Raw genomic sequence first — 57,120 nt, 5'->3', positions numbered from 1 at the left:
CCCGCCCCTGGAACCCCTGGCCCAGCCGCCAGCCCCACGCCGCCCGGCTCCACACCCACAGACTCCGGCCCGGACTCCCCGTCCCAGAGCGCCACCTCCACGGCCCCCGTGCCCATAGACCCGGCTGGCCCCGCTGCCACGCCCTCAGCTTCCGTGGGTCCCCCTTCCACGGGTGGCTCTGGGGGGCGTGAGACCGGGTCTGGGTGGGCTGGGTTGTTGCTGGAGGCGGTGGAGGGGCATCGGCGGCCCCGCCCGCCGTACCAGAGCGGGCCTGAGGCGGCGCGGCTCGGGGCGAGCGCGATGATGGACGTCAGCGACGGACTCCTCCAGGACCTCGGGCACATCGCGAAGGCGAGCGGGGTGCGGATCGTGCTGGATCCGGCGGCGTTCGCGGTGGACGAGCCGGTGCTTGCCGCCGCCAAGGAGCTCGGGGCCGACCCGCTCGACTGGGTGCTGGCGGGGGGTGAGGACCACGCGCTGGTGGCCGTGTTCCCCCCAGAGGTACGGCTGCCGCCCGACTGGCGGATCGTGGGCCGGATCGAGACGGGCGAGGGCGTCACGGTTACAGGGCGTGACGATGGACCACGGGGTTGGGACCACTTCAAGGGATGACTTGTCCCGATTTACGTAAAATTTTCAGGGGATGAGTGGTGACTCCCGTGAAAGCTGTGACAAAGGCGTAGTAAAGGTGTTATGAAGATTGGCGGCCACTGTAACCGGCAGAAAGGGCAGCCATGGGCCGCCACGGCACAGGTGGATCCGATGACGGCAGTGATTGGGGGATGAGCAGGCCGGACGACTCACAGGAGGAGGACTTCAGGTCCACCACCGATCCAGCCGCCGCCTGGTCAGCAGCCCCGGATCCTTCGGCCACCAGTTCCTTCTTCGCCGTCGACGACCAGGAGCCGGGCTGGCCCGCGCCTCCGGACCAGCTCGAGGTGACCGGCCAATGGTCCCCCCACCCCACCCCCGGCACCCCACCACCCCACCCCGGCCACCCCACCCAGGGCCACCCTGGACCGGCCGACAGCCCCCCTAACACGGGCCCCATCACGGGACACCCGGGCACAGGCCCCGCCGCTGGACACGCGGGCGCTGGGCCCATGGCAGGGCACGCGAGCATGGGCGACCCCAGGCAGGGGCACCCTCGGCCGGTTGACGGACCCCCTCACGCGGGCCCCATGACGGGACACCCGGGCACAGGCCCCATCCCGGGCCACGTGGGCATGGGCGACCCCAGGCAGGGGCGCCCCGGATCGGTCGACGGGCCTCCTCACACGGGCCCCACGGCTGGGCCGGTGATTGGGGCGTCTGGGGCGGATCCGTTCGAGACGACCGGGGCCTTCACTCGTCCCGACACCTTCGACGGCTTCAAGGGCGCGGCGCCCGGCCCGGCGGGGCGTACCCCCGAGCCGTTCGAGACCACCGGGGCCTTCGCGCCGCCACCCCAGCCGTCCAACCCCGGCCCAGGGAACAGCGGACCTTTCGATCGGTCGGTAGGTGGGGCCTTTGAGCGGCCCAACGACGAGACCCAGCGTTTCGGGGCCGACGGCGCGACGGCCGCCTTCCCAGCCGACCCGTTCGCGGACCACGGAGGCCGAGCGCCCTCCGACCCGTTCGCGGCCCAGGGGCCTGGCGCGGGGTCCGATCCGTTCGCGGCTCAAGGGCCTGGCACGGGGTCGGATCCGTTCGCGGCACAAGGACGCGGAGCGCCCTCCGATCCGTTCGCGGCTCAAGGGCCGAGTGCGGGGTCGGATCAGTTTGGGGCCCAAGGGCGGGGGGCGGCTTCGGATCCGTTCGCGGCCCAAGGGCAGGATGGTGAGGCGACCGCTCAGCACACCGCCGCCCACCCCTGGGACGCGGGCCTGCCGCCCGAACCCGGTGATATCAAGGTGGCCGGTTCGCCCACCGTCGTCTCCCCGATGCCCGCCTGGGCCGAGAGCAACGACGGCTTCCTGGCCTCCGGCTGGTCGGCGGAAGGCGCGGACGAACCCCAGGGCAAGAGCAAGCGCGGCCGCCGAAAATCCGCGCCCCGAGGCGACGAACTGGCCGGCGCGCAGACCGGTGGCAGGGCCCGGGTGGCGTTGTTGTCGGTGGCGGCCGTGGCCGTGGTTCTCGGCGGTACGGTGGCCGGCGTCAAGATGATGGGCGCCTCCGCCGAGTGCAAGCAGGGCAGTTGTGCGGCCGTCCAGCAGTCGGGGAACAACGGCCAGCCCGCTCCGTCCGTCAGCGATCCGGGTCCCGGCGAGGGGGAACCGGACGAGGAGGCGGTGGAGGAAGAGCCGGAGGAGGCGACGCCTTCGGAGTCGAAGCGGCCGACGCCGACCTACAGCGCGCGGGCGCCCCGCCGTACGCCGACTCCCAAGCCCAGCCCGACCAGGACCAAGCAGCGGCCGACCACGCAGCCCACCGAGGAAGAGGAGCCCACGCCCCAGTCCACGGTGACCGAGGAGCCGACGGAGGAGCCGACCAGTACGGCGGAGCCGAGCTCCGGCACCTTCCCGACCGACGCCGGGGTGCCGAACCCGCAGAACACCCAGTCCTCCGGTGTACGGCAGGCCCCGGGCGCCGGCGGTTCGGTGAACGTGAAGTTCGACGTCACGAAACAGGGCTTCACCGGCTACAAGGCGAACGTCGAGGTGGTCAACTCCTCTCCCGAGACCATGGGCAGCCTCACGCTGTCGTTGCCGGTCTCCGGCCGGGTCACGGACGTGGACGGCGCCGGCTGGACCCAGGACGGCCAGTTGCTGATCATCGACGTCTCCCAGTCGCTGGCGACCGGGGCGACGGTGAGCGTGACGTTCACCGCGACCGGCAAGGGGCAGGCGCCGGAGAGCTGCGGGCTGGTCGGCGGTGAGTGCTCGCTCAGCTGAATGATTTGATGGGGGACATGACGGTTGTGACCCCTCCACGCGTCCTGACCGTCGCCGGATCCGACTCCGGCGGCGGTGCGGGCATCCAGGCCGATCTGAAGACCATGCTCGCCCAGGGCGTGCACGGCATGAGCGTCATCGCCGCGGTCACCGCGCAGAACTCCCTGGGCGTCCAGGGCTACTGGGAACTGCCGCCGGAGGCCGTGCGGGCGCAGCTCGACTCCGTGCTGGGCGACATCGGGGCACAGGCCGTCAAGACCGGCATGCTGGCCTCACCGGCGCTGGTCGAGATCGTCGCCGAGGTGCTCGGCGCCTACGACGCGCCCGTGGTGGTGGATCCGGTCGGCGTCTCCAAGCACGGCGACACCCTGCTCGTGCCCGAGGCCGTGGAGTCGCTCAGGTCGCGGCTGCTGCCGGTGGCCACCGTCGTCACGCCCAACCTCTGGGAGGTCGAGCAGCTCACGTCGGTGAAGGTCGAGGACGAGAACGGGCTGCGCCGCGCGGCCGACGCCGTACTCGAGCTGGGGCCCGCCTGGGCGCTCATCAAGGGCGGCCACCTGCCGGGCGAGCCGGTCGACCTGCTGACCGACGGCACCGCGGAGTACCGCTTCCGCGCCCAGCGCCACGACAACCGCCACACCCACGGCACCGGCTGCACGCTGGCCTCCGCCATCGCCTCCCACCTGGCCAGGGGCGCGGAGGTGCCGGACGCGGTGGCCAAGGCGAAGGAGTACGTCACCGGCGCGATCGCGCGCGGCTTCCCGCTCGGCGACGGCATCGGCCCGGTCGACCACGCGTGGGAGTGGCGCGCACGCTAGAACACCACAGAGCCCGGCGCTCTCGAGGTGCGCCGGGCTCTGGGGAAAGTCGCTTTTAGCGGGTGACCTTGCCCGCCTTGATGCACGAGGTGCACACGTTCAGCTTCTTCGGCGTGCCGCCGATGACCGCGCGAACCGTCTGGATGTTGGGGTTCCAACGACGACGGGTACGGCGGTGCGAGTGGGACACGTTGTTGCCGAAGGTCGGCCCCTTGCGGCAGACATCGCAGACGGAAGCCACGGTATCGCTCCTTAAAACAGTCGATGTAGCCCTGTCCGCTGATGCATTCCGGGCGGAGGGCATGCCGGGACAACCGGCTAGCCAGACGAGAATATCTGATCCGCACCAGTGGGCGCGAACTCAGCACTGGACGCCCCGGCGAACGGGGATATTCTCCTCCATTAACGGTAGCGCATTCAGGGAGGTCGGATCGCCCACATGCAGGTCTTGGAGCCACCCGCGGTGCGGCGGTGGTCACGGCTGGCGGCGGACTCGCTGGGCCGGGCCAGAGCGGACATCGACGCGCTCAACGTCTTCCCCGTCGCGGACGGCGACACGGGCACCAACCTGTACCTGACCATGCTGTCGGCGGCCGAGGCGGTCGAGTCGCTGCCCGACGACGTGGACGCGGCCGTGGTCTGGCAGACCCTCTCCTACGGCGCGCTGGTCGGCGCCCGCGGCAACTCCGGCGTCATCGTCAGCCAGGCGCTGCGCGGGCTGGCCGAGGTGCTGAAGGGCGGCTCCGACCTGCGGGCGGCGCTGGTCAGGGCGGCCGAGCTGGCCAGGCAGGCCGTGGCCAGGCCCGTCGAGGGGACCGTGCTCAGCGTGCTCACGGCGGTGGCGGCAGCCGTACACGATCTGGACGGGGACCTCGAAGAGGTCGCCAGGCGGGCGGCGGGGCAGGCGCGGGCGGCGCTCAGGCGCACCCCGGAGCAGCTCGACGTGCTGGCGCGCAGCGGCGTCGTGGACGCGGGCGGGGCCGGGCTGGCGATCATCCTGGAGTCGCTGGAGGCGGTGGTCACCGGCTCCTCCACGTGGCGTTTCGAGGTGCCCGCGCCGACCGGGCGCGTGACGCCGATGGCCGAGGTGGGGGCGGGCTACGAGGTGATGTACCTGCTGGACGCCGAGGACGCGGCGGTGGCGGGGCTGCGCGCCGAGCTCGACGCGATGGGCGACTCGCTGGTCGTGGTCGGCGGCGACGGGCTGTGGAACGTCCACGTGCACGTCGAGGAGGCCGGCCCGGCGATCGAGGCGGCGCTGAAGGCGGGGCGGCCGCACCGGATCAGGGTGACGTACCTGGCCGAGCGCACACACCGGGGCGGCACCGGCAGGGGCGTGGTCGCGGTCGCGGCGGGCGAAGGGATCGCGGCGCTGTTCGAGGAGTGCGGCGCCGTCGTGGTACGCCGCGAGCCCGGCACCAGCCCCGCCCTCCCCGAGATGCTGGCCGCGATCCGCGAGGCGGGCGGCGAGGTCACGGTGCTGCCCAACGACGGCGGCGTGGGCGACGTGGCCGCCGCCGCGGCGGAGATCGCCCGCGAGGACGGCGTCACGGTCAGCGTGCTGCCCACCAAGGCGACCGTGCAGGGGCTGGCGGCGCTGGCCGTCCACGACCCGCTGCGCCGTTTCGACGACGACGTGGTCGCGATGACCGACGCCGCCGGCCACACCCGCCACGGCCACATCACCGTCGCCGACCGCGAGGCCGTGACCAGCGCGGGCCTGTGCCGTCCCGGCGACGTGCTCGGCCTGATCGACGGCGACGTCGTGCACATCGGCGCCACGCTCGACGAGGTCGCCACGCTCGTCGTGGACCGGATGCTGGCGGGCGGCGGCGAGCTCGTCACCCTCGTCACGGGCAAGGACGCTCCGGTACGGCTCGCGCCGCACGTGGAGCACCACCTGTCCAGAACCCGCCCGGACGCCGACCTGGTCGTCTACGAGGGCGGCCAGGGCGGCTACCCGCTGCTCATCGGCGTGGAATGATTCCTGTCGGTCACAAGCGGTAGAACATAGGACCGTGAGTCGATTCGACGAGCCGCTATCGAAGGCGCTCGACCCGAAGACCGCCAAGCTCCTGCACAGCGTGCTCGGCCTGGAGACGGTCGGCGACCTGCTGCGCCACTACCCGCGCCGCTACGCCGAGCGCGGCGAGCTGACCTCGCTCGACATGCTGGAGGTCGACGAGCACGTCACCGTGGTCGGCGAGGTCACCCGCGCCATGCGCAAACCCATGCGCAACCGCGGCGGCACCTGGCTGGAGGTCGAGGTCGTCGACGGCACCGGCAAGAAGATCTACCTGTCGTTCTTCGGCAAGGGCTCCCACGTGGCCGAGTCCCGCCTGAAACCGGGCAGGCGCGGCATGTTCGCCGGGAAGGTCGGGGCGTTCGGCTCCCGCGCCACCCCGCGCTGGCAACTGACCCACCCCGAGTTCGAGCTGTTCGACGAGAGCGAGACCAGCGCCGAGGAGTTCTCGACCGCGCCGGTGCCGATCTACCCGGCGGGCAAGGACCTCACCCCGTGGGCGATCAGGCGCGCGATCGGCATGGTCCTCGACACGCTCGGCCCGCTCGACGACCCGCTGCCCGCAGACCTGCGCGCCCGCCACCGCCTGGCCGACCTCGGCGAGGCGCTGGTCGCCATCCACCGTCCCAAGGACTTCGGCGAGATACACAGGGCGCGCGAGCGGCTCAAGTTCGACGAGGCGTTCGTGCTCCAGGCCGTGCTGCTGCAGCGCAGGCAGGCCGCGACCGCGTGGCCGGCCAAGCCGCGTCCGCGCAGCTCGGGCGGCATGCTCGACGACTTCGACGGCCGCCTGCCGTTCGCGCTGACCGAAGGACAGGCCGCCGTGGGCGAGGAGATCGCCGCCGACCTCGCCCTGCCCCACCCGATGCACCGCCTGCTCCAGGGTGAGGTCGGCGCGGGCAAGACGGTGGTGGCCCTGCGCGCGATGCTGCAGGTGGTCGACGCGGGCGGGCAGGCCGTACTGCTGGCGCCCACCGAGGTCCTGGCCCAGCAGCACCACCGCTCGATCACCGCGATGCTCGGCGACCTCGCCGCGGGCGGCATGTTCGGCGGCACCGCGGTGAGCCTGCTCACCGGCTCGATGGGCGCCGCCGCCCGCCGCGCGGCCCTGCTCGACGCGGCCTCCGGTACGGCCGGCATCGTCGTCGGCACGCACGCCCTGCTCCAGGAGCACGTGCAGTTCGCCGACCTGGGCCTGGTCGTCGTCGACGAGCAGCACCGCTTCGGCGTGGAGCAGCGCGACGCCCTGCGCGAGAAGGCGGGAGGCGGCCGCCCCCACGTCCTCGTGATGACCGCCACCCCGATCCCGCGCACGGTCGCCATGACCGTCTTCGGCGACCTGGAGGTCTCGACGCTCTCGCAGCTCCCCTCGGGCCGCGCCCCGATCACCACCCACGTGGTTCCGGCGGCCGAGAAGCCCCACTTCCTGGAACGCACGTGGGAACGCGTGCGGGAGGAGGTCGGCCTGGGCCGCCAGGCGTACATCGTGTGCCCGCGCATCGGCGACCTGGAAGGCGACGAGGGCGACCTGGACGCGGTCACCTCGGACGACGAGCGCCGCCCGCCGCTGGCGGTCCTGGAGGTGGCCGAGATGCTGTCCGAGGGGCCGCTGCACGGCCTGCGCCTGGAGGTGCTGCACGGCAAGCTGCCGCCGGAGGAGAAGGACGCGGTGATGCGCGCCTTCACCCGGGGCGAGGTGGACGTCCTGGTGGCCACCACGGTCATCGAGGTCGGCGTGGACGTGCCCAACTCCTCCGTCATGATCATCATGGACGCCGACCGCTTCGGCGTCTCCCAGCTCCACCAGCTACGCGGCCGGGTGGGCAGAGGTGGCCTCCCTGGCCTGTGCCTCTTGATCTCGGAATTCCCCGAGGGCACCCCGGCCAGGGCCCGCCTGGACGCGGTCGCCTCCACCCTGGACGGCTTCGAACTGTCGAGGGTGGACCTGGAACAACGCCGAGAGGGCGACGTGCTGGGCGCCGCCCAGTCCGGCAAACGCTCGTCGCTGAAGATGCTCCAGTTGCTCAGGGACGAGGACGTCATAGAAACCGCCAGAGCAGAGGCAGCCGCCTTCCTGGAAAAGGACCCGACCCTGACCACCCACGACGGCCTACGCGCCGAGATAGCCCGCCTCCTGGCCGACGAAAAAGCCACCTACCTGGAAAAGACCTAACACCCACACCCCCGGCCAGAACCACCCAACACGTAGGAGACCGCGCGGAGCCCGCCTGAGGCCGCGTGCCTGGTCCGGGCCAAGACCGAGGCGGCGGAGCCCGACGTGAGGGGTGAGCGTCGTATGGCGGTGCCCCAGGGGTTGGCATGGCGCCTCGGCGCCCTCAGGGGTGGTGGTAGCGGTTGGCGGGCCGCCCCCGAGGGTTGTGGGGGCGCCGCGCGGTGGGGTGGTGTGCGGCGGGGCTCGGCGCCTTGGCAGGTGGCCAGGGTGGGGCACGGTGGCTGGTCAAGGTGGGCCGTTGCGGCGAGTGCCACGTCCGACGTGAGAAGCGATCCCCACGATCGGCGGAAACCCGCGACGGCGGGTGGTGGGGGCTTGGCTTGCCGTAACGGAAAGGGATCCGCACGGAGAGAGGACGCACACAAGGTGGGCGCATGAAAAGAGGCCGCACGTCGGCGGCCTGAAAGAAGAGATCCTGACAGAAGAAACGATCAGGCCCAGCGGCGGGGACGGCCTCCCCCCGAATGCCGTCCCCGGCTGGGCCCACCCTCGGGTCAGGTGCCGAGGGATCCGGCGTGCGGAAGGGCTCACGATCACGCCGGTCGGCCTCCATTTGGGTCACCTCGAAGGCCGCAGTCATCATCATGCGGGCCCGCCCGCCCCAAGGGAACGACCCTTGCGCAGACGAGGCCGACACTTGTCCACTCTTGACCTGCGATGACATGGGGAACAATGGCCCTCATGACTCGGATCATCGCGGGGAGCGCGGGTGGGCGGCGGCTGGCGGTTCCGCCGGGGCGCGGGACGCGACCTACCAGCGACAGGGCAAGGGAAGGGATCTTCTCTACCCTCGGTTCACTTCACGAGCTGGACGGGGCGCGGGCGATGGATCTGTTCGCGGGTTCGGGGGCGGTCGGGCTGGAGGCGCTGTCGCGCGGCGCGGCCCACGCGCTGCTGGTGGAGGCGGACGCCAGGGCGGTCAGGACGATCAGGGCGAACGTCCAGGCGCTCGGCCTGGACGGCGCCCGGGTGGTGCAGGACCGGGTGGAGCGGGTGCTGGCCAAACCGGCGGAGGAGCCGTACGACGTGGTGTTCGCCGACCCGCCCTACGCGGTCGGCGACGACGAGGTCCAGGACGTGCTGGCCCGGCTGAGGGACAACGGCTGGCTGGCGGAGGACGCCCTGATCGCGGTTGAACGCGAGAGCAGGGGAAATGCCCTGGTATGGCCGGAAGGCTACGTTGAGGAGAGGGTCCGTCGATATGGCGAAGCGTCCGTTTGGTACGGTCGCGCCTCCAGGGACCCGTAAGCCTGGGAGGGCATCTTGCGGCGCGTTGTCTGCCCGGGGTCGTTCGACCCCATCACCAACGGTCATCTCGACATCATCGGCCGGTCCGCCCGGCTCTACGACGAGGTGACCGTCGCGGTGCTCATCAACATCGAGAAGAGCAGCCTGTTCACGGTCGACGAGCGGATCGACGTTCTGCAGACCGTGACCAAGGAGTATCCCAACGTCAAGGTGCGGAAGTTCCACGGCCTGCTGGTCGACTTCTGCAAGGAGAACGACATCCCGGCCATCGTCAAGGGCATCCGGGTGGTCAGCGACTTCGACTACGAACTGCAGATGGCGCAGCTCAACTACCGCCTGTCCGGGGTGGAGACGCTGTTCATGCCGACCAACCCCGAGTACTCTTTCCTCTCGTCCAGCCGGGTCAAGGAGATCGCCCGCTACGGCGGCGATGTGTCCGGCCTGGTCCCCGATCTGGTGCACAAGCTGCTCATCGAGCGGCTCAGGGGCTGACCGGGGCCTGGTATTCTTTCTATTCGGCCTTGTACGACGGCGATCGTTTCGCCATGCCTAGCGAGAGCAAGGATGACTCAGCACCTCGACCCCCGCTCCCCATGGGTGATCTCCACCCACGACCTGGGCAAGCGGCCGGGCACGATGCTGGAGCGCCGACTTTCGCTTCCGGCACCGGCGGATCTCGGCGTCGACATGATCGGTGTCCCCAAGGACGCCGAAGTCGAGCTGGATCTCCGGTTCGAAGCAGTGATGGAAGGCGTGCTCGTCAGCGGCACGGCGCGGGCCCCGCTGGCCGGGGAGTGCGCCCGCTGTCTCGACCCGATCTCCTCCGAGATCGAGGTCGGTCTGCAGGAGCTGTTCTTCTACTCCGACGAGGACGCCTCGGAGGAGGACTCGCTGCTCGACGGCGAGCTGCTCGACCTCGAGCCGACGTTCCGCGACGCGGCGGTGCTCGCACTGCCGTTGAGCCCCGTGTGCGGTGACGACTGCCAGGGGCTCTGCGTGGAGTGCGGGATCAGGCTGGCCGACGCCGGCCCTGACCACCGGCACGAGAAGATCGACGCCCGCTGGGCGTCGTTGCAAGGTCTGGTTACCGAGAACGATAACGATCAGGAGAAGTGACGTGGCCGTCCCGAAGCGAAAGATGTCGCGGAGCAACACCCGCGCCCGTCGCTCCCAGTGGAAGACGACTGCTGTCGCGCTGGTGAGCTGCCCGCAGTGCCGTTCGCCGAAGCAGCCGCACATCGCCTGCCCGAGCTGCGGCACGTACAACCGCCGTCAGGTCGTCGAGCCGTCTGCCTGATTCGCAGAGTTGACGTGATGCCGACCGGGTGCAATTGTGCCCCGGTCGGCGTTAACGTCTGAGATGCGTGCGGTGGCGGTTCGCCCGCGGCCGTGGTGGACGCCGGGACACACTCCCCGACGCCCACCACGTTTTCGGGCATCTTCCACAGCCATCGCGCCATGTGAAGGTGTCCGAGGAGGAACACGTGGGCGCAGGTCCTAAGCCGGTGGCCGTGGAGGTCGCCAGAGAAGAGCTGGAACGAGTCCTTTCCGCGCGACTCGCTTCCGACATCCTTGAGCGGGCGCTGACGCACCGCTCCTACGCGTACGAGAACGGCGGCCTGCCCACCAACGAGCGCCTGGAGTTCCTGGGCGACTCGGTGCTGGGCCTGGTCGTCACCGACACGCTCTACCGCAACCACCCCGATCTGCCCGAGGGCCAGTTGGCCAAGCTGCGGGCCGCGGTGGTCAACATGCGCGCGCTGGCCGACGTGGCCAGGTCGCTGGGCCTGGGCCGCTTCCTGCGCCTCGGAAGGGGCGAGGAGGGCACCGGCGGGCGCGACAAGTCGTCCATCCTGGCCGACACGCTGGAGGCGCTGATCGGCGCGATCTACGTGGACAAGGGCCTGGAAGAGGCGTTCCGCGTCGTGCACCTGCTGTTCGACCCGCTGATCGTCCGCTCCGCCTCGCTGGGCGCGGGCCTCGACTGGAAGACCTCGCTGCAGGAGCTGACCGCCTCCGAGGCGCTCGGCGTGCCCGAGTACCACGTCGAGGAGAGCGGCCCCGACCACGCCAAGTCGTTCACCGCGGTGGTGCGCGTGGGCGGCGAGTCCTACGGCTCCGGCACCGGCCGCAGCAAGAAGGAAGCCGAGCAGCAGGCGGCGGAGGCGGCCTGGACCAGGATCAGGGCGCGGCGCGAGCAGCGCGAGAGCCAGCCGGCCGGTTAGATGCCCGAACTGCCCGAGGTCGAGGTCGTCCGCCGCGGTCTCGCGGAGTGGGTCACCGGGCGCGAGATCGCCGAGGCCGAGGTGTTCCACCCGCGCGCCGTGCGGCGGCACCTGCCCGGGGCCGACGAGTTCGCCTCGCGGCTGAAGGGCCGCACGTTCGTCTCGGCCGAGCGCCGCGGCAAGTACCTGTGGCTGCCGCTCGGCCCTGGCGACGCGCTCATGGCCCATCTGGGGATGAGCGGCCAGCTCCTCGTGACGCGGCCGGAGTCGCCGCTGGAGAAGCATCTGCGCGTACGGCTGCGCTTCACCGACGGCGGCCCCGACCTGCGATTCGTCGACCAGCGCACGTTCGGCCACGTCATGGTCACGCCGATGGTAGGCGGCGTCCCCGAGCCGATCGCGCACATCGCGCCCGACCCGTTCGAGGACGCCTTCTCCGACGAGGTCTTCGCCCGCAGGCTGCGGGCGAGGAACACCGAGATCAAGCGGGCGCTGCTCGACCAGTCGCTGATCAGCGGCGTCGGCAACATCTACGCCGACGAGGCGCTGTGGCTGGCCAGGCTCCACTGGGCCCGCTCGACCAGGACCCTCACCAGGCCCAAGATCGCCGAGCTGCTGGCCGCGGTGCGCGCGGTCATGAGCTCGGCCCTCGCGCAGGGCGGCACGTCCTTCGACAGCCTCTACGTCAACGTCAACGGCGAGAGCGGCTACTTCGAGCGGTCCCTGGAGGCCTACGGCCGGCGCGACCTGCCGTGCTCGCGGTGCGGCACCCCGATCAGGCGCGACCCGTTCATGAACCGCTCGTCCTACTCCTGCCCGACGTGCCAGCGAAAGCCGCGCTGAGCAGGGCCATCACCGCCGCGAACCACAGCACGGCCGGCAGCGAGACGCCGTCCACGATCCGGCCGCCGACCAGGGCGCCCGCCGCGATGGTGGCGTTGAACACCGACGAGACCCACGCCATACCGGACTCGCCGCCGCCCGCCTTGATCATCCAGAGCTGGCTGGTGACGGAGACGCCGCCGTAGGCCACGCCCCACAGCACGACCAGGGGCAGCGGCTGGCTCATCAGCGGCAGTACGGCGGTGGCCACGGCGATGAGCACGGCCAGCGTGATGATCACCTGCTTGGGTCGCGTGGCGGCGAGGGAGCCGGCCACGAAGTTGCCCACGACGCCGGCCACGCCGTAGGCGAGCAGGGTGAGGCTGATGTCGGCGCCGCTCAGCTCCAGGAAGGGCCGCACATAGGTGTACGCGCCGAAGTGGCCGATCACGACCACCCCGATCACGATCAGCACGGCCCGCATGCCGGGGTCGCGCCAGACGCCGCCCAGGCTCACGGTGCCCTGGGCGGGCAGCGACGGCAGCAGGGCCAGGAGCGCGGCGGTGACGACCAGGGCGAGCAGGGCCATGGCCGCGAACGCCCAGCGCCAGTCGGCCATGGAGGCGATCAGCGTGCCCGTGGGGACGCCGAGCACGGAGGCCACGGAGACACCTCCGGCGATCATGGCGGTGGCCCGGCCCACGGAGCCCGGCGGCACGAGCCGTACGGCGATGCTCGCGGCGAAGGCCCAGTACCCGCCGATGCTCACGCCGGTCACCACCCTGGCCGCCATCAAGACCGTGAAGTCGGGTGCCAGGGCGGCCACCAGGTTGGACACCACCAGCAGCCCCATCAGCCCGGCCAGCAGGAGGCGCCGGTCGAGCCTGCGCACGGTCATGGCCAGCACGGGCGCGGCCGCCGCGGCGACCAGACCGGGCGCCGACATGGTGAGCCCGGCCACGCCGTCGGAGACTCCCATCTCGCCGCTGATCGGCGTCAGCAGCCCGATGGGCATCATCTCGCTGGTCACAACGGTGAAGATGCCGACCGCGGTGGCGGTGATGGCGGGCCAGTAGGCCCGGGTTGGGGCAATCGTCGTCATGGTCCAAGCCTGTGAACGAGCGCGGCCGGGAACAATGCCGAAGATCGAATCCTTGGTTTAGCTGAGCTAAGGAGTGCGATGGAGTTCAGGCAGGTGGAGACGTTCGTCGTCGTGAGCGAGGAGCTCCACTTCGCGCGGGCCGCCGAGCGGCTGTACCTGTCGCCGGGCCGGGTCAGCCAGATCATCCGCTCGCTGGAGGACTCGATCGGGGCCCGGCTGTTCGAGCGGACCAGCCGCAGCGTCCGGCTGACCCCGCTGGGCGAGCGCTTCCTCGCCGACCTGCGCCCGGCCTACGAGGGCCTGCGGGGCGCGGTGAACCGCGCCAGATCGTCCGTCAGGAGCGTGTACGGCGTGCTCCGCGTCGGATTCCTCAGCACGCCCGGCGAGGTCGTCACGAGGGCCGTGCGCGCCTTCGAGGAGCGTTATCCGGAGTGCGCGGTCGAGCTGGTGGAGGTCCCGCTGGCCAACCCGTTCGGCAAGGTGCGCGAGGGTGTGGTGGATCTCACGTTCACCCTGCTCCCGGTCGCCGAGCACGATCTGGAGACGAGCGTGGGCCTGAACCGGGTGCCTTTGAAGCTGGCCCTGGCGCCGACGCATCCGCTGGCCGGGCGCGTGTCGATCGACGCCGAGGAACTGGCCGGCGTGCCGCTGGTCGGCGTCGAGGGCCCGGCGCCGCGCTACTGGAGGGAGCTGACGGCTCCGGTGCGCACGCCCGGCGGCCTGCCCATCCCGGCGGCCGGCGCCGTCTCCACGAGCCAGGAGGGCCTGACCGAGGTCGCGCTGAACCGGGGGAGCATGCTGTTCTGCACCCCGACGGCGGCGTACCTGGGGCGCGACGACGTGCGGTTCGTCCCGATGACGGGTATGCCGGACTCGGTGCTCGGCCTGGTGTGGCCGAGGGCGCGGCGGACGGCGGCGGTGACCGCCTTCGCCGAGGTGGCGGCCGACCGAAATGCCGGTGACGTGGCAGTAAACCTACAGAGAGTGACCGGATGAATGGGTGATGACACCCGCCTGACGGCCTGGGTAAGGGGTCGTGTCCAGGGCGTGGGCTTCCGCTGGTGGACCCGCGCGCGGGCGCTGGAGCTGGGCCTGGCGGGCTGGGCGCGCAACATGGACGACGGCCGCGTGGAGGTCGTGGCGGAGGGGTCCCGAGAGGCCTGCGTCAAGCTGCTTGAGCTGCTACGAGGTTGCGACACGCCGGGCAAGGTGACGGGAGTAGTGGAACGGTGGAGCGAACCCCGAGGTAGTTTGGTCGGGTTTATAGAGAGGTAGACCCTTTCGTTAAACCCCCCAAATAGGGTATATTTGTATGTCGGGAGTGCCCATCGGTGCGTCTCTGCGGTGCGTTCGACTTGACCGCCCACACTGCCGGTGCGACTCTTGTTAGGTACCACGCGCACCCCTCCCGCGGAATAGAAGTGCGCGAACCAGTCTGGTCACTCAGCGTGGAGGACCCTTAACCATGGCGAAGGCTCTACTCGGCCACGTCGGCGGTCCTGACCCTCGGATGGTCTCGGAGATGCGCCGTCTGCAGCAGCGTATTCGGGATCTGGAGGCAGAACTCATCCGGCTCCAGGCCCAGAATGACGCTCTTGCGGCGCAGACCCGTGACGAGGCTCGGGGCCGTTTGCAGGAGCGCGAGCCGGCACTCACCTGAGTGATCGGAGCGCTACATCTAGGGACGTCTCGGAGAGGCGTCCCTTGCTATTTGTCCACATTTCTCATCTAGTTCACGTTGGCGATCCGCGGGTGTCGTGACACGCGCGGATAACCGCCCTCACCCGTCTTGCCGTATCGCAGACTGGTTCTTAGCACGAGCCCAAGGGCAGAGACCAGTAGGCTTTCCGGAACGCAGTCCACGGGAGGGGGGTCATCGGGGTGTACCTGAAGGCCCTCACCCTGCGTGGATTCAAGTCGTTCGCCTCGGCCACCGCGCTGCGCCTCGAACCGGGCATCACCTGCGTCGTCGGCCCCAACGGGTCCGGCAAGTCCAACGTCGTCGACGCCCTGGCCTGGGTCATGGGCGAGCACAGCGCCAAGTCGCTGCGCGGCGGCAAGATGGAGGACGTGATCTTCGCCGGCACCTCCAGCCGGCCGCCGCTCGGCCGCGCCGAGGTCACGCTGACGATCGACAACTCCGACGGAGCGCTGCCGATCGACTACACCGAGGTGACGATCAGCCGCCTGATGTTCAGGAGCGGCCAGTCCGAGTACGCGATCAACGGCGACACGTGCCGCCTGCTCGACATCCAGGAGCTGCTGTCCGACTCGGGCATCGGCAGGGAGATGCACGTCATCGTCGGCCAGGGCCAGCTCGACGCCGTGCTCCACGCCGGTCCCGAGGACCGCCGGGCGTTCATCGAAGAGGCCGCGGGCGTGCTCAAGCACCGCAAGCGCAAGGAAAAGGCGCTGCGCAAGCTCGACGCGATGCAGGCCAACCTCACCCGGGTCCAGGATCTCGCCACCGAGCTGCGCCGCCAGCTCAAGCCGCTGGGCCGCCAGGCGGAGATCGCCCGCAAGGCCGCCGTCATCCAGGCCGACCTGCGCGACGCCAGGCTGCGGCTGCTGGCCGACGACGTCGGCATCCTGCGCGACACGCTGCGCAGGGAGGCGGCCGACGAGGCGGCGATCCAGGCCCGCCGTACCCAGGTCGAGACCGAGCTGGCGCAGGGCCAGGAGCGCGAGGCCGCGCTGGAGGAGGCCGAGGCGCAGGCCCAGCCGCGGCTGTCGGCCGCGCAGGAGACCTTCTTCCGGCTCTCGTCCCTGCGCGAGCGCATCAGCGGGCTGGAGCAGCTCGCCGCCGAACGCCACCGCCACGCCGTGGACGCCGCGGCCATCGAACGGCGCGGCCGCGACCCCGAGGAACTGGAACGCGAGGCCGCGTCGGCCCGCGAGCAGGAGCTCATCCTCAACGCCGAGCTGGAGCAAGCCCAGGAGCTGCTGGAGGAGTCCGTCCAGCGCAGGGCCGAGGCCGAGGCCGCGCTGAGCGGCGAGGAGCAGCGCCTGGCCATGGCCGCGCGCGCCCAGGCCGACCGCCGCGAGGGCCTGGCCAGGCTGCGCGGCAAGGTCGACTCCGCGCGCAGCCGGGCCCGTGCCGCCGACGAGGAGATCGGCCGCCTGGCGCAGGCCGTCTTCGACGCCGCCGAGCGCGAGCGGGCGGGACGGCTGGAGCTGGAGGAGCGGCAGCGCGCCGAGCCCGCCGCCGACCCCGCTCTGGCCGAGGAGCTGGCCACCGCGCAGGCTCTGGTCGAGGAGGCCAAGGCGGTCGCCGACGAGGCCCGCGCCGCCGTGGAGGAGTCCAGGTCGGGGCTCGAGGTCCCGCGCGCCGCGCTCAAGGCCGCCACCTCGGCGGTGGGTACGGCCCGCGCCGCCGACCAGCAGGCCCAGCGCGCCGTCGCGAGCCTCCAGGCCAGGCGCGAGGCGCTCGAACTCGGCCTGAGCAAAGGCGCCGACGGCGGCGCCACGCTGCTGGAGGCCGGACTGGCAGGCATCCTCGGGCCGCTGGCCGCCGACCTGACCGTGGCGCCGGGCGCGGAGCTGGCCGTGGCCGCCGTCCTGGGCCCGGTGGCCGAGGCGATCGCGGTGAAGTCGCTCGACACCGCGGTGGAGTCCTTCGAGCTCCTGCGCGCGGGGGAGGGCGGCCACGCGACCATCCTGATCGCGGGCGAGGGCCGCGCCGCATCCCGGCCCGCACTCGAAGGGCCCGGCGTGTGGGCGGCCGAGCTGGTGACCGTGCCCGACCATCTCAGGGCGGCCGTCGACCACGTGCTGGCCGGTGTCGTGGTGACCGACGACCTGGCCGCGGCCAAGGCGCTGGTCGAGCGCCGGCCCGAGCTGAGGGCCGTGACCAGGCAGGGCGACCTGGTGGGCGTCCACCTGGCCGACGGCGGCGCGGTGGGCGGCTCGTCGGTCCTGCAGATGCGCGCTGCCCTCGACCAGGCCGCCGCCGACCTGGAGGCGGCCCAGGTCACCGCGGAGCAGAGCGCCGCCGGCTTCGAGGCGGCCGTGGAGGCCGAGCACGAGGCTCAGGCCCGGCTCGAAGCCGCCCAGGCGCGCGTCACCGAGGCCCAGACCGCCGTCACCACCGCGCAGTCCGGCCTCAGCGCCGCCCAGGGCACGCTCGACCAGGTCAGGGGCAGGCAGCGGGAGGCCGACCAGCGCAACGCCGCCGCCGCCAAGCGCCTGGCCCAGCTCGAGGCCGCCGCCCAGGCCGCCGCCGACGAGGCCGCCCGCCTGGCCAAGAGCGTGGCCACCGCCGAGGAGGCGCGGGCCGAGGCGCTCGAAGAGGTGGCCGAGCTGGAGATCCGGCTGGCCGAGGCCGAGTACGCGGGCGAGCTGGAGTCCGAGCCCACCACCGACACCCGTGACGAGCTGGCCGAGGCCACCAACCTCGCCAGGCAGCGTGAGATGGAGACCCGCCTGCAGGTCCGCACCGCTGAGGAGCGGGTCAAGGGCATCGAGGGCAGGGCCGACGGCCTGCTGCGCGCCGCTGAGCGCGAGCGCCAGGAGCGCGCCCAGGCCGCCGCCCAGCGGGCCAGGCGCCGCAGGCAGGCCGTCGTGGCCGAGGCCGTGGCCAAGGGCGCCAAGCGGGTGCTGGCGACTCTGGCCGGCTCGATCGAGCTGGCCTCGCGCGAGCGCGACGCGGCCGACCTGGCCAGGGTCGCGATCGACGCCGAACTCAAGCAGGTACGCCTGCGCGTGCGCGAGCTGTCGCAGGAGCTCGACAAGCTGGTCAACCGGGTCCACGGCAGCGAGGTGGCCAGGACCGAGCAGCGGCTCCGGTTGGAGCAGATGGAGCAGCGGGCGCTCGACGAGTTCGGCGTGGAAGCAGAGGCGCTGATCTCCGAGTACGGCCCGCAGGCTCCGGTCCCAGGGGATCCGCCGACGCCGTACGTCCGGGAGGAGCAGGAGAAGCGCGCCAGGATCGCCGAGAAGCAGATGCACCAGCTCGGCAAGGTCAACCCGCTGGCGCTGGAGGAGTTCGCGGCGCTGGAGGAGCGCCACGCCTTCCTCAACAGCCAGCTCGAAGACCTCAAGAAGACCAGGCGCGAGCTGATGACCGTCGTCCAGGAGGTCGACAACCGGGTCGAGGCGATGTTCGCCTCCGCCTACGAGGACGTGGCCCGCGAGTTCGAGCAGATCTTCACCCGCGTCTTCCCCGGCGGCGACGGGCGGCTGGTGCTCACCGACCCCTCCGACATGCTGACGACCGGCATCGAGGTCGAGGCCAGGCCGCCGGGCAAGAAGGTCAAGCGGCTGTCGCTGCTGTCGGGCGGCGAGCGGTCGCTGACGGCGGTGGCGTTCCTGATCTCCATCTTCAAGGCGCGGCCGTCGCCGTTCTATGTGATGGACGAGGTCGAGGCGGCGCTCGACGACACCAACACGCAGCGGCTGCTGACGCTTTTCGAGGAGTTGCGGCAGAGTTCGCAGCTCATCGTGATCACGCACAACAAGCGCACGATGGAGATCGCCGACGCTCTCTACGGCGTCTCCATGCGGGGTGACGGCGTCACCCAGGTCGTCAGTCAGCGGCTGCGGGAGCGCGAGAGCGCCTGACGCGCCCGTGCCGAGGGCGCGAGCATGCGGGCCGATCTGGAAAACTGACTTGTTGTGGATGGTTACCTGGGCATCATCGTGATCGTGGTCGTCGTCGCCCTGCTGGCGGCAGGCGGCCTTTTCCTGCTGTTCAGGCCGGGTGGCAAGGGTGCGCCGCCGGTCGAGCCGCCGGAGACGATCCCGCTTCCCGAGGAGAAGGAGAAGCGGCCCGCCGGAGGTGGTGAGGAGCCCGATGGCGCCACCACCACCCTGCCGCCTCCTGCCGAGGTCAAGCCCGAGCCCAAGCCAGAGGTCAAGCCCGAGGTCGAGGTGCCGCCGCCGTCGGCGGGCCGGATGGTGCGGCTGCGCTCGCGGCTGGCCCGCTCGCAGAGCGCGCTCGGCCGCGGCCTGCTGGAGCTGCTCTCGCGCGACCGCCTCGACGACGAGGTGTGGGACGAGATCGAGGAGAGCCTGATCACCGCCGACGTCGGCGTCGCGCCGACCCAGGTGATGGTCGAGGAGCTGAAGACCAAGGTCAAGGTGCTGGGCAGCCGTACGCCGCAGGAGGTGCGCGGGCTGCTGCGCGAGCAGTTGCTGACGCAGGTCAACCCCGACCTCGACCGGACGCTGCACATCGCCAAGCACGGCGAACGGCCCGCGGTCGTGCTCGTCGTCGGCGTCAACGGCACCGGCAAGACCACCACGACCGGCAAGCTGGCCCGCTCGCTCGTGGGCGACGGCAAGAAGGTCGTGCTCGGCGCCGCCGACACCTTCCGCGCCGCCGCGGCCGAGCAGTTGCAGACCTGGGGCGACCGGGTGGGCGCCGAGGTCGTGCGCGGGCCCGAGGGCGGCGATCCCGCGTCGGTGGCCTTCGACGCGACGGCCAAGGGCACCGCGGACAAGGCGGACGTCGTGATCGTCGACACCGCGGGCCGCCTGCACACCAAGACCGGGCTCATGGACGAGCTGGGCAAGGTCAAGCGCGTCATCGAGAAGAAGGCCACGGTCGACGAGGTCCTGCTCGTGCTCGACGCCACGACCGGCCAGAACGGCATGCGGCAGGCCCAGGTGTTCGCCGAGGTGGTCAACATCACGGGCATCGCGCTGACCAAGCTCGACGGCACGGCCAAGGGCGGCATCGTGATCTCGGTGCAGCGCGAGCTGGGGGTGCCGGTCAAGCTGGTGGGGCTGGGCGAGGGTCCCGACGACCTGGCGCCGTTCGATCCGGAGGTCTTCGTCGACGCGATCTTGGGTGACGACTGAGGCTTTTGGTGGGTTTTCGGACGCTCCATGGGGTTCCGTGGAGCGTCTCCTTATTTGGTGGGTAATGACCCTTACCCCGCAGGTCTTGATCTCCGACTTGGCCGTGTGTTCACATGAGTCGGTCACCCAGAGATCGCGGACGCATTCGGAACGTCCGCGTCATGAGGTGTGTGCGGAGTGGAAGGGCAAGAATGAAAAAGGTCGTCGTTCACAAGCCGGGAACAGTAAAGCCTGCAGGCGTCGACGCGCCGCGGCACAAGAACTGATCTCAAAGGGCGGTCGCGTCTCCCGCAGCGGGGGGACGCGGGCCGCCCTTCGGCTTGGAGACGGACCTGGTGAACCTTCCGACCATCGACGCCGACCGGCGCCCGCGCGGTCCCTACACGTTCGGAGCCGCGCTCCTCGACGCGCTCGTGCCGGTGGCGCGGCCCGAGCTGGTGGCCGCCCACGACATCGAGATCAGGGCCGCCGCGCCGCACCTCGCGTCCCTGGTGCCGCGCCGCCGGGGCTCCCTGGCCGACGACCTGCCGCGCGAGCAGCGCATCCTGATCCCCGGCGCGGGGCGTACGCTGCGGCTGGCCAACGGGCTGGCCGAGTTCGTCCGCGACTGTCTGGCCGGGACCGGGCCGCTGGCCGTCACGGTGGCGAACCTGGCCGAGGCCGACCCGACCGACGCCCAACTGGTCGAGGTGCTGCGGCGGCGCGTACCCGAGCTGGAGATCACCGAGGTGGCCGGGCGGCCGGTTGAGGGGCCGTTCGCCGCCGACTACGACCGCTTCCGCGACGAGGGCTTCCACCACGCCATGGCCGAGGCCGGGCTGGACGAGCTGGCCCGGCTCGGACACGACGACGACCCCGAGCGCTGGTGGACGCTGCTGCACCGCACCACCGCCGCGCTGGAGGCGATCGGCCGCGAGGGCGAGGCCAGGCGGCTGTACGAGACGGCCAGGCGGGTGAGCACCGAGCCCCGCCACCGGGCCACCGTGGCCTGCTCGATCGCGATGCTGTACGTCCGCCACCACGACCCCGGCCTGCGCGACCCCGAGGAGGCGCTGGCCTGGATCAACGAGGCGATCACCATCACCTCGCTGCTGCCCGACCGCCGCGAGCGCGCCTTCCACCTCGGCTTCGACCTCAACGGCAAGGCCCTCATCGAGGTACGGCGGGGCCGCCCGGCCGCCGCCCTGACCCTGGTCGAGCGGGCCGTCGAGCTGGCCGAGCGCGACCTGCCGCCGGACCTGCACCCGATCCACCGGCTGGTGCTGCGCGCCAACCGCGGCCAGCTCCTCGGCGCCCTGGGCCGCACGGACGAGGCGCTGGCCGACTACGCCGCCGCGATCGCCGCCGACCCCGGCTACCCCGACTACTACCTCGACCGCGGCACGCTCCTGCACAGGCTCGGGCGGCTCGACGAGGCGGTCGCCGACTACGAGAGCGCGATGCGGGTCAGCCCGCCCTTCCCCGAGCCGTACTACAACCGGGCCGAGGTCCGCTACGCGCGCGGCGACCTGGCCGGCGCGCTGGCCGACCTGGACTACGCGCTGGAGCTGGATCCGGGGTTCGCGCCCGCGTACGTCAACCGGGCCGGGCTGCGGATCGCCCTCGGGGACCAGGCCGGGGCGCGGGAGGACGTGGTGGCGGGGCTGGGGCTGACGCCGCGGGAGCCGTACCTGCTGTGTGTGCTGGGGCAGGTCGAGCAGGCGGCGGGGCGGCGGGCGGCGGCCAGGGCGGCCTTCGACGGCGCGCTGGAGCTGGACGGCGGACTGGCGGCGGCGTGGGCGGGGCGCGGCGGGCTGTCGTTCGAGGAGGGCGCGCACGAGGCGGCGGTCGCGGACCTGACGCGCGCTCTGGAGCTGGGGGAGAAGATGGAGTTGCTGTTCAACCGGGCGCTGGCGCTGCGCGCGGCGGGACGTGAGCGGGAGGCGCGGGCGGACCTGGCCAGGGCGGCGCTGCTGGACCCGGACGACCCGGACGTCCAGCGCGAGCTCGGCCGGTAGCTAGCGGTGCGAGCCGATCGGGACGACCAGCGGGGTGCCGGCCACGGGGTCGGTGATGACCTTGGAGTCGAGGTCGAAGACCTCCCTGATCAGCTCCTCGGTCAGCACCTCGTGCGGGGTGCCCGCCGCGACCACGCTGCCGTCGCGCATCGCCACCAGCCGGTCGGCGTAGCGCGCGGCCAGGTTGAGGTCGTGCAGGACCATCACGATGGTACGGCCGGCCTGCGCGTGCAGATGCCGCACCAGCTCCAGCACCTCCACCTGGTGGGCCAGGTCGAGGAAGGTCGTCGGCTCGTCCAGCAGCAGCAGGTCGGTGCCCTGGGCCAGCGCCATGGAGATCCACGCCCGCTGCCGCTGCCCGCCGGACAGCTCGTCCAGGGGCCGCTCGGCGAGGTCGGACAGGCCGGTCATGTGCAGCGCGACGCCCACGGCCTTCTCGTCGTCGGAGGACCACTGGCGGTACCAGGTCTGGTGTGGGTGCCGGCCCCTGGCCACGAGGTCGGCGACGGTGAGGCCCTCGGGGGCCGAGGGCGACTGGGGCAGCACGGTGAGGATCCGCGCCACTTCCTTGGTAGCGATCGTGGAGATCTTCTTGCCGTCCAGCAGCACCTCGCCGCCGGCCGGCTTGAGCAGCCGGCCGAGGGCGCGCAGCAGCGTGGACTTGCCGCAACCGTTGGGACCGATGATCGTGGTCACGGTTCCCGCCTCGACTCCGAGGTCGAGCCCGTCCACGATGACGCGGTCGCCGTACCCGAGTTTGACGTCAACGGCCTGCAGTCTCATGTGCGCCCCTTACGGATGCGGATCAGAAGGTAGATCAGATACGGTGCCCCGAGCACGGCCGTGACCACCCCGACCGGCAGTTCGATGGGGGAGAAGGCGGTGCGGGCGAGCAGGTCGGCGCCGGCGGTGAGCACGGCGCCGACGATCGCCGACGACAGCAGCGGCGGCTGGGCCGAGCGGATCAGCCGCAGCGCGATCTGGGGAGAGGCCAGCGCGACGAAGGCCACCGGTCCCGCCGAGGCGGTGGCCACGGCCGCCAGCAGCACCGCGGCCAGGATCATCAGGGCCCTGGACAGGTTCATGCGCACGCCGAGCGCGGTGACGGTGTCGTCGGAGAAGCGCAGGGCGTTGAGCGAGCGGGTGCCGAGCAGGGTCAGCGGAATCAGCACGGCCAGCGCCAGCGCGACCGGGATCACGTGCTCCCAGCCCCGCCCGTTGAGCGAGCCGCTGATCCAGACCATGGCCTGGGCGGTGTCGTTGACGTCGCCGATGGTCATCAGCCAGTACTTGACGTTGGTGAAGACGGCGGCCACGCCGATGCCGACCAGGACGAGGCGGTAGCCGTCGAGGCCGCGGCGCCAGGCCAGGCCGTAGACGATCACGGCGCCGAGCAGGCCGCCCAGCAGGGCCAGCACCGGCATGCCCACGGTGGACAGCAGCCCGCTGACGCCGCCGTGGACGCTGCCGCTGACCACCACGCCGGCCACCACGGTGACCGAGGCGCCGGTGGTGACGCCGAGGATCTCCGGGCTGGCCAGCGGGTTGCGGGCGATCGACTGGATGATCGCGCCGGACAGCGCCAGCGCCGCGCCGACCAGCGCGCCGGTCAGCGCCCTGGGCAGGCGCAGCTCCATGATGACGAAGTGGGCGGGGCTGGCGGCGTCGAAGGTGGCGCCGAAGACCTCCTGGAGCGACATGGGCAGGTCGCCGATGCGCATGTTCAGCGCCATGAGCAGCACCAGCAGGACCATGCCGCCGAACGTGACGGCGACGCCGCGCAGCCGTACCTGCCAGGACAGGCCGGCGAGTCTGAGCGCGTGGGAGGTCACAGCCGCACCGGCTTCCTGCGGCGGACCAGCGCCACGAAGAAGGGCGCGCCGAGCAGCGCGAGCACCACGCCGACCTCCAGCTCGCCGGGCGGGGCCACGACGCGGCCGATCACGTCGCCGAGCAGCAGGAGCGAGGCGCCGATCAGCCCCGAGTACGGCAGCAGCCACCGATGGTCGGTCCCCGACACGCGGCGGGCCAGGTGCGGCACGATCAGGCCGATGAACGACAGCGAGCCGCACGCGGCGACGGCGGCGCCGGTCAGCAGTGTCACGGCGGCGACGCCGACCGCCCTGGTGAGGGCGATGTTCTGGCCGAGGCTGCGGGCCACGTCCTCGCCCAGGGACAGGGCATTGAGCCCGGAGGCGTTCATCAGGGCCAGGATCAGGCCGGCCGCCACGAACGGCAGCACCTGCCAGACCACCTCGGAGCCGCGAGCGGCGATGGAGCCGGACTGCCAGAAGCGGAAGACGTCCATGGCCTGCTCGTCGAGCAGCACCATCGCCGAGGTGAGGGCGTAGAGGAAGGCGCTGACGGCGGTGCCGGCCAGGGCGAGCGTGACCGGGGTGGGCCCGCCGCGCCCGCCGACCATGCCGAGGGCGAAGACGCCGACGCTGGCGACGAGCGCGCCGGCCAGGCCGAACCAGATGTAGCCGAGCAGGCTGGAGGCGCCGAGGAAGATGATCGAGGCGACCATGGCGAAGGCGGCGCCCTGGGTGACGCCGAGCAGGCCGGGGTCGGCGAGCGGGTTGCGGGTGTGGCCCTGCATGAGCGCGCCGGCGACGCCGAGGGCGATCCCGGCCAGGATGCCGAGCGCGGTGCGTGGCACCCGCAGCGAGCGGATGATGATGTCGCTCTCGGTGCCGGTCGGCGAGGTCAGGGCGTGCCAGGCGCCGGTGATCGGCACCGCCTTGGCGCCGATGGTAATGCTCAGCACGATCGCGAGCACGAGTACCCCCGTCAGCCCGATCAGCCAGGTCAGGCGGCGTTGACGGATCCGAGGAAGCTTCACGGCGGTGGTCGCCACCATGCCTTCCTCCTACTCATTTGCCCGATCCTGGTGAAGTATGCCAGCTTAGGCAGGGCTAACCTAATTTAGGGTTACCTTAATCGGAGAGGGACATCATGAAAGCGTTCCGTGCGGTCGCGGTAGCCGTACTGGCGATGGGGCTCGCCGCCTGCGGCGGGCAGGCCGAGGCTCCCAAGGCCGCTGAGAGCGCGCAGGCGCCGTTCCGCGTCATCAAGCACGCGATGGGCGAGACGAAGATCCCGACGCAGCCCAAGCGCGTCGTCGCGCTCGACCAGAGCTTCGTCGACGCGGTCCTGACGTTGCAGACGCCGGTCGTCGGCTACACGACTTATCGGGCGATCGACGACAAGCTGCCCGCCTACCTGGGCGCCGTGGCCGCCGAGTACGGCAAGGAGGCCACCCCGGTCGGCACGCTGGAGCAGCCCAGCCTTGAGAAGATCATGGCGCTCAAGCCTGATTTGATCGTCTCGGCGAAGGTCCGGCACAAGGACCTCTACGACAAGCTCGCCAAGATCGCCCCGACCGTCTTCAGCGAGACCACCGGCGCCATCTGGAAGCAGAACCTCGTCCTCATGGGCCAGGCGCTGGGCAAGGAGTCGCTGGCCGAGGAGACGCTCAAGAAGTTCGAGGAGCGCGCGGGCAAGATCGGGGCGGCGATCAAGGAGAAGGACGGCAAGCTGCCCACCGTCTCCGTGGTCCGCTTCGCCGGCGAGCCCGAGGTCCGGCTCTACGTCGAGAACTCCTACTCCGGCGTCGTGCTGAAGGACGTGGGCTTCCCGCGTCCGGCCGGTCAGCCGAAGGACCCGAACCAGATCATGGTCCCGATCAGCCAGGAGCGCATCGCCGAGCTGGACGCCGACCACATCTTCGTCTCCACCTACGCCGACCCGACGGCGGAGGCGCCCAAGCAGAAGTTCGTCACCAACCCGCTGTGGAACAAGCTCAAGGGCGCCAAGCACGACGTCGCCGACCTCACCTGGATGAGCGCGGTCGGCATCCAGGGCGCGCACGGCATCCTGGACGACCTGGCGAAGTTCTTCGCCGTGGACCCGGCCAGGGACGCCTAACCGCCCAGGAAGGCGCGCAGCTCGGCCAGATGCGGCTGGACGTCCAGGCCCTGGGCCTCCAGCCACGCGTCGTCGCAGTAGGTGCCGGCGTAGCGCTCGGCGCCGTCGCAGATCAGCGTGACCACGCTGCCCTGGTCGCCCTCGGCCCGCATCTCCTTGATGAGGTCGACGCAGGCGGCGATGTTGGTCCCGGTGGAGGCGCCGACCGGGCGGCCGGTGACCTCGTGGACCCAGCGCATCCCGGCGGCCGAGCGGGCGTCGGGCACCTGGATCATGCGGTCGATCACGTCCGGCTGGAAGGACGGCTCCACCCTGGGGCGGCCGATGCCCTCGATGCGCGAGCCGGTCGCGGTCCTCGTCCAGTCGCGCTCGGCCCAGGCCGGGTAGAAGGCCGAGCCCTCCGGGTCGGCGACGGCCAGGCGCGTGTGGTGGCGGCGGTAGCGGATGTAGCGGCCGATCGTGGCCGAGGTGCCGCCGGTGCCCGCGCCGACCACGATCCAGGCCGGCTCGGGGTGCGGCTCCAATGAGAGCTGGCTGAAGATCGACTCGGCGATGTTGTTGTTGCCGCGCCAGTCGGTGGCCCGCTCGGCGTAGGTGAACTGGTCCATGAAGTGGCCGCCGGTCTCGGCGGCCAGCCGGTGCGACTCCTCGTAGATCGCCGACGGCTCGTCGACCAGGTGGCACTTGCCGCCGTAGAACTCGATGAGGGCGATCTTCTCGGGGGAGGTGGTCGCCGGCATCACCGCGATGAACGGCAGGCCGATCAGGCGGGCGAAGTAGGCCTCGCTGACCGCGGTCGAGCCGCTGGACGCCTCGACGATCGTGGTTCCGGGGCCGATCCAGCCGTTGGCGAGGCCGTACAGGAACAAAGAGCGGGCGAGCCGGTGTTTGAGTGAACCCGTCGGGTGCACCGACTCGTCTTTCATATAGAGGTTTACGCCCCATCGCGCGGGCAGCGGAAAGACGTGGAGATGGGTGTCACTACTGCGATTGGTGTCAGCTTCGACCGTCCGGACGGCCTCGGCCACCCAGTGCCGGGCGCCGGAATCGTGGCGGTCGACGAAGTCCATGGTCCATACGCTATCTCATGTGACACTGGCCACTTTATCTGCGGAAATGGGTGGATAGTGTTACGATAATGAGACTAGTCCGGCCGTGGACGTGACTACGCACGCCGCGAGCAGTAGGACTGTTCACCTCCCTGACCAGGCAGAACCGTTTAACGCGGCCCTTACGAGGGCTTTGCGAGCATGGAGCTGCTGTCTGGCGGCTCGTGCCGAAACGGGGGATAGCGCAAGGGGGAATGATTTGATCACGATGACCGAAGAGCAGCGTCAGGACTGGTTCGAGCGCGATGTCGTTCCCGTGACCTCGCAGCTGTTCGCCTCCGCGATGCGCCTTACCCGCAACACCGCCGACGCGGAGGACCTCGTCCAGGAGACGGTGGCCAAGGCGTACACGTCCTACCACCAGTTCCGCGAGGGCACCAACCTCAAGGCGTGGCTGCACCGCATCCTCACCAACAACTTCATCAACGACTACCGCAAGAAGCAGCGCTCGCCCAAGCTCTCGGCCGCCGAGGAGGTCGAGGACTGGCAGCTTCACGCGGCCGAGTCGCACAGCTCCACCGGCCTGAAGTCCGCCGAGACCGAGGCCCTGGAGCGACTGCCCGACAGCTCCGTGATGAACGCGCTGCGCGCGCTGCCCGAGGACTTCCGCGTCGCCGTCTACCTGGCCGACGTCGAGGGCTTCGCCTACAAGGAGATCGCCGACCGGATGGGCACCCCCATCGGCACCGTGATGTCCCGGCTGCACCGCGGCCGCAAGCAGTTGCGCACCATGCTCGAGGAGTACGCGATCGAGGAAGGCGCCGTGCGCCTACCCGCCCAGCGGGCCGCCTAGGCCCATGTGGAGGCGGACCCGGAGCGTTCCGGCATCGTCCCGCATCTCCACCAGATCGCAGAGCTGACGACTGATCCAGAGCCCGTATCCCCGAGGGGATTCGGGCTCAGGTGGTATATAGCCCGGTAGCGGGTCGTCCAGGGCGCCGCCCGGGTCGGCGATCTCGCACACCAGCTCCCTGCCCGTGACCCACATCCTGATCGAGCCGTGGCCGGCGCCGTGCTCGACGCAGTTGGCGGCGATCTCCGAGACGCTGAGCACCAGCGAGGCGACCAGGCCGCGCTCCATGCCCGCCGCCCTGGCGTAGTCGGCCACCGCCTGCCTGAACCGCTTGAGCTCGTGGGCGGTGAAGCCCACCGAGGTCACCTGGCCGGTGGGGTCGGGCAGCGGGTGGCGGTCGCCGTCCAGGATCAGGTCGTGCGGCTCGACGAAGGCGTCGCTGGCGGCCTCGCCGTTCACGCTCGCCAGCAACGGGTGGGTGACGGCGCGGTAGTCGAGCGCGGCGGCCGGCGCCGTGCGCACGTCGTAGAGGCAGACCATGATCGCGGGCGCGGGGCCGAGCGCGGCGTTGAGCACCGAGTCGTAGCGGATCCACTCGCGGATCTCCCGCTCGCTCCTGCCCTGCCACGAGGGCTCGCCGACGATCAGCGTCGGGAGGTCCCTGGCGTACTCGTGGCAGGCGGCCAGCGTGCGGTGCGGATGCGCGTACCAGGAGGCGGCGATCCGGCTGTCGATGCGGCCCGCGTCGCGCCCCAGCGCGTCGGCCAGCAGGCGCAGCTTGCGCGAGCAGGTGACCGCCAGCACCCGCCGGCCCTCGTCGAGGGCGGCCCGCACGCGGGGGAGGACGAGGCGCAGGAAGCTCTCATCGGAGTCGTAGGGCATCCCTATGTGCCGTAGCGACTCGTGATTGGCCTGTGCCCGCGCGGGGTGCACGGCCGAAACGTAGCAAGCGGCCGGTGGGCTACGCAACGGCTATGAGCGCGACCGCACCGAGAGCGCAGGCGACCCCGGCCACCTGAATGGTGTGCAGCCGCTCGCCCAGCACGTATCTGGCCAGCAGAAGCGTGCTGGCCGGGTAGAGCGAGACCAGCACCGCGACCAGGCTGAGCATGCCCTCCTGCTTGGCCAGCAGGAACAGGACGTTGGCCGCCATGTCGAGCAGACCGGCCAGCGCGATGATGCGCCACGAGCCGGCCGTGGGCCGAAGCGAGCGCCTGGCCAGTACGGCCAGCAGCACTACCAGCGTCACCGAGGAGATTCTCGCGCCGACCAGCGGCCACAGCCCGGCGCCGTCGGGCGACAGGTCGAGCAGGATGAAGAAGCCGCCGAAGCCCGCCCCCGCGGCCAGGGCGATCAGCACCGACCCGGGCGAAGCGCCCTTGCCCGCGCCGCGGTCCTGGCTGACCAGCATCACCGCGGCCAGCGCGAGGACGATGCCGACCAGGGCTTGCGGGGCCGGGCGCTCACCCGTGGCCAGGCCGAACACCACCGGCAGCGTCGCGGAGGTGACCGCCGTGGTCGGCGCGACCACCGACATGGTCCCGGTGGCCAGCGCGCGGTAGAAGAGCACCAGCCCGGCGGCGCCGGCGACGCCCGCGCCCATGCCCCACCACAGCGCCTTCTGGTCGAACAGGCCGGGCAGCAGCGGCAGCAGGGCGAGGATGAGCGCCAGGCCGGCGACCTGGGACAGCGCCACCACCGCCAGCACCCGCGAGCGTCGCGTGGCCAGGCCGCCGCAGAAGTCGGCCGTGCCGTACACCACCGCGCAGACGGTCGCGAGGATCACCGCAGTCATGTCACAGCCTCCAGTTCACTCAGTTGAACTAAAAGTACATTGTGTAGAGTGCGACAGGCTACACTTTTTGTTCACTAGACTGCACTGCATGGAAGATCCGGAGACGATCAACGCGGCCATCGCCAACAACGTGCGGGCGCAGCGGGCCCATCGGGGCCTGACGCTCGACGCGCTGGCCGCCCGCTCGGGCGTGAGCAGGGGAATGCTGGTCCAGGTCGAACAGGCCAGGACCAACCCCAGCGTCTCCACGCTCACCCGGATCGCCTCCGCCCTCGGCGTCACCGTGGCGCGGCTGGTCGAGGTGGCCGACGTGCCGGTCGTGCGGGTCATCGGCAAGGACGACGTGGTCAGCTTCGAGATGGGCGCCTCGCGCGCCATGCTGCTGGTCGGCTCCGACGAGCCGCTGATCCTGGAGCTGTGGGACTGGCGGCTGGCCCCGGGCGAGCACCACGACGGCGACGCCCACCCGCCGGGCACCCGCGAGATGATCACCGTGCTGGCCGGCGAGCTGACCCTCACCGTGTACGACAAGAACCACACGGTGGGCACCGGAGACGCCGCCCTGTTCACCGCCGACCGGCCCCACCGCTATGCCAACAACGGGACAGAAGAGGTCAGAATGATCATGGTGGTGGCCGAGCCGCGCGTTGTTCACGACCAATAACGGCGAATGCCTTCCGGATGACCGCCCGGAGTCCGATGATTACTCCTCGGTGTGGGGGGTGCACTCGGTCAACTGGAGGTGCCCGTGAACGAGGCCCGAGCGGCCACGGAGAAACTCCGGATGGAACTGCACGGTCTCGGTGTGACCACCGCCTATGAAATGGGAGACGACGTGACCCTGCCGGTGTGGATCGGCTTGGTCGTGCGATTCGAGGATGGTCTTTACCGCTGGCAGGAAGGAGCGGTGAAACGTCGGCATTTGGGTACGGATCCGGTTGGATGTGCCATAAGAGTGGCGCGTCGCTATGCGGAACTGCAGGCCGATGTCCCAGCCTGGTGGGACGAGTTGGCCAAGGAACTGCGGGGGGACTCGGCCGGCGATTACCCATAGTGCCCCCGTCGCGTATCCGGGGGGAATATGCGCTGGTGGGGCTGGTCGTTGGCATTGATGCTGACGGCGGGGTGCGCGCACGTGCAACCGATGGCCGGGGTCGTGTCGGCGCTGCCGATGCGACCGCCGGACCCCGATCCCGTCGACCCGGGCGCCCTGGCCAGGAAGCTGACCTCGATGCAGCTCGACTGGCCGGGCAGGCGCAGGATCGACTGCAAGAAGTCCAAGTGCGTCGCGCTGACCTTCGACGACGGGCCGGGCGAGCACACCGCGCGGCTGCTCGGCATGCTGCGCAGGCACGCCGCCAAGGCGACGTTCTTCGTCGTCGGCCAGATGGTCGCCGCCGACCGGCACGGCAACATGCGCGGCATGGTCGAGGACGGGCACGAGCTCGGCAACCACTCCTGGAGCCACGAGCAGCTCACCACCCTGTCGGAGAGCGGGCTGCGCTACCAGCTCAAGCACACCCAGGACGTGGTCGAGCGGGCGACCGGGGTGCGGATGACGCTCATGCGGCCGCCGTACGGGTCGACCGACGCCTCCGTGGCCGCCGCCACCCGGCGCGAGGGACTGGCCCAAATCCTCTGGAACGTCGACACGCTCGACTGGCGCGACCGCGACGCCTCGGTCGTGGCCCGGCGCGCGGTCAAGGCCAAACCCGGATCGATCATCCTCATGCACGACATCCACCGCACCACCGTCGACGCCATGCCCAAGATCCTCGACACGTTCGCGGGCAGGGGCTTCGCGTTCGTCACCGTCTCCGAGTTGTACGGCAAGCCGCCGGCACCAGGCAGGAAGTACACCGAACGATGATCGACGACATCATCAGGGGCTACACCTTCGACGAGCCCGCCATCGACCTCGGCGCCCTGGTCGTGGACGGCGCGGGCCGCCCCGAGGCCCAGGTACGCCTGCCCCTGCGCATGCTCAACCGCCACGGCCTGGTCGCCGGCGCCACCGGCACGGGAAAGACCAAGACGCTGCAGGTCATCGCCGAGCAGTTGTCGGCCGCCGGCGTCCCGGTGTTCCTGGCCGACATCAAGGGCGACCTGTCCGGCATGGCCCAGCCAGGCGACCCGTCCGCCAAGCTGATGGAACGTTCCGCCGGCATCGGCCAGATCTGGTCGCCACAGTCGTGCCCTGCCGAGTTCTACGCGCTCGGCGGCATCGGCGACGGCATCCCGCTGCGGGCCACCATGACCGCCTTCGGGCCCACGCTGCTGTCGAAGGTGCTCGGGCTCAACGACACCCAGGAGTCCTCGCTCGGGCTCATCTTCCACTTCGCCGACCAGGCGGGGCTGCCGCTGCTCGACCTCAAGGACCTGCGGGCGGTCATCCAGTACCTGCTCGACAACCCCGACGCGCTCAAGGGCGTGGGCGGGCTGTCCAAGCAGACCGCCGGGGTGATCCTGCGGGCGCTGGTGAACTTCGCCGCCGAGGGGGCCGACCAGTTCTTCGGCGAGCCGGAGTTCGACACCGCCGACCTGCTCCGGGTGACGCCCGACGGGCGGGGGATGGTGTCGATCCTGGAACTGCCGGCCGTACAGGATCGTCCGGCGATGTTCTCGACCTTCCTCATGTGGCTGCTCGCGGACCTGTTCAGCGGCATGCCCGAGGTGGGCGACCCGGACCGGCCGCGCCTGGTCTTCTTCTTCGACGAGGCGCACCTGCTGTTCAACGACGCCTCCAAGGCGTTCCTGCGCTCGATCACGCAGACCGTGCGGCTGATCCGCTCCAAGGGGATCGGCGTGTTCTTCGTCACGCAGACGCCCAAGGACGTGCCGGCCGACGTGCTGGCCCAGCTCGGCGCCCGGGTCCAGCACGCGCTGCGGGCCTTCACCCCGCAGGACGCCAAGGCGCTTAAGGCGACGGTGTCCACCTTCCCCAACTCCTCCTACGACCTGGAGGAGGTGCTCACGCAGCTCGGGATCGGCGAGGCGGTCGTGACCGTGCTGTCGGAGAAGGGCATCCCGACGCCGGTGGCCTGGACCCGGATCCAGGCCCCGCGCTCGCGCATGGCGCCCGCGGACGCCGCCGTGGTGCAGGGCGTGATCGCCGCCTCCCCGCTGCGTCCCAAGTACTCCCAGGCCATCGACCGCGACTCGGCCTACGAGATCCTGGCCGCGAAGGTGGCGGCCCCGCCCGAGCCGGTCCTGGAGCCCGAGGCGGACAGCCCTCCGCCGCCGCCACCCGCCCGCGCGGAGCCCACGCTGCTGGAGAGCGTGCTCGGCTCGTCCGTCTTCAAGTCCTTCGCCCGCTCCGCCGCCAGCTCGCTCGGCCGCGAGATCAGCCGCTCCATCTTCGGTACGGCCCGCCGCCGCCGCTGACTGTCGGTCCGGTCTGGCACCCTGGAGCGCATGGGTTTCACCGGCTTCCCCGACGAGGCGTTCATCTACTACGAGGGCCTCGAGGCGGACAACTCCAAGGCGTACTTCACCCGCCACAAGCACCTCTACGAGGAGGCGGTCAGGGCGCCGATGCTGGCCCTGACCGACGCGCTGGGGCCGGAGTTCGGGGCGGCCCAGCTCTTCCGTCCCTACCGCGACGTGCGCTTCGCCAAGGACAAGTCCCCCTACAAGACCCACCAGGGCGCCTTCGTCGACACCCAGCCCGGCATCGGCCTCTACGTGGAGATCAGCGCCGCCGGCATGTTCCTGGCGGGCGGCATCTACACCCAGGCCGCCGACCAGGTCGCCCGCTACCGCGAGGCCGCCTCGGCGGACCTGTCGGGCAAGCCCCTGGCCGGGATCGTCGCCGACCTCCAGGCCCAGGGCTACGAGATCGGCGGCGACCGGCTGAAGACCCGCCCGCGCGGCGTGCCGGAGGATCATCCGCGCCTCGACCTGCTGCGCCACCGCAGCATCTACGCCGGCGTGCGTGCCGAGCCCGAGCCGTGGATCCACACGCCGGAGGCCGAGGCGCGGGTCAGGGCGGCGTGGCGCGACTTCGGGCCGCTGGTGGAGTGGCTGTCCACGCACGTGCGCGGCTCGGAGCTGCCCCGCCGCTGACGGCCGTCCCCGGCGCGCTCCCGGCACCGGTACCGTTGCAGGGATTCGGCCGGGAGTGGGAGGAAGTGCGCGTGGACCGCGACGGCGTTCCCTCCCGGCGGGAGTGGCTGTGGATCTGGGCGATCGCCGGGGTGGCCGCGGTGGTCTACGCGGTGCTGTCGTTCGTGCGGGTCCACGCGCTCAAGGCCGGCGCCTACGACCTGGTGATCTTCGATCAGGCGGTCAGGTCCTACTCCGAGTTCCGGTTGCCGGTCGCCATCGTCAAGGGCGTGCACAACGACTTCGGCGCCGGGTTCTCCGTGCTCGGTGACCACTGGTCGCCGATCCTCGCGCTGCTGGCGCCGCTCTACTGGCTGCACGACGGCCCCGGCACGCTGCTGGTCGCGCAGGCGCTGCTGCTGGCCTCGGCGGCGGTGCCGCTGTGGGTGTTCGCCCGGCGGGCGCTCGGGACCGGGGCGGCCTACGGGGTGGCGGTGGCGTACACGCTGTCGTGGCCGGTGGTCGAGGCGGTGGCCTTCGACTTCCACGAGGCGGCGTTCGTGCCGCTGCTCACCGCGATCATGCTCGAACGCCGGCAGGCGGGGCGGAAGGCCGCCGTCGTGGTCGCCGCGCTGGTCCTGCTGTGCGTCAAGGAGGACATGGGGCTGCTGGTCGCCGGGTTCGGGCTGGTGCTGCTCACCCAGGCGGGCTGGCGGGCGCTCGGCGCCGGGTTCGTGGCCGGCGGGGTGGCGTTCACGGGGCTGGCCTCGCAGGTGCTCATCCCGGCGTTCGGCGGGCGGCGCGACTACTACTGGGCCTACGGGGCGCTCGGCGACGGGGTGGCGGGCGCGGTGCGGACGATCGTGACCGATCCGCTCACCGCCCTCGGGCTGCTGGGGACGCCGCCGGTCAAGCTGGTGACCCTGCTGCTCCTGCTCGGGGTCTCGCTGCTGGCGGCGCTGGGGTCGCCGCTGGTGCTGATGGCGGTGCCGTTGCTGGCCGAAAGGATGCTGGCCAGCTCGTTCCCCAACTGGTGGGTGCCCGAGTACCACTACAACGCCTTCCTGGTCGTGGTGGTCTTCGCGGCCGGGGTCGACTGCGTGCGGCGCCTGCCCAGGCTGCGGAAGGCGTGGGTGGCCGGGATCGTGGTGTTCGCGCTGGCGGCGCTGCCGTTCTTCTCGCTGGCCCAGCTCGCCGACCCCGGCTCCTACCGGCGCGACGCGCGGGAGCAGGCCGCCGCCGAGGCCGTGGCCGCGGTGCCCGACGGGGCGCTGGCAGAGGTGGCCAACAACCTCGGGCCGTTGCTGACCGGCCGTGCCCGCGTGCTGCTGCTCGACCGTACGCCCCGGTGGGCCCCCTGGGTCGTGCTGGAGACCGGGCGGCGCGTGTTCCCGTTCAAGAACGCGCAGGAGCAGGCCGACCGGCTCGACGCGCTGGTGGCGAGCGGGTACGAGATCCGCTTCCGCCGCGACGCCTACGTCGTGCTGCACCGGCCGGGGCCGGAGCCGAGACTCTAGGGCCCGCCGCTCTGCACCTGGTCGCCGCGCAGGATCCGGTCGACCGACTGACTGGCCGCCGAGGTGGCGGCCGTGGTCACCGCGGCGATCAGGACCGCGACCAGCGGCGTGGCCAGGCTGCGCAGGCTGCGGACGTTCCTGACCCGGCCCCACGGCTCCCCGGCCAGATGCATGAGCCGCCACTCCCAGAACAGCCCGAGGGCGATGTAGACCAGCGCCACCTGCCCGACCACGATCGCCAGCAACTGGACCTTGTCCAGGGCGGAGACGTCCGGCTCGGCGAAGGCGGGCAGGTACGCCGACAGCTCCGTGACCAGCGCGGCGGCCATCAGGTGCAGGACCTTCGTCATCGGCTGCGTGCCCCTGATGCGCGGGTAGAAGTAGCCGAACAGGAAGCCGAACGCGGGCATGGTCAGCAGGTAGCGGGCGTCGAAGAGGTAGCTGGCCAGGTCGGGGCCGGCGGGCAGGCCGTACATGAACAGGAAGGGCAGGCTCAGCAGGAGGCAGATCACGAAGGCGTGCACGCCGTTGTGCCAGGGCGTGCAGCCGGCGCTGGTGGCGAAGGCGGTCTCGGGGTGGCGGCCGTGGCCGTCCAGAGCGGTCTCCAGATCCTCCCGCTGCTGCTCGAAGTCGCCCATCGACAGCTCGCCCGCGCCGATCCTGCCGCGGCCGACGCGGTAGAGCTCCTGCTCGGAGACGAGCAGGTGCCGCTTGTGCAGGGCGCGGCGGACCATCGCGCGGTGCTCGTCATGGGTACGCGGCTCGTCCAGCCCGTCCGGCACGGGCCCGAGCAGCCACCACGCGGAGATCCACGCGACGACCGAGGTGATCGAGAGCAGGGGCACGCTCACGTCGAGGTCGGGCAGGCTGCCGGTGCCGCGGGGCGACAGGTAGAGCACCATCAGGCAGACGGTCACGCTGGCCACGGCGGCGGGGTGGTGCACGGCCCCGAGGTCGCCGCCGAGCCTGCGCAGCCGCAGCACCAGCAGCACGAAGCCGAGCAGGAGCAGCCCGAGCACGCCGCGCAGCAGCGGGGTGAGCTCCAGCGTGCCGAGCATGGGGCCGGGGTGGCCGACCGGCGTGCTCCAGGAGCCGTCGTCGAGCCATTCCGTGGGCCAGCCCTGCATGAGCAGGCTGAGGATGACCGCGGCCACGACGGCGCCGCGCGACCACGTCCTGGTGACGACGGCGACGGCGCCGATCGGGATCAGCGACCAGAACAGGCCCAGCACCAGGTGGACGCTGTCGGGCGGGTAGACGTCGTCGAGCAGCGCCCGGAACCACAGGGCCAGCGCCAGGGCGCCGATGGCGGTGCCGGCGGCCACGACGGCCAGCCGTACCACCACGAAACGGATGCCGAGGTCGGCGCTGAAGGCGATCGCGGCGCCCGCGGCGGCCAGCGCGGCCACGGCGACGCCGGCGATGAGCTCCGGCGGGTGGAGCTGGACGTGGCGGGCCGACCACAGGAACATGCCGAAGGCCACGAGCACGCCGAGCGCGGTCACCGCGAGCGCGTCGCGGGTGGTCCAGGGCGCGGGCGTGGGCACCATGCGGCTGGCGTGCCGCACCGCGATCGCGGGCAGGACGCCGAACATCACCACGTACGCCAGTCCCTGCAGGCCCTTGGCATAGAACGGTACGGCCAGCAGCGGCGCGGCCAGCACGAGGCCGATGAACAGCTCCCGGTTGTGCAGCCGCTGCCACCAGGGACGGCCGAGCGAGCGCAGCAGGAAGGCGATCAGCAGGATCGCGGTGATGATGGCCAGCTCGCTGCCCCAGGAGAAGGCCGGTTTCTCCTCCTCGTGGTCGACGAAGCCGTGGGAGTCGTGGACGAGGGTGACGGTGACCTGGTAGTTCACCGTGAACTGCAGCCGCTCGGCCTCCTCGCGCTCCGGCTCCAGGCCCGCGGTGCGCAGGACGGTCCACTCGGTCGGGAAGAGCGTGATCGTGCGCTGGTTGATCAGGGACGGCTGGACGCCGGGTGGCTGGAACTCCAGCGTCAGCTCCTCGCCCCGGGCGAGGCGGCGCAGCACGATCACCCGGAACTCCGCCGTGGACCTGCCGCCCGAGGTGGTCAGCGCGGCAGGGTATCGGACGGTGGGCGCCAGCCAGCCGCCGCCCACCTTGATCGCGCCGAGTCCCTTGTCGGTGATCGCCCGCAGGTCGGCGGGCACGCTGCCCCTGATCCAGCCCGCGAGCGGGTCCTTCTCGTCCATGCGGAACGTGTGGGTGATCGTCACCCTGACCTGGTGCTGGCGCTCGTCGATCCGGGCCGGGGGCACCTGCCTGAGGTCGGCGGGCGTGGCCCTGGTGATGGTGACCTCGGTGGTGGCCCGGCGTTCGCCGGCGGTGCCCGAGGGCAGCGGGCGCGACCCGTCGGGCTGCCCGCGTGACAGCGGCCGGTCCACCGGCATCGCCGTCAGGGTGCACCAGATGATCGCCGCGGCGGAGAGGGCGGCGAGCGCGTACGCGACGACCATCCGGATCAAGCCCACACCTTGGATGATTCATGGGGGGCCGCTGATGTTCCACGAACCTAGGTAACGGTGTGATTACACCGGTCCGCCCGCTGCAAGATCGGGCTAATCTGCCCCCTTTGTGCCGATGAGCAGAGAGGGGACTGCGTAATCGTGTGGATCACCAGGCGGCTTCGCCGCGACAAACAGAAGGGACCGGCCGACGACGGCCGCTTCCCGGTCGAGCGGAAGTGGGGCTGGCAGCTACAACTCAGCCCACAGGCGGAGGCCGCCTTCATGACCGGTCTGCGCGCCTACGAAGAAGGGGGCGGCAAGCTCACCATCCACGGGGAACACGGGATCCTGACGCTCGCGGACCCGCCGCGGGCGATCTCGCTGCACGTGCTGGCCGCGCGCTTCGCGGCCCTGAGCCACAACGCGCTGCGCGACCCCGAGGGCGCGGTCGAGGGACTCATGAAGGTCTGCGTCGAGGTCGCGCAGCCCGGCGTCCTGCACCTGAGCGGGGCGGCCTCCACGGAGGTGCTCGCCGCCGTGCGCGAGGTCACCGAGAACCTCGGAAGCTGGTACGGCGACGCCGACCTCGGCTACGTGTCGGTGATCGCGCCCGGAGACGACGAGAACACGTTGATGATCGACCTGGCCAAGGTGGCGAGCCGCCCCGGTGTGCCCATGCGGGAGGTGGTCCAGGGGCTCATCGACGACGGTGAGGTGACCTGGGCCCGGCCTCCGGTGGGCGAACAGCGGCGGCTGGTACTGGAGTGACACCGTCTCAGGGGTACGGCAGCCGCCTGCCGTACCCCTGAGGACTAGTTGTTGCGCTTGGCCCGCGCGGTGGTGCGGGCGCGGGTGGCGGCGTCCAGCACGACCTTGCGGATGCGGACGGTCTCCGGCGTGATCTCCACGCACTCGTCGTCGCGGATGAACTCCAGCGCCTGCTCCAGCGACAGCACCCGCGGCGGCGTCAGCGTCTCGGTGACGTCGGCCGTGGAGGAGCGCATGTTGGTGAGCTTCTTCTCCTTGGTGATGTTGACGTCCATGTCGTCGGAGCGGGAGTTCTCCCCGACGATCATGCCTTCGTACACCTCCGTGGTGGGGGAGACGAAGAGCGTGCCGCGCTCCTGGAGGTTGAGCATGGCGAACGCGGTCACCGGACCGGAGCGGTCGGCCACCAGCGAGCCGTTGTTGCGGGTGCGCAGCTCGCCGAACCACGGCTCGTACGCCTCGAAGACGTGGTGCACCAGGCCGGTGCCGCGCGTCTCGGTGAGGAACTCGGTGCGGAAGCCGATCAGGCCGCGCGCCGGGACCACGAACTCCATCCGGATCCAGCCGGTGCCGTGGTTGGTCATGTGCTCCATGCGGCCCTTGCGGACGGCGAGGAGCTGGGTGACGGCGCCGAGGTACTCCTCGGGGCAGTCGACCGTGAGGCGCTCGACCGGCTCGTGGAGCTTGCCGTCGACCTCCTTGGTGACGACCTGGGGCTTGCCGACGGTCAGCTCGTAGCCCTCGCGGCGCATCTGCTCGACCAGGATGGCCAGCGCCAGCTCGCCACGGCCCTGGACCTCCCAGGCGTCGGGACGCTCGGTGGGCAGCACGCGCAGCGAGACGTTGCCGACGAGCTCCTTGTCGAGGCGGTCCTTGACCATGCGGGCGGTGACCTTGGAGCCCTTGGCCTTGCCGACCAGCGGCGAGGTGTTGGTGCCGATGGTCATCGAGATGGCCGGCTCGTCCACCGTGATGAGCGGCAGCGGGCGCGGGTCCTCGGGGTCGGCCAGGGTCTCACCGATCATGATCTCGGGGATGCCCGCGATCGCGATGATGTCGCCGGGGCCGGCCTCCTCGGCGGGCTTGCGCTCCAGCGCGTCGGTCATGAGCAGCTCAGTGATCTTGACACGCTGGATCGTGCCATCGGTACGGCACCACGCGACCTGCTGACCCTTGCGAATCGTGCCCTGGTGGATGCGGCAGAGCGCGATCCGGCCCAGGTAGGAGGAGGCGTCGAGGTTGGTGACGTGCGCCTGCAGCGGGGCGCTCGGGTCGTAGGTCGGCGCCGGGATGGTCGACTTGATGATGTCGAACAGCGGCTCGAGGTCCTCGGAGTCGGGCATGCCGCCGTCGGCGGGCCGCTCCAGCGACGCGCGCCCGGCCTTGGCCGAGGCGTAGACGATCGGGAAGTCGATCTGGTCGTCGGTCGCGTCGAGGTCCATGAACAGTGCGTAAACTTCGTCGACGACCTCCGCGATGCGGGCGTCGGGGCGGTCGACCTTGTTGATGCACAGGATGACCGGCATCTTCGCCGACAGCGCCTTGCGCAGCACGAAACGCGTCTGCGGCAGCGGGCCCTCGGAGGCGTCCACCAGCAGCACCACGCCGTCGACCATGGACAACCCGCGCTCGACCTCGCCGCCGAAGTCGGCGTGGCCCGGGGTGTCGATGATGTTGATGGTCATGTCGCCGTGCTTGACGGCGGTGTTCTTCGCGAGAATGGTGATGCCCTTCTCGCGCTCTAGGTCGTTGGAGTCCATGACGCGGTCGTCGACGTCCTGGTTGGCGCGGAAGGCCCCGGACTGCCAGAGCATGGCGTCGACCAGCGTGGTCTTGCCATGGTCGACGTGCGCGATGATCGCGATGTTCCGCAGGTCGTCGCGGCTGTTCAAAGGCATGATGACGTCTCGCTCTGTGTTCGTGGAGGTCGACCGCGCGAACCGCGGCCTGTTAAGTCTAGTTGATCCCGCTCATGGCAGGGGCGGCACGAGGTGCCACGCCGGGGACACCTGTCTGAACGTCCGGGGCACCCCTCCTGATTCCACTCGCCTCCACTCCGCCCCGCGTGGGGGAAAGCGCCGGATATGGGAGGGTGGTATGCGCGGTGTCTGGTGGTTCGCCGGAATTGCGGAGGGGTCCCACCCCTGTACCAGAGATACATAGCGGCCTGCACATTCGTGATGATGCCGGGGCGGGCGGGGCTCCCTACATTGACGGCATGACCTGGACAGAGTTGGTCATGAACGCGGCTCCGGCCGGAGGCGACCGTCCCGCGGTCACCGACGTACGGACCGGCGAGGTCATGACCTATGCCACTCTCGTCCGCCGAGTCACTCACGCGGCGGCCGGGTTGCGCCGTCACGGCTTGAGGTACGGCGACCATGTGATGGTCGACCTGCCTCCGGGCGCCGCCCTGCCGTGCGCGGTGCATGCCATCGCCTGGTCGGGCGGCGTGGTGCTGCTCAACCCGGGCGGCGCCACGCGGCTGGCCGTCGTCAACCGGAAGCGCGAGTCGCGGGCGGAGAAGGTGTTCACCTTCGAGCCGGGCCCGGGACCGGACCGGTTCGCCGGCCTGGTGGGTGAGGAGCGCGTGGACTTCGGCCCGCTGGCCGGACCGGCGCTGACGCTCGACGGACGGCGGGTGCTGAGCCACGAGGAACTCGCCGGAGACCTGAGAAGACTGGCTTCCCGGCTGCTCATCGGCAAGGACGACGTGGTGCTGGTGGCGGTGACCGACGTTTTCAAGGCGCTGCGTACCCTGGACCTCGCGCTCATGTGTGGCGCGCACGTGGTCGTGGCGCACGAGCCGACGCTGATCGGCTGCAGGGTGCTGGCCAGCGAGCACGCGGCCACGCTGGTGGTGGCGCCGTACGAGCTGGCCAGACGGCTGCTGGGCGATCCGCTGCTGCGCGTGGTCGACGACCGTGCGGTCACGAGCTCACTCGCGCTGTGAGAAAACGGTGACAGAGTGCGCCAAGTGCGCCACTGTGAAGTCATGGCGGATGCCCCGCGGCACAACCTGCCGGCCGAGCCCAACCGGTTCGTCGGCCGTGAACGCGACATCGGCGACCTGTGCGCGTTGTTCGACGAGACGCGCGCGGTGACACTGTGCGGCGTCGGCGGTATCGGCAAGACCAGGCTGGCCTTTCGCGTGGCCCACCGGCTGCTGGACGGCTTCGCCGACGGCGTCTGGGCGGTGGAGCTGGCCAAGATCTCCCGGCCCGAGCTGGTCACGCAGGAGATCGCCGAGGTGTTCGGGCTGGAGAGCGAGCGCGGGCGCGATCTCACCGACGCCGTCGTCACCCGCCTGGCGGGGGCGCGCTGCCTGGTCCTGCTGGACAACTGCGAGCACCTGGTCGAGGCCACCGCACACGTGGCGGCGGCGCTGCTGGCCGGGTGCCCGGGGGTGCGCGTGCTGGCCACGAGCCGGGAGGCGTTGCGCATCCCCGGCGAGCTGATCTGGCACGTGCCGCCGCTCGACCTGCCCGGAGAGGACCCGTCGGCGGCCGAGTCGGTGCAGTTGTTCCTCAACCGGGCGCGGGCCGCCGGCACGCACCTGGGCGAGGACAGCCTGCCCGACGTGGCCAGGCTCTGCCGTGCGCTCGACGGCCTGCCGCTGGCGCTCGAACTGGCCGCCGCCCGCACCCGCATGCTGAGCCCCGGCCAGATCGCCGACCGCATCGACGACCGGTTCGCGCTGCTGACCTCGGGCGACCGTACGGCTCCCGCCCGGCAGCGCACGCTGGCCGCGGCCGTCGAGTGGAGCCACGACCTGCTGTCGGAGGCGGAGAAGACGCTGCTGCGCCGCCTGTCGGTGCTGGCCGGCGGCTTCGACCTCGACCTGGTCGAGCGGGTCTGCGCCGAGCCGCCGCTGTCGGAGTCGCGGATGGTCACGCTGCTGGGCGCGCTGGTCGACAAGTCGCTGGTGGTCTGTGACGAGGACCGCGGCCGCTTCCGGCTGCTCGACACCATCCGGCAGTTCGCCGCCGAGCGGCTGGCCGACTCCGACGAGGAGCGGATGGTGCGCGACCTGCACCTGCGGGTGCTGTGCAAGCTCCAGGAGCGGGCCTTCGAAGCGGAGTTCCTCACGCCTGGGGTCACCTGGCGCGAACGGCTGGCCGCCCACACCGGCAGCCGCGACCGGCTCGGCGACCAGCGGGCGGCGCTGGAGTGGGCGCTGCGCTCCGGCAACCTCACCCTGGGCCTGCGGCTGTGCATGCGCAGCAGCGGCCTGCTGTCGCTGGGCGGCAGCGCCGCCGAGGTCGTGGGCTGGGTCGAGCGGCTGCTGCGCCAGGACCTCAGCCTGGTCGCGCCCGAGCAGATCGGGCTGGCCAAGGGCTACATGGCCTACGGGCTGCTGACCCGCGACGACCTCGACAGCGGCCTGGCCGCCGCCCGCGAGGGGCTGGCCGGGATGGCGGGCGACCCGTTCGTGCTGGCCACGGCCCACACCGTCGCCGGCGGTGCGCTGCTGCGCATGGGCCGCGGTGACGAGGCGAGCGCCCACATCGACGCGGCCCTGGCGGTGGCCAGGGAGAACGGCGACCTGTTCAACGAGACGGGGGCGCTCATCGAGGGTTCCGTCTACTCGTTGCAGCGCGGGCGGCAGCGCGAGGCCCAGCGTGCCGCCGAGGAGGCGTACGCGGTGGCCGGAGAGCACGGCCATCCCTGGATCCTCGCCATGGCCGCCTCCCACCTCGGGGTGACCGCCGAGACGCGCGGCGACCTGGAGTCCGCCGCCGAGCACTACGACGCCGCCATCTCCTGGCTGCGCGAGCTCGGCAACCGCGGCGACCTCGCCCAGAACCTGGCCAGGAGCGGCCGGGTCTGCGCGCAGCTCGGCGACCTGGCCGCCGCCCGCGAACGGCTGGCTGAGGCGCTGGCCATGGCCCGCGAGTGCGGCCTGCGCCAGGCCATGAACCGCTGTCTGGTGTCGCTGGCCGCGCTGGCGCGGGCCGGGGGCGACCTGGAGAGCGCGGTGCTCGCCTCGGCCGCGGTCGCCGCCCTGCGCGAGTCGATGGGGCAGCGGACGGGCTCGGTCAAGGTCGACGAGCTCCTGTCGGCGGCGCGGGCCAAGCTGGGCGAGGGCCGTACCACGTCGTTGTGGTCGAGGGGGCGGGCGCGGCCGGCGTTCGAGGTCGCGACGCAGGTGCTGGAGGGGCGCCGGCCGGAACCGGCCGCGCCGGGCCCGGTCCAGGTCGAGCCGGTACGCGGGTCGCTGCTGACCACCCGCGAACAGGAGATCGCCGGCATGCTCACCCGCGGCCTGTCCAACAAGGCCATCGCCGAGGAGCTCGTGATCAGCCCGGCGACGGTGGCCCGGCACATCGCCAACATCATGGACAAGCTCGGCTACACCTCACGCGCGCAGATCGCCGTGTGGGCCGCCGACCATGGTGTTCCGACTGCATAATCATCTGCATAATCCGCCCCATGTGCGCTGATCCCGGCGTCCCTACCGTGGTCGCATGAAGCAGCGGATCGTCATGATCGACCCCGGGACGGGGCAGACGCTCACCGAAGAGCAGCACGACGAGCGGCTGGCCTCGGCCGCCGCCCTGCTCAGGCGGCGCGGGGTGCGGGCGGGTGACACGGTGCTCGTCTGCCTGCCGGTCGGATCCGACCTGCTGGTGGCGGCGGACGCGGTCATGGCCGCGGGAGCGGCGGTCTCGCCGCTGGCGCCCGACGAGGACGGGCTCTGGGAGCGGGTCGTGACCAGCTCCGCCCGGCTGATGATCTCCGATGACCCGCGGGCGCTGGCGGCCGCCGCGGACTCCAGGATCAGGGTGGTGATGAGCGCCGCTGAGCTGGGTGCCTAAGCTCGGATTCATGCCGCTTGCGAAGAATTTTCCCGTCATGCTCAGGACCTCGGACGGCATCCGCCTGGAGGGTGTGCACACGCCGTCCTCCGCCGGGACCGCCGAGGTCGGGATCGTGCTGGCCCACGGGTTCACCGGGTCGTGGCGGTGCGCGGACACGCGGCGGATCACCCACGTGTTGAGCCACTTCGGCGGCGTGGTTTCCTTCGACTTCCGCGGGCACGGGCGCTCGGGCGGCGAGACGACCGTGGGTGACCTCGAGGTCCTCGACGTGGAGGCCGCGGTACGGCACGCGCGGGTCATCGGTTACCGCCGGGTCGCCGTGGTGGGTTTCTCCATGGGGGCGGCGGTCGCCGTACGGCATGCGGGGTTGCACGGCGGGGTCGACGCGGTGGTCGCGGTCAGCGGCCCCGCGCGCTGGTACTACCGGGGCACCAAGCCCATGCGCCAGGTCCACTGGGCGATCGAACGGCCCATCGGCCGGATCGCCGCGCGGGTGGTGAAGCGGACGCGGATCGCGCGCGGGCAGTGGGACCCGGTCCCGATGCCGCCGCACGAGGCCGCCGCCCTCATCTCGCCCACCCCTCTCCTGATCGTGCACGGGGACGCGGACACGTTCTTTCCCCTGGAACACGCCCACCAGCTCTACGACGGGGCTCGGGAGCCGAAGGAGCTGTGGGTCGAGCCGGGGTACGGCCACGCCGAGTCGGCGGCCAGGCCGGATCTGATCCTCCGGATCGGAAAGTGGATTGATTCGAACCTTTCCTGAGTAATAGGCGTCTACCTAGGGCGGATGGAAGAAAACCGCCGGGAGAAAGTCCTTGGGGAAGGAATCCACCCCGGGCGGCGACCGTAGGACATACTTCATGTAGTCAGGCGGTCGCCCAGCGTTGCGGGGGCGCGCTGGGTGCCATCTAGACGTGCGAAGGGGCCCGCGAGGTCGCGGGCCCCTCTCGTACCACCCCACCTCCGGACGCACCGGGCTTCTCGCTCACCCGCTTCCGCGGCGGCCGGCCTTCGGGTTCGTCGGGGTTTTCGGGGTTGTGGGGCTCGGGTCAGCCGAGGCGGGCGATGGTCTTGTACTCCAGGTAGGCCGACAGGCCCTCGGGGCCGAGTTCGCGGCCGAGGCCGCTGGCCTTGTAGCCGCCGAACGGGACGTTGGCCTCCAGCATCAGGCAGTTGACGCCGTAGGTGCCGGTGCGGACCTGGCGGGCGATGTCCATGCCGTGCTCGGTGTCGGCGGTCCAGACGGTGCCGCACAGGCCGTACTCGCTGTCGTTGGCGATGCGCAGCGCGTCGGTCTCGTCCTCGTAGGGGATGACGGTGAGGACGGGGCCGAAGATCTCCTCGCGGGCGATCCGCATGTCGTTGGTGGCGCCGGCGAAGACGGTCGGGGCGACGTACCAGCCGCGGTCCATCGGGCGGGACAGGCCGCCGACGACGACCTTGGCGCCCTCGTCCATGCCGATCTTGATGTACCCCTCCACCCGCTCCTGCTGCCGCTTGGCCACCAGGGGGCCGATGCCGGTGGCCGGGTCGGACGGGTCGCCCACGGGCTGGGAGCCGACCATGGCGGCGACGGCCTCGACGACCTCGTCGTACCTGTTGCGAGAGGCCAGGATGCGCGTCTGGGCCACGCACGCCTGACCGTTGTTCATGAGGGAGGCGATGGCGAGCATGCCCATGCTGGCGGGCAGGTCGGCGTCGTCGAGGATGATGGCGGCGGACTTGCCGCCCAGTTCCAGGCTGACCCGCTTGAGCTGCTCGCCGCAGATGGCGGCGATGCGGCGGCCCGCGGCGGTGGAGCCGGTGAAGGCGACCTTGTCCACGTCGGGGTGGGAGACGAGGTGCTCGCCCGCCTCGCGGCCCGCGGGGACGATGTTGAGCACGCCCGGCGGGATGCCGGCCTCGGTCACCATCTCGGCGAACAGGTAGGAGTCGAGCGGTGTCTCCGGCGCCGGCTTGAGCACGATCGTGCACCCGGCCAGCAGCGCCGGTGCGATCTTGGTCATCGAGACGAACTGCGGGACGTTCCACGGCACGATCGCGGCCACCACGCCGACCGGCTCGCGTCGCACGGTGGTGGGGCCGAACAGTCCCGGCCGCTGCTCCTCCTGCTCGAAGGTCGCGCCGTACTCGGCGTAGAACTGCAGCATGCCGAGCGGCTGGGGCGCCTGGGCGAGGTTCGAGAACGTGATCGGCGAGCCCATCTCCTCGGTGATGAGCGCGGCCATCTCGCCCTGCCTGGCGGCATAGATGTCGGCCAGCCTGCCGAGGACCTGGGCGCGTTCCGCGAAGGTCATGCGGGGCCAGGGGCCGTGGTCGAACGCCTGGCGGGCGGCGGCGACCGCGCGGTCCATGTCGGCGGGGCTGCCGTCGGGCACGCGGCCCACGACCTCCTCGGTGTGCGGGGAGATGACGTCGATCACACCGGTGCCCGCGGGGGCCACCCATTCGCCCCCGATGAACAGCGTGTGGTGCTGGCGCATGTCGTGAGCCTCCTACCGACCGAATGCTTGCTTGGTTCAGTCTTCCTCTGGCGACGAGCCGTGTCCAGGGAAACCGAACCATGTTCTATCCAGAACGGCAAGGGCACACCCCCACCACCGCCCTCCAACCCCCACGCCCACCCGGCCACCTCCATGAGCGCCACGGCCCGGAACGCGCCGTGAAGGTCCGGCCGTGGAAGGTGGGGCCGCCGGGAAGTGTGGCCGCAGTACTGGGAAAGGGGCGACACGGGGCGCGGAGGGGCGGTGTCGGGGGAGGGGTGCAGCGGGGTGCGGTGTGGTGGTGCCGAGGGGCGTGGCGGCACGCGGGGTGCGGTGTTGGGGAGGGCGCGACGGGTGTGAGGGAGGGGCTGCTGCGGGAGGTGGGGTGTTGAGGGGTGGAGGAGTGGGCGGGCGGCCTGGGGAGTTGGGGCGTGTTGGTACGCCGGTGTCCGCAGCTTGGCCGCCCGCCGTGGTGGTCAGCCGATCAGGTGCTTCATCGACCTCCTCACCAGATCGGTCCGCATGGCCTGCGTGGTCAGGCTCTCCGCGCCGAACCCGAGGTAGACCGTGTCACGGGTGACGATCCCGCCGCCCTCCTCGAAGACCTGGTCGGTCCTGAACCAGTTGTTGACGGACGGCGCGGACCCGGCCGGCGGGTCGGCGGCGGTCCAGCCGCCCAGGTCCGACTCGAACGAGGTCTGCTCGGTGCTCGCCCCGTCCAGCGTCACCGCGAAGTCGTCCAGGAAGACGCCGGCCCCCTGGGTGGCCCAGTCGCTGATGTAGGAGATCGACAGCTCGACCCGCTTGCCCGCGTACGGGGTCAGGTCGACCTTCCACTGCTGCCATCCGCCCGAGTTGCCCGAGGCGGCGTGCCAGGCTCCGGAGGTGCCGCTGGCCTCGCAGTTGACGCCCTGGTAGCGCTGGGTGAACGGGTGGATGTCGCGCCAGCCGCCCGAGTTCTCGGTCTTGCAGCTCTCCCCGGTGTCCTGCGTGGTGTGGCCGTTGAGGTCGGGCAGGGTGGTCCAGTCGTCCTGCCCCGCGGTACGCGCCTCGACGGTCAGGAAGTCCCAGGCCGCCTCGGTGTCGTAGGAGGTCCAGAACGACAGGTCGCCGCTGCTCTTGCCGGTCAGGTCGATGGTCTTGGTCAGACGCTTCCAGGAGACGTCGGCGATGCCGCTGTAGACGTCCCAGGCGCCGGTGTGCGGGTCGAAGGGGCCGCCGGGCCGTACCCACTTGACCTGGGCGGAGCTGGCGAACAGCGGGAACTGCGCGGCGGGCAGGATCGCCGAGGTGGCCACGTAGGAGTTGGTGTGGGTGGGTTCCAGCGTGCCGTTGAAGCCCTCGAACTTACCGCCCTTGCCCTGGAGGGCGAAGGGGTTGCCGGTGCCGTGGTCAGTGCCGGCGTCGTCGAAGAAGACGTAGGCGCCGAGCCAGTACTGCTGGAAGTCGTTGAAGATCGGGATGCACGGCGGGTCGGACGGCGTCGTGCATTCGGGCTGCGCGGGCTGGTTGGGCTGGAAGTAGTAGGCGCCGTTGTTGTTGGCCGCGAACGACGGGTACTTGCCGGCGTGCAGCAGCTTGCCGCCCTCGTTGAGGTAGTCGCGGACCGCCAGTTCGGTGTCGAAGCCCAGCTTGGAGGTGGTGCCGGCGACTTGGCCGACGCTCCTCGGGATGATGTCGTCGCCGGTCTCCCAGACGACCGCCTTGTAGTGGCTCAGGGTGCCGAGCGGGTGCGGGGCCTTGCGGCCGGCCTTGTCCACGTCGTAGACGTCGGAGCTGTAGCCGGCCTCGTCGAGCGACTTGACGTACTCGTCGGCGTACTTCGCCTCGGTGACGCCCTGGACGGGGCTGATGCCGGTGACGTCCTCGGCGGCCAGGACGAGAACCTTGCCCCCGATGTCGCTGTTGACCTTGTAGGTGAAGGAGTCGCTCTTCTTGCCGAGCGAGCTGAACCAGACCTTCACCGTGTCGCCCGGCCGGGTACCGGTGATCTTGCCGCGCATCCAGTGGTAGTAGCGGTTGTAGCCGGCGCCGTAACGCTCGCCGCCGCGCCACTCGCCGGTCAGCACGGTCTTGGTACGCCCGCCGTTGACCTGGTACTGCAGCCAGATCGGACCCAGCTTGCGCTTGGCGTTGACCTGGACGACCTGGTCACGGCCGTTGCTGGTCTCGAAGGTGTCGAGGACGAAGTCCGGGGTCGTGTTGCCCAGGTGGCTGACCGGCTCGACCGGGTTGCGGGCGGACTTGGCGACGTCGAGCGCGAAGGGGATGTTCTTCTCGAACTCCGCCTGGACCAGCGCCTCGTCGTCGGGGAAGACGAATCCGCAGCCGTCGCAGCCCTCGTTCAGCTCGGGGGTCCAGGACAGCGTGCCGTACGCGGAGTGGGCGCGGTCGTTGGTGTCGCCGTTGGTGATGTACAGCTCCGCGCCGAGGTCGGGGTCGAAGCCGGGGATCGCCGGGTTGGCGTCGTCGCCGGACAGCGCCTCGTAGATCGGGTTGTCCGCGGTCTCCGTGGCGATCTGCACGCCCAGCGGGTACAGCAGCAGCGGCCCGAAGGAGTGGTAGTTGACGTTGAAGGCGAACCTGATGCGCTTCATCAGGCCGTCGAACGCCTTGGTCTCCGGCTCGCTGGCCGGACCGGCGCCACGGTAGGTGTCGCTGCTCGGGATCGAGGAGGAGCCCTCCTCGTCGTAGTGGAAGTTCGTGGGGAAGTTGCGGTTCTGGTCGACGCCGTCGCCGCGGGTGATGGTCCCGTCGCCGTTCACGTCGCGCAGGTTCTTACGCCACAGGCGGTTGCCCTCGGTGAAGGTGAAGTCGTAGCCGTCGGGGTTGGCCACCGGCAGGAACCAGAGTTCGGTGGTGCCGAGCAAGCTGCGCAGCGCCGCCTTGTTGGCGACCACGTGCTTGAGCAGCCGCATGTTGACCTCGGTCGAGATCCACTCGCGCGCGTGCTGCGTGGAGGAGTAGAAGACCGCGGGCTTGGCGCCGTCCGGCAGGATGCGGGCCAGCGAGGTGACCTTGGCGGCGAGGATGTCCTTGCCCTGGATGGTCTTGCCGATGGACATCAGCTTGACCACGTCTTTGTTGGCGTTGGCGATGGATCTGAGCTGGTCGGCGATGCCCCCGGCCTCGGAGTAGGACCTCCAGACGGTGTAGCCGCCCGCGGCCTGGGCCTTGGCCGCCTCCAACTGTGTCTGGCCCTGCTGGTTGCGCACGGGCTCGGGCTTGTGGCCGAGCTTGGCGAGCCCCGCGAGCCCCGCCTGGTCGGCGGTCAGCTCGATGTGCTCCTTGCCGCCCTTGAGCTGCTGTTGTACGACGTCGAAACCTGCTTCCCTGAGTTTCTCGCCGGTGCCGGGCGGGCTGTCGAGCTGGTAAAGCTCGATACGATCGCCGGGCGGCAGCGGATCCACCGTCGAGGCGCTGGCCTCGACGGACACCAGGGAGCTGCCTAAGCCGATCAGGACGGCTGTGAGGAGCGCTAAAGAACGTGACACGGTCTGCCCCTTCGCAGAATCGATTCGCTCGCAATTTCGCTCCGCGGGGGTGGCTCGGCAAGACCCAAAGTTCGGGGCGACCCCACAAAGTGGTAGATACTTCGCCAATGGTGCATGGGTTCGCCGGTTCCGGTGGCGACGACCAAGATCATCTTCTATAGTCACCACGTCTAGGAGGGGAGGACGAGCGTGGGAGTCAGGCGTTTCACCGCCATCGCCACCGTGCTCGTCGGCCTGCTCGCCGCACCCCTTCCGCAGGCCGCCACCGCCGATCCCGGCAGTCCCGCGCAACTGCGCAAGCTGACCAAGCAGGCCGCCCAGCTCAACAAGCTCTACCGGGGCCAGATCGAGTTCCTGGAAGACGCCCGCATCCAGGCCAAGAAGGCCACGGAGAACGCCGGCAAGCTCAGGAGCCAGCTCGGCGCGGCCCGCGGCGAGGTCGCCAGCATCGCCCAGAACACCTACATGAGCGGCCCGCTCGACGGCACCCAGCTCCTGGCCATCGGCGATCCCTCCCTGCTGCTCGGCCAGGCCGCGAACATGCAGTACATGTCCGACGAGCGCACCAACCGGGTCCTGCGCATCGAGCAACTGATCAAGAGCGCCAACACCGCCAAGAAGGCGGCGGACGCGAAGATCAAGGACCTCGAGAAGAAGATCAAGGAGATGCGCGACAAGCGCCGCGACGTCGAGAAGCTCCTGGCCAAGTACGGCTTCCAGACCCCGACCGGCGGCGCCGGCCTCACCCAGCGCATGACCAGCGTGAAGATCGCGGTCATGCAGAACTTCCCCATGCCCTACGGCGTGGGCTGCCTGCGCCCAGGCGACCCCGGCGAGCACGGCAAGGGCCGGGCCTGCGACTTCATGATCTCGCGCGGCTACGCCAGCGGCGCCGACGCCGACCGGGGCGACGCCCTGGCCGAGTACCTGATCCAGAACGGCTCCCGCCTCGGCGTCATGTACATCATCTGGAAACAGCGCTACTACGACATCCGTTCGGGCGGCGGCTGGGACCCCATGTCCGACCGGGGCAGCGTCACCGCCAACCACTACGACCACGTCCACGTCTCCGTCTTCTGATGGACTTCGAGGAGCACCGCAGCCACCTGTGGGCCGTGGCCTACCGGCTGCTGGGCAGCGTCGCCGACGCCGACGACGCCGTGCAGGAGACCTGGCTGCGCTGGCGGCAGGCCGACCAGGCCGCCGTCACCGCACCCCGCGCCTACCTGACCACCGTCGTGAGCCGGATCTGCTACGACCAGCTCGGCTCCGCCCAGGCCAAGCGCGAGTCCTACATCGGGCCGTGGCTGCCCGAGCCGGTGGTCGAGGAGCCGGGTCCCGAGGACCGGGCCACCATGGACGAGTCCGTGGGCATGGCGCTGCTGGCCGTGCAGGAACGGCTGAGCCCGGCCGAGCGGACGTCGCTGGTGCTGCACGACGTGTTCGCGCTGCCGTACGAGGAGATCGCCGAGATCCTGGGCAGGAGCCCCGGCGCGGTGCGGCAACTGGCGGCGCGGGGACGGCTGCGCGTGCGCGACTACGCGCCGCGCCGCTCGCTCGACCGCGCCGAGCAGGCGGCGGCGGTGCGTGCCTTCGCGGCGGCGGCCACCACGGGCGACCTGCGGGCGCTCGTGGCCGTGCTCGACCCGGACGTCATCTGGCGCGCGGACGGCGGCGGCGTGGTGAGCGCGGCGCTGGTGCCGGTCGTCGGCGGCGAGAAGGTGGCCAGGGTGGTGCTGGGGCTGGTCGAGCGCTGGTTCACCGGGATGGTGGCGGACTTCCGCGAGGTCAACGGCGGCCCCGGCCTGGTGATCGTGAACGAGGCCGGCCCGGTCGACTGCGTCATGTCGTTCACCGTCTCCGGCGGCCGGATCACGGAGGTCGATGTGGTGAGAAATCCCGGCAAACTCGGCCATGTGAGGTAGCTCACTCAGACATCTGCCGCGACGTCCCCGTCTCCCCTGCAGAAGCGAAAAGGACGGGAGACGGATATGGACATCGTGGTCATCGGAGCCGGCTACGCGGGCATGACGGCGGCGCTGCGTCTCGACAGGAACCACACCATCACCCTGATCAGCGCCGCCGACAGCTTCACCGAGCGGGTCAGGCTGCACGAGCGGGCGGCGGGGCGGCCGTCGGTGAGCACGCCGCTCGCCGAGCTGACCAGGGGCACCGGCATCAGGACCGTCGAGGGCGTGGTCACCGCCGTCGACGCCGACATCAGGACCGTCACGCTGGCGGACGGGCGGGAGTTCGGCTACGACACGCTCGTCTACGCGCTGGGCAGCTTCACCGACGCGAGCGTCCCCGGAGTGGCCGACCACGCGTTCGCCGCAGAGAACGCGCCCGGACTCGCCGAACGGCTGCGCGCGGGCGGCGGCCGCCTGGCGGTCGTCGGCGGCGGGCTGACCGGGATCGAGATGGCCACGGAACTGGCGGAGACCTACCCGGACTGGCAGGTCAGGCTGGTCACCGGCGCCCACCCGGCCGCGGGCCTGTCGCGCCGCGGGCGCAAGCACGTGGCCAAGGCGCTGACCAGGCTGGGCGTGAGCGTCCACACCGGCACCCGGGTCGAGGCGGTCACGCCCGACGGCCTGCGCACCGGGCAGGGCGCGATCGAGGCCGACGTCGTGGTGTGGGCGGGCTCGTTCGCCGTGCCGGAACTGGCCGCAAAGGCCGGGCTGGCGGTCGACGAGCGCGGCAGGGCGGTCGTGGACGCCACCCTGCGCTCGGTCTCCCACCCCGACGTCTACGTGGTCGGCGACGCCGCCGCCGTGGACGTGCCGGGCGCCGGGATCTCGCGCATGTCGTGCGCGATCGGGATGCCGATCGCCGCGCACGCCGCCGACGCGGTCAACGCCCGCGCCCGCGGCCGCGCGGCCCGCCCCTTCCGCTTCCGCTACATGATCCAGTGCATCAGCCTCGGCCGCCGCGACGGCGTCATCCAGGCCGTCCGCCGCGACGACTCGCCGATCGAGCTGATCCTGCCCGGCCGGGCCGGCGCCTGGGTCAAGGAGCTGATCTGCCGCTACGCCGCGGGCTCGCTGCGCCTCGCCCGCCTGCTGCCGCGCTCCTACTGGTGGCCCAAGTAGTCCTTCAGCCAGTGGTAGGACCTCTTGGGCGTACGGCGCTGCGTCGCGAAGTCCACGTGGACCAGTCCGAAGCGCTGGTGGTAGCCCTCGGCCCACTCGAAGTTGTCCAGCAGCGACCAGACGAAGTAGCCGCGCACGTCCACGCCGTCGCGCCGGGCCCGCATGAGCGCGGCGAGGTGGCCGTCGAGGTAGGCGATGCGCTCCGGGTCGTCCACGGTGCCGTCGGGGGAGACGGTGTCGGGCTGGGAGCAGCCGTTCTCGGTCACGTAGACGGGCGGGAGGCGCTGGCCGTACCGCTGCTTGAGGCCCGTCAGCAGCTCGTGCAGGCCGTCGGGGACGACGGGCCAGCCGAAGCCGGTGGTGGGGTAGCCGGTGATGCCGGCGTCGTCGAAGGGGAAGAGGTCCTGCCGGGGCGCGGTGATCCGGGTGGGGTTGTAGTAGTTGATGCCGAGGCCGTCGATGGGGGTGGAGATCACGTCGAGGCCGTCCTCGGGGGCCTGTTTGCCGAAGGCCGACAGGTCCGGGTACGCGCCGGTGAGGATGGGGTCGTTGAACAGCCGGTTGTGCAGCGTGTCGTAGGCGTCGGCGGCGGCGAGGTCCTCGGGGCGGTCGGAGGCGGGCCAGACCGGGGTGCAGTTGTTGGAGATGAGGATCTCGCGGGCGCCGGCGGCGCGCAGCGCCTGGGTCGCCAGACCGTGGGCCAGGAGCTGGTGGTGGGCGGTGGGCAGGGCGTCGAGCAGCAGGGTCTGGCCGGGGGCGTGGACGCCGAGGGCGTAGCCGTAGGCCATGTGGACGAAGGGCTCGTTGAGGGTGATCCACGTCTCGACCCGGTCGGCCAGGCGATCGGCCACGACGGCGGCGTAGTCGGCGAACCTCCGGGGGAGATTGTGGTTCATCCAGCCGCCGTCGTCCTGGAGCTCCTGCGGCAGGTCCCAGTGGAACAGCGTGGGCACCGGCTTGACGCCCGCCTCCAGCAGGTCGTCCACGAGGCGGTCGTAGAAGCCCAGTCCCTTGTCGTTGGTACGGCCGCCGGGCTGGACCCTCGGCCAGGAGATGGAGAAGCGGTAGGCGTTGACGCCGAGACCGGACATGAGCGCGATGTCCTCGGCGGTGCGGTGGTAGTGGTCGCAGGCCACGTCGCCGGTGTGGCCGTCGCGTACCCGGCCGGGCTCGTGGGTGAAGGTGTCCCAGATGGAGGTTCCCCGCCCGTCCTCGGCGGTGGCGCCCTCGATCTGGTAGGCGGCGGTGGCCGTGCCCCACAAGAAGGTGCTCATGGGAGGTGAGTATCACTCATGTAATTGCCGGGCCGAAAGAGCAAGACTGTACTTGCTGGTAATGCGCCAGGATGGAGGACATGACGAGTACCTTGCGCCGCCGCCCCGCCCAGCGCCGCAGCGTGGAGAGGGTAGAGCGGATGCTCGACGAGTGCGCGCTGCTGCTCGACCAGGTCGGGTACGACGCGCTGACCACCAAGGAGGTCGCGCGCCGAGCCGAGGTTCCGATCGGCACCTTCTACCAGTTCTTTCCCGACAAGCAAGGGTTGGTCCGCGCGCTGGCCATGCGCAACCTGGAGGCGTTCCTCCAGCGGGTGACCGAGCGGATCGCCGACGCCGACCTAGAGCACTGGACCGACCTCGTCGATCTGGCCATCGACGAGTTCGTCGGGATGAAGCGCACGACGCCGGGATTCGCGGTGGTGGACTTCGGGGAGGTGCTGCCGACGCCCGGCGGCCCCGCGGTCGAGGGCACCAACCGGTCGCTGGACGCGGCGCTGGAGAACAACGTCATCGTGGCCGACAGACTGCGGGCGCTGACCGTCGACCTGCTCGACGCGCCCGCCGGATCGGGGCTGGACCGGGCGCTCCTGGTGGCGGTGGAGGCCACCGACGCGGTGCTGAAGCTGGCGTTCCGCATGCACCCCGACGGCGATCCCGAGCTCATCGTGGAGTGCAAGCAACTGGTCCGCCGCTACCTGGCCGACCACCTTCCCTAGACCCCGGCAGCCTCACGGCAGGGCCGCGCTGAGGATGGCGCGGGCGATCGGCGCCGCCGTCCCGCCGCCGGACCCGCCGTTCTCCACGACCACGCCCACCGCCACCTCCGGCGCGTCCGCCGGGGCGAAGGCGGTGATGACCGCGTGCGCCGCGGCCGTGCGCGCGTGCTCGGCCGTCCCGGTCTTGGCCGCCACCGCCACGCCGGGGATCGCCGCGCCCGCGCCCGTGCCGCCGGGCTGCGTGACGGCGACCATCATCGCGGTGAGGTCGGCCGCGACCGCCTCGGACATCGTGGTCCGGTACTCGGTGGGCGAGGCCCGGTTGATGACGGAGCCGTCCGGCAGGCCGGCCTCCTCCACCAGGTACGGGCGCATGAGCGTGCCCCGGTTGGCCACCGCCGCCGACATCATGGCGATCATCAGCGGCGTCGCCCGGTCCTCGTACTGGCCGATCGCCGACAGGGCGGTCTGCGCCTGGTCCATGCCCTTCGGATAGCCGCTCTCGGCCACCGGCAGCGGCACGGTCAGCTCGTCGGTGTCGAACCCGAACGCCTGCGCCCCCTCCCGCAGCGTGTCCGAGCCCAGGTCGAGGCCGATGTTGGCGAACGCGGTGTTGCAGGAGACCTGGAAGGCGTAGCCCAGCGGCGGATGCCCGTCGCCGCACGCCGACCCGCCCGAGTTGGCCAGCGAGGTGGTCGTGCCGGGCAGCAGCAACCGGGTGGGCGCGTCCACCTGCGAGGACGGCGTGTAGGCGCCCGACCCCAGCGCCGCCGCCGCGGTCACGACCTTGAACGTGGAGCCGGGCGGGTAGTTCTGGCCGAGCGCGCGGTTCAGCAGCGGCCTGCGGGGGTCGGCGCGCAGCCGCCGGTCGGTCGCGGCGAGCGCGCGGGGGTCGAACACGGCGAAGGCGTTCGGGTCGTACGACGGGTAGGAGGCCATCGCCAGGATCGCCCCGGTCACCGGGTTGATCGCCACGGCGGCGCCGGGCAGCCCGGTCGCCCGCAGCGCCTCGTACGCGGCCCGCTGCACCCGGTCCACGATCGTCAGCCGGACGTCGGCCCCCGCCGCGATCCCGTCCTTCACCAGGGCGCGCACCTTGACCTTGGCGTCGCTGCCGGACAACACGCCGTCCTCGGCGTGCTCGACGCCGGTCTCGCGGTACAGGGACAGGTAGCCGGTCGCGGGGGCGTACAGCTCGCCGTCCGGATAGATCCGCCGGTAGAGGTACGGCCCGCCGTACGCGCGCTCGCTGTAGGCGATCACCGAGCCGTCGTAGGTGGAGATGTCACCCCGGTCGTGGTCGAACCTGGCGATGATCGTGCGCTGGTTGCGCGGATCGGCGTTCAGGCTGTGCGCCTCGAACGCCTGGAGGTAGGTGACGTTGGCCAGCAGGGCGAACAACATCACCGAGCAGATCAGCGCCACCTGGCGCAGGGGGATGTTGATCCGTTTCGCCCTGGGTCCGGCCATGCTCCTCGGTCTAACAGCCGGACTTCCAAGCCAGGGCTAGAGGACGCTGCGGTAGTAGGAAATCTTGTGGTGGATGTACTTCTGCTGCTCGGCGAGGTTGGCGATCTGCTCCTTGACCCGGCGGTCGTGCTCCTCCAGGAGCGTGATCCGGTCGGCGACGGTGTGCTCGCCCTGGCGTACCAGTTCGGCGAAGCGCA

Annotated in this window: 49 protein-coding genes (2 of these 49 only partly in view); 34 read left to right on the top strand and 15 right to left on the bottom strand. The window is 71.1% G+C overall.

The genetic code is table 11. The features are described from left to right. The 3 genes from ACIBEJ_RS41265 to thiD all read left to right on the top strand — a co-directional run. Positions 1-612 carry the 3' portion of an AIR synthase related protein gene (locus tag ACIBEJ_RS41265; RefSeq protein ID WP_397188406.1) on the top strand. The gene continues 639 nt to the left of window position 1, outside the view, so 612 of the gene's 1,251 nt are visible here — the last part of the coding sequence; its start codon lies off the left edge, out of view; it ends in the stop codon at positions 610-612. 1,280 nt (positions 613-1,892) lie between these two features. Beyond that, complete coding sequence (locus ACIBEJ_RS41260) at positions 1,893-2,873, top strand: cellulose binding domain-containing protein (protein ID WP_397188405.1); 981 nt, start codon at positions 1,893-1,895, stop codon at positions 2,871-2,873. 8 nt (positions 2,874-2,881) lie between these two features. Beyond that, on the top strand, positions 2,882-3,691 hold the full coding sequence (gene thiD / locus ACIBEJ_RS41255; protein WP_397188404.1) for a bifunctional hydroxymethylpyrimidine kinase/phosphomethylpyrimidine kinase: 810 nt from the start codon (positions 2,882-2,884) through the stop codon (positions 3,689-3,691). Positions 3,692-3,746: 55 nt separating this feature from the next. On the opposite strand, the gene rpmB is transcribed toward thiD, so the two are convergent. After that, positions 3,747-3,932 (bottom strand): 50S ribosomal protein L28, encoded by a 186-nt coding sequence (gene rpmB, locus ACIBEJ_RS41250; protein ID WP_049556934.1) that lies wholly within the window; start codon positions 3,930-3,932, stop codon positions 3,747-3,749. A 198-nt stretch (positions 3,933-4,130) separates the two neighbouring features. Here rpmB and ACIBEJ_RS41245 point away from each other — a divergent pair, with 198 nt between their 5' ends. The 8 genes from ACIBEJ_RS41245 to mutM all read left to right on the top strand — a co-directional run bounded on the left by ACIBEJ_RS41245 (position 4,131) and on the right by mutM (position 12,263). After that, a complete protein-coding gene (locus ACIBEJ_RS41245; protein WP_397188403.1) occupies positions 4,131-5,675 on the top strand; it encodes a DAK2 domain-containing protein in 1,545 nt (514 codons plus the stop codon). A 34-nt stretch (positions 5,676-5,709) separates the two neighbouring features. Then, entirely contained in the window at positions 5,710-7,887 is a 2,178-nt protein-coding gene (gene recG, locus ACIBEJ_RS41240) for an ATP-dependent DNA helicase RecG (RefSeq protein WP_397188402.1), read from the top strand. Between the two features lie 741 nt (positions 7,888-8,628). After that, positions 8,629-9,195: a 16S rRNA (guanine(966)-N(2))-methyltransferase RsmD gene (rsmD, locus tag ACIBEJ_RS41235; protein ID WP_397188401.1), complete on the top strand. Its 567-nt coding sequence runs from the start codon at positions 8,629-8,631 to the stop codon at positions 9,193-9,195. 15 nt (positions 9,196-9,210) lie between these two features. Next, positions 9,211-9,687, top strand: coding sequence for a pantetheine-phosphate adenylyltransferase (gene coaD, locus ACIBEJ_RS41230; RefSeq protein WP_379612477.1), 477 nt, complete (start codon positions 9,211-9,213; stop codon positions 9,685-9,687). 105 nt (positions 9,688-9,792) lie between these two features. Beyond that, a complete protein-coding gene (locus ACIBEJ_RS41225; RefSeq protein ID WP_397188400.1) occupies positions 9,793-10,311 on the top strand; it encodes a YceD family protein in 519 nt (172 codons plus the stop codon). A 1-nt stretch (position 10,312) separates the two neighbouring features. After that, entirely contained in the window at positions 10,313-10,492 is a 180-nt protein-coding gene (gene rpmF / locus ACIBEJ_RS41220) for a 50S ribosomal protein L32 (RefSeq protein WP_184960388.1), read from the top strand. Between the two features lie 208 nt (positions 10,493-10,700). Then, positions 10,701-11,420, top strand: a complete 720-nt coding sequence (gene rnc / locus ACIBEJ_RS41215) for a ribonuclease III (RefSeq protein ID WP_397188649.1) — start codon at positions 10,701-10,703, stop codon at positions 11,418-11,420. Next, positions 11,421-12,263 carry a bifunctional DNA-formamidopyrimidine glycosylase/DNA-(apurinic or apyrimidinic site) lyase gene (mutM, locus tag ACIBEJ_RS41210; RefSeq protein WP_397188399.1) on the top strand — a complete coding sequence of 281 codons (843 nt, stop codon included), beginning with the start codon at positions 11,421-11,423 and terminating at the stop codon, positions 12,261-12,263. Here mutM and ACIBEJ_RS41205 read toward each other — a convergent pair. Further along, positions 12,211-13,344 (bottom strand): MFS transporter, encoded by a 1,134-nt coding sequence (locus ACIBEJ_RS41205; RefSeq protein WP_397188398.1) that lies wholly within the window; start codon positions 13,342-13,344, stop codon positions 12,211-12,213. The two genes, mutM and ACIBEJ_RS41205, sit on opposite strands and share 53 nt — an antisense overlap. A gap of 78 nt (positions 13,345-13,422) precedes the next feature. On the opposite strand from ACIBEJ_RS41205, the gene ACIBEJ_RS41200 reads away from it, so the two are divergent. The 6 genes from ACIBEJ_RS41200 (at position 13,423) to ACIBEJ_RS41175 (ending at position 22,142) form a co-directional block, all read left to right on the top strand. Next, positions 13,423-14,340, top strand: a complete 918-nt coding sequence (locus ACIBEJ_RS41200; RefSeq protein ID WP_397188397.1) for a LysR substrate-binding domain-containing protein — start codon at positions 13,423-13,425, stop codon at positions 14,338-14,340. Beyond that, complete coding sequence (locus ACIBEJ_RS41195; protein ID WP_397188396.1) at positions 14,341-14,619, top strand: acylphosphatase; 279 nt, start codon at positions 14,341-14,343, stop codon at positions 14,617-14,619. Between the two features lie 190 nt (positions 14,620-14,809). Further along, complete coding sequence (locus ACIBEJ_RS41190) at positions 14,810-15,004, top strand: hypothetical protein (RefSeq protein ID WP_221340212.1); 195 nt, start codon at positions 14,810-14,812, stop codon at positions 15,002-15,004. 221 nt (positions 15,005-15,225) lie between these two features. Then, complete coding sequence (gene smc / locus ACIBEJ_RS41185) at positions 15,226-18,903, top strand: chromosome segregation protein SMC (protein WP_397188395.1); 3,678 nt, start codon at positions 15,226-15,228, stop codon at positions 18,901-18,903. Between the two features lie 54 nt (positions 18,904-18,957). Next, positions 18,958-20,145 (top strand): signal recognition particle-docking protein FtsY, encoded by a 1,188-nt coding sequence (ftsY, locus tag ACIBEJ_RS41180; RefSeq protein WP_397188394.1) that lies wholly within the window; start codon positions 18,958-18,960, stop codon positions 20,143-20,145. Between the two features lie 335 nt (positions 20,146-20,480). Continuing rightward, complete coding sequence (locus ACIBEJ_RS41175; RefSeq protein ID WP_397188393.1) at positions 20,481-22,142, top strand: tetratricopeptide repeat protein; 1,662 nt, start codon at positions 20,481-20,483, stop codon at positions 22,140-22,142. Here the strand turns inward: ACIBEJ_RS41175 and ACIBEJ_RS41170 are convergent, their stop codons facing one another. The 3 genes from ACIBEJ_RS41170 to ACIBEJ_RS41160 are packed head-to-tail and all read right to left on the bottom strand — an operon-like array spanning position 22,143 to position 25,002. Next, complete coding sequence (locus ACIBEJ_RS41170) at positions 22,143-22,925, bottom strand: ABC transporter ATP-binding protein (protein ID WP_397188392.1); 783 nt, start codon at positions 22,923-22,925, stop codon at positions 22,143-22,145. It lies immediately after the preceding gene. Beyond that, positions 22,922-23,974, bottom strand: a complete 1,053-nt coding sequence (locus ACIBEJ_RS41165; protein WP_397188391.1) for a FecCD family ABC transporter permease — start codon at positions 23,972-23,974, stop codon at positions 22,922-22,924. Before ACIBEJ_RS41165 ends, ACIBEJ_RS41170 begins: the two co-directional genes overlap by 4 nt. Continuing rightward, positions 23,971-25,002 carry a FecCD family ABC transporter permease gene (locus tag ACIBEJ_RS41160; protein ID WP_397188390.1) on the bottom strand — a complete coding sequence of 344 codons (1,032 nt, stop codon included), beginning with the start codon at positions 25,000-25,002 and terminating at the stop codon, positions 23,971-23,973. The genes ACIBEJ_RS41165 and ACIBEJ_RS41160 overlap by 4 nt, the downstream gene beginning before the upstream one ends. A 95-nt stretch (positions 25,003-25,097) precedes the next feature. Here ACIBEJ_RS41160 and ACIBEJ_RS41155 point away from each other — a divergent pair, with 95 nt between their 5' ends. Further along, a complete protein-coding gene (locus ACIBEJ_RS41155) occupies positions 25,098-26,069 on the top strand; it encodes an ABC transporter substrate-binding protein (RefSeq protein WP_397188389.1) in 972 nt (323 codons plus the stop codon). Here the strand turns inward: ACIBEJ_RS41155 and ACIBEJ_RS41150 are convergent. Then, positions 26,066-27,139 (bottom strand): PLP-dependent cysteine synthase family protein, encoded by a 1,074-nt coding sequence (locus ACIBEJ_RS41150; RefSeq protein ID WP_397188388.1) that lies wholly within the window; start codon positions 27,137-27,139, stop codon positions 26,066-26,068. The genes ACIBEJ_RS41155 and ACIBEJ_RS41150 overlap by 4 nt on opposite strands. A 247-nt stretch (positions 27,140-27,386) precedes the next feature. Here ACIBEJ_RS41150 and ACIBEJ_RS41145 point away from each other — a divergent pair, with 247 nt between their 5' ends. Beyond that, positions 27,387-27,971 carry a sigma-70 family RNA polymerase sigma factor gene (locus ACIBEJ_RS41145; protein ID WP_397188387.1) on the top strand — a complete coding sequence of 195 codons (585 nt, stop codon included), beginning with the start codon at positions 27,387-27,389 and terminating at the stop codon, positions 27,969-27,971. Here ACIBEJ_RS41145 and ACIBEJ_RS41140 read toward each other — a convergent pair. Together ACIBEJ_RS41140 and ACIBEJ_RS41135 are read right to left on the bottom strand one after the other, a co-directional pair. Further along, complete coding sequence (locus tag ACIBEJ_RS41140; RefSeq protein ID WP_397188386.1) at positions 27,948-28,853, bottom strand: anti-sigma factor RsbA family regulatory protein; 906 nt, start codon at positions 28,851-28,853, stop codon at positions 27,948-27,950. The genes ACIBEJ_RS41145 and ACIBEJ_RS41140 overlap by 24 nt on opposite strands. A gap of 79 nt (positions 28,854-28,932) precedes the next feature. Then, a complete protein-coding gene (locus ACIBEJ_RS41135; protein WP_397188385.1) occupies positions 28,933-29,766 on the bottom strand; it encodes an EamA family transporter in 834 nt (277 codons plus the stop codon). An 88-nt stretch (positions 29,767-29,854) separates the two neighbouring features. Between ACIBEJ_RS41135 and ACIBEJ_RS41130 the strand changes: the two genes are divergently transcribed. The 6 genes from ACIBEJ_RS41130 (at position 29,855) to ACIBEJ_RS41105 (ending at position 35,327) form a co-directional block, all read left to right on the top strand. Then, positions 29,855-30,430: a helix-turn-helix domain-containing protein gene (locus tag ACIBEJ_RS41130; RefSeq protein WP_397188384.1), complete on the top strand. Its 576-nt coding sequence runs from the start codon at positions 29,855-29,857 to the stop codon at positions 30,428-30,430. Positions 30,431-30,550: 120 nt separating this feature from the next. After that, positions 30,551-30,820, top strand: coding sequence for a hypothetical protein (locus ACIBEJ_RS41125; protein WP_397188383.1), 270 nt, complete (start codon positions 30,551-30,553; stop codon positions 30,818-30,820). 90 nt (positions 30,821-30,910) lie between these two features. Continuing rightward, positions 30,911-31,636: a polysaccharide deacetylase family protein gene (locus ACIBEJ_RS41120; protein WP_397188382.1), complete on the top strand. Its 726-nt coding sequence runs from the start codon at positions 30,911-30,913 to the stop codon at positions 31,634-31,636. Beyond that, entirely contained in the window at positions 31,633-33,150 is a 1,518-nt protein-coding gene (locus ACIBEJ_RS41115; protein ID WP_397188381.1) for a helicase HerA-like domain-containing protein, read from the top strand. The genes ACIBEJ_RS41120 and ACIBEJ_RS41115 overlap by 4 nt, the downstream gene beginning before the upstream one ends. A gap of 30 nt (positions 33,151-33,180) precedes the next feature. After that, positions 33,181-33,831 (top strand): DUF2461 domain-containing protein, encoded by a 651-nt coding sequence (locus ACIBEJ_RS41110; protein ID WP_397188380.1) that lies wholly within the window; start codon positions 33,181-33,183, stop codon positions 33,829-33,831. A 71-nt stretch (positions 33,832-33,902) separates the two neighbouring features. Continuing rightward, on the top strand, positions 33,903-35,327 hold the full coding sequence (locus ACIBEJ_RS41105) for a DUF2079 domain-containing protein (RefSeq protein WP_397188379.1): 1,425 nt from the start codon (positions 33,903-33,905) through the stop codon (positions 35,325-35,327). Here ACIBEJ_RS41105 and ACIBEJ_RS41100 read toward each other — a convergent pair. Further along, positions 35,324-37,816 carry a hypothetical protein gene (locus tag ACIBEJ_RS41100; RefSeq protein ID WP_397188378.1) on the bottom strand — a complete coding sequence of 831 codons (2,493 nt, stop codon included), beginning with the start codon at positions 37,814-37,816 and terminating at the stop codon, positions 35,324-35,326. The two genes, ACIBEJ_RS41105 and ACIBEJ_RS41100, sit on opposite strands and share 4 nt — an antisense overlap. Before the next feature lie 141 nt (positions 37,817-37,957). Between ACIBEJ_RS41100 and ACIBEJ_RS41095 the strand changes: the two genes are divergently transcribed. Beyond that, positions 37,958-38,566, top strand: a complete 609-nt coding sequence (locus ACIBEJ_RS41095; RefSeq protein WP_397188377.1) for a hypothetical protein — start codon at positions 37,958-37,960, stop codon at positions 38,564-38,566. A 44-nt stretch (positions 38,567-38,610) separates the two neighbouring features. Here the strand turns inward: ACIBEJ_RS41095 and typA are convergent, their stop codons facing one another. Continuing rightward, a complete protein-coding gene (gene typA / locus ACIBEJ_RS41090; protein WP_397188376.1) occupies positions 38,611-40,464 on the bottom strand; it encodes a translational GTPase TypA in 1,854 nt (617 codons plus the stop codon). 320 nt (positions 40,465-40,784) lie between these two features. On the opposite strand from typA, the gene ACIBEJ_RS41085 reads away from it, so the two are divergent. The 4 genes from ACIBEJ_RS41085 to ACIBEJ_RS41070 are packed head-to-tail and all read left to right on the top strand — an operon-like array spanning position 40,785 to position 45,154. Further along, on the top strand, positions 40,785-41,519 hold the full coding sequence (locus tag ACIBEJ_RS41085) for an AMP-binding protein (protein ID WP_397188375.1): 735 nt from the start codon (positions 40,785-40,787) through the stop codon (positions 41,517-41,519). Positions 41,520-41,561: 42 nt separating this feature from the next. Next, on the top strand, positions 41,562-43,979 hold the full coding sequence (locus tag ACIBEJ_RS41080) for a LuxR C-terminal-related transcriptional regulator (protein WP_397188374.1): 2,418 nt from the start codon (positions 41,562-41,564) through the stop codon (positions 43,977-43,979). Between the two features lie 55 nt (positions 43,980-44,034). Then, entirely contained in the window at positions 44,035-44,385 is a 351-nt protein-coding gene (locus ACIBEJ_RS41075; RefSeq protein ID WP_397188373.1) for an AMP-binding protein, read from the top strand. Positions 44,386-44,395: 10 nt separating this feature from the next. After that, on the top strand, positions 44,396-45,154 hold the full coding sequence (locus ACIBEJ_RS41070; RefSeq protein ID WP_397188372.1) for an alpha/beta hydrolase: 759 nt from the start codon (positions 44,396-44,398) through the stop codon (positions 45,152-45,154). 286 nt (positions 45,155-45,440) lie between these two features. On the opposite strand, the gene ACIBEJ_RS41065 is transcribed toward ACIBEJ_RS41070, so the two are convergent. Then, the gene (locus ACIBEJ_RS41065) at positions 45,441-46,874 is read right to left on the bottom strand and encodes an aldehyde dehydrogenase (protein ID WP_397188371.1); all 1,434 of its coding nucleotides are present in this window, start codon (positions 46,872-46,874) and stop codon (positions 45,441-45,443) included. Between the two features lie 476 nt (positions 46,875-47,350). After that, entirely contained in the window at positions 47,351-50,368 is a 3,018-nt protein-coding gene (locus tag ACIBEJ_RS41060; RefSeq protein WP_397188370.1) for a M14 family zinc carboxypeptidase, read from the bottom strand. Between the two features lie 189 nt (positions 50,369-50,557). Here ACIBEJ_RS41060 and ACIBEJ_RS41055 point away from each other — a divergent pair, with 189 nt between their 5' ends. From ACIBEJ_RS41055 to ACIBEJ_RS41045, 3 genes are all read left to right on the top strand, one after another. Beyond that, the gene (locus ACIBEJ_RS41055; RefSeq protein WP_397188369.1) at positions 50,558-51,448 is read left to right on the top strand and encodes a coiled-coil domain-containing protein; all 891 of its coding nucleotides are present in this window, start codon (positions 50,558-50,560) and stop codon (positions 51,446-51,448) included. Further along, positions 51,448-52,293 carry an RNA polymerase sigma factor SigJ gene (gene sigJ / locus ACIBEJ_RS41050; protein ID WP_397188368.1) on the top strand — a complete coding sequence of 282 codons (846 nt, stop codon included), beginning with the start codon at positions 51,448-51,450 and terminating at the stop codon, positions 52,291-52,293. Before ACIBEJ_RS41055 ends, sigJ begins: the two co-directional genes overlap by 1 nt. 66 nt (positions 52,294-52,359) lie before the next feature. Continuing rightward, positions 52,360-53,460, top strand: coding sequence for an NAD(P)/FAD-dependent oxidoreductase (locus ACIBEJ_RS41045; RefSeq protein ID WP_397188367.1), 1,101 nt, complete (start codon positions 52,360-52,362; stop codon positions 53,458-53,460). On the opposite strand, the gene ACIBEJ_RS41040 is transcribed toward ACIBEJ_RS41045, so the two are convergent. Continuing rightward, entirely contained in the window at positions 53,442-54,734 is a 1,293-nt protein-coding gene (locus ACIBEJ_RS41040; RefSeq protein WP_397188366.1) for a GH1 family beta-glucosidase, read from the bottom strand. The two genes, ACIBEJ_RS41045 and ACIBEJ_RS41040, sit on opposite strands and share 19 nt — an antisense overlap. Positions 54,735-54,814: 80 nt before the next feature. Here ACIBEJ_RS41040 and ACIBEJ_RS41035 point away from each other — a divergent pair, with 80 nt between their 5' ends. Continuing rightward, the gene (locus tag ACIBEJ_RS41035; RefSeq protein WP_397188365.1) at positions 54,815-55,453 is read left to right on the top strand and encodes a TetR/AcrR family transcriptional regulator; all 639 of its coding nucleotides are present in this window, start codon (positions 54,815-54,817) and stop codon (positions 55,451-55,453) included. Positions 55,454-55,465: 12 nt separating this feature from the next. On the opposite strand, the gene ACIBEJ_RS41030 is transcribed toward ACIBEJ_RS41035, so the two are convergent. Continuing rightward, positions 55,466-56,923: a peptidoglycan D,D-transpeptidase FtsI family protein gene (locus ACIBEJ_RS41030; RefSeq protein ID WP_397188364.1), complete on the bottom strand. Its 1,458-nt coding sequence runs from the start codon at positions 56,921-56,923 to the stop codon at positions 55,466-55,468. 36 nt (positions 56,924-56,959) lie between these two features. Continuing rightward, positions 56,960-57,120, bottom strand: the 3' portion of a protein-coding gene (locus ACIBEJ_RS41025) for a MerR family transcriptional regulator (RefSeq protein WP_397188363.1). Its footprint extends 208 nt past the window's final position; only the last 161 of its 369 coding nucleotides appear in the window; the start codon falls outside the window, past its right edge; the stop codon is at positions 56,960-56,962.

Origin of the sequence: Nonomuraea sp. NPDC050790, assembly GCF_044456745.1 — a bacterium.
Lineage (GTDB): Bacteria > Actinomycetota > Actinomycetes > Streptosporangiales > Streptosporangiaceae > Nonomuraea.
Note: the sequence above shows the minus strand (reverse complement) of the source record. Positions and strands in the feature narration are given on the sequence as shown.

Bases quoted from the DNA above. Each gene is read 5' to 3' on its own strand.
- ACIBEJ_RS41080 (WP_397188374.1), top strand. From the start codon at position 41,562: ATGGCGGATGCCCCGCGGCACAACCTGCCGGCCGAGCCCAACCGGTTC.
- ACIBEJ_RS41140 (WP_397188386.1), bottom strand. From the start codon at position 28,853: ATGCCCTACGACTCCGATGAGAGCTTCCTGCGCCTCGTCCTCCCCCGC.
- ACIBEJ_RS41115 (WP_397188381.1), top strand. From the start codon at position 31,633: ATGATCGACGACATCATCAGGGGCTACACCTTCGACGAGCCCGCCATC.
- ACIBEJ_RS41075 (WP_397188373.1), top strand. From the start codon at position 44,035: ATGAAGCAGCGGATCGTCATGATCGACCCCGGGACGGGGCAGACGCTC.
- typA (WP_397188376.1), bottom strand. From the start codon at position 40,464: ATGCCTTTGAACAGCCGCGACGACCTGCGGAACATCGCGATCATCGCG.
- mutM (WP_397188399.1), top strand. From the start codon at position 11,421: ATGCCCGAACTGCCCGAGGTCGAGGTCGTCCGCCGCGGTCTCGCGGAG.
- thiD (WP_397188404.1), top strand. From the start codon at position 2,882: ATGGGGGACATGACGGTTGTGACCCCTCCACGCGTCCTGACCGTCGCC.
- ACIBEJ_RS41135 (WP_397188385.1), bottom strand. From the start codon at position 29,766: ATGACTGCGGTGATCCTCGCGACCGTCTGCGCGGTGGTGTACGGCACG.
- ACIBEJ_RS41085 (WP_397188375.1), top strand. From the start codon at position 40,785: ATGACCTGGACAGAGTTGGTCATGAACGCGGCTCCGGCCGGAGGCGAC.
- ACIBEJ_RS41035 (WP_397188365.1), top strand. From the start codon at position 54,815: ATGACGAGTACCTTGCGCCGCCGCCCCGCCCAGCGCCGCAGCGTGGAG.
- ACIBEJ_RS41110 (WP_397188380.1), top strand. From the start codon at position 33,181: ATGGGTTTCACCGGCTTCCCCGACGAGGCGTTCATCTACTACGAGGGC.
- ACIBEJ_RS41130 (WP_397188384.1), top strand. From the start codon at position 29,855: ATGGAAGATCCGGAGACGATCAACGCGGCCATCGCCAACAACGTGCGG.
- ACIBEJ_RS41070 (WP_397188372.1), top strand. From the start codon at position 44,396: ATGCCGCTTGCGAAGAATTTTCCCGTCATGCTCAGGACCTCGGACGGC.
- ACIBEJ_RS41190 (WP_221340212.1), top strand. From the start codon at position 14,810: ATGGCGAAGGCTCTACTCGGCCACGTCGGCGGTCCTGACCCTCGGATG.
- ACIBEJ_RS41205 (WP_397188398.1), bottom strand. From the start codon at position 13,344: ATGACGACGATTGCCCCAACCCGGGCCTACTGGCCCGCCATCACCGCC.
- ACIBEJ_RS41200 (WP_397188397.1), top strand. From the start codon at position 13,423: ATGGAGTTCAGGCAGGTGGAGACGTTCGTCGTCGTGAGCGAGGAGCTC.
- ACIBEJ_RS41045 (WP_397188367.1), top strand. From the start codon at position 52,360: ATGGACATCGTGGTCATCGGAGCCGGCTACGCGGGCATGACGGCGGCG.
- sigJ (WP_397188368.1), top strand. From the start codon at position 51,448: ATGGACTTCGAGGAGCACCGCAGCCACCTGTGGGCCGTGGCCTACCGG.
- ACIBEJ_RS41040 (WP_397188366.1), bottom strand. From the start codon at position 54,734: ATGAGCACCTTCTTGTGGGGCACGGCCACCGCCGCCTACCAGATCGAG.
- ACIBEJ_RS41145 (WP_397188387.1), top strand. From the start codon at position 27,387: ATGACCGAAGAGCAGCGTCAGGACTGGTTCGAGCGCGATGTCGTTCCC.
- rsmD (WP_397188401.1), top strand. From the start codon at position 8,629: ATGACTCGGATCATCGCGGGGAGCGCGGGTGGGCGGCGGCTGGCGGTT.
- ACIBEJ_RS41125 (WP_397188383.1), top strand. From the start codon at position 30,551: ATGGAACTGCACGGTCTCGGTGTGACCACCGCCTATGAAATGGGAGAC.
- ACIBEJ_RS41120 (WP_397188382.1), top strand. From the start codon at position 30,911: ATGGCCGGGGTCGTGTCGGCGCTGCCGATGCGACCGCCGGACCCCGAT.
- ACIBEJ_RS41065 (WP_397188371.1), bottom strand. From the start codon at position 46,874: ATGCGCCAGCACCACACGCTGTTCATCGGGGGCGAATGGGTGGCCCCC.
- ACIBEJ_RS41030 (WP_397188364.1), bottom strand. From the start codon at position 56,923: ATGGCCGGACCCAGGGCGAAACGGATCAACATCCCCCTGCGCCAGGTG.
- ACIBEJ_RS41160 (WP_397188390.1), bottom strand. From the start codon at position 25,002: ATGGTGGCGACCACCGCCGTGAAGCTTCCTCGGATCCGTCAACGCCGC.
- ACIBEJ_RS41150 (WP_397188388.1), bottom strand. From the start codon at position 27,139: ATGGACTTCGTCGACCGCCACGATTCCGGCGCCCGGCACTGGGTGGCC.
- ACIBEJ_RS41170 (WP_397188392.1), bottom strand. From the start codon at position 22,925: ATGAGACTGCAGGCCGTTGACGTCAAACTCGGGTACGGCGACCGCGTC.
- ACIBEJ_RS41195 (WP_397188396.1), top strand. From the start codon at position 14,341: ATGGGTGATGACACCCGCCTGACGGCCTGGGTAAGGGGTCGTGTCCAG.
- ACIBEJ_RS41155 (WP_397188389.1), top strand. From the start codon at position 25,098: ATGAAAGCGTTCCGTGCGGTCGCGGTAGCCGTACTGGCGATGGGGCTC.
- ACIBEJ_RS41245 (WP_397188403.1), top strand. From the start codon at position 4,131: ATGCAGGTCTTGGAGCCACCCGCGGTGCGGCGGTGGTCACGGCTGGCG.